The organism is Myceligenerans crystallogenes, from assembly GCF_039529775.1.
In the GTDB taxonomy this organism is placed as follows: Bacteria; Actinomycetota; Actinomycetes; order Actinomycetales; family Cellulomonadaceae; genus Myceligenerans; species Myceligenerans crystallogenes.
Map to the genome: position 1 here is coordinate 57,672 of NZ_BAAANL010000004.1, position 57,311 is coordinate 114,982.

47 protein-coding genes (2 of these 47 cut by a window edge) are annotated in these 57,311 nt (G+C 72.6%); 22 read left to right on the forward strand and 25 right to left on the reverse strand.

Going from position 1 to position 57,311, the window contains the following annotated elements; genetic code table 11:
* On the forward strand, positions 1-342 hold the 3' portion of the coding sequence (locus tag ABD208_RS10560) for an RNase H family protein (protein WP_344102416.1). Its footprint begins 258 nt before the window's first position; the window shows 342 of its 600 coding nt (coding positions 259-600); its start codon lies off the left edge, out of view; the stop codon is at positions 340-342.
* Between the two features lie 29 nt (positions 343-371).
* Here ABD208_RS10560 and ABD208_RS10565 read toward each other — a convergent pair whose 3' ends face one another.
* The 4 genes from ABD208_RS10565 to ABD208_RS10580 all read right to left on the reverse strand — a co-directional run bounded on the left by ABD208_RS10565 (position 372) and on the right by ABD208_RS10580 (position 5,002).
* On the reverse strand, positions 372-1,802 hold the full coding sequence (locus ABD208_RS10565) for a class-II fumarase/aspartase family protein (protein WP_344102419.1): 1,431 nt from the start codon (positions 1,800-1,802) through the stop codon (positions 372-374).
* 159 nt (positions 1,803-1,961) lie between these two features.
* Positions 1,962-3,389 (reverse strand): cellulase family glycosylhydrolase, encoded by a 1,428-nt coding sequence (locus ABD208_RS10570; RefSeq protein ID WP_344102421.1) that lies wholly within the window; start codon positions 3,387-3,389, stop codon positions 1,962-1,964.
* Positions 3,390-3,691: 302 nt separating this feature from the next.
* Positions 3,692-4,411: an MOSC domain-containing protein gene (locus ABD208_RS10575; RefSeq protein WP_344102424.1), complete on the reverse strand. Its 720-nt coding sequence runs from the start codon at positions 4,409-4,411 to the stop codon at positions 3,692-3,694.
* A gap of 90 nt (positions 4,412-4,501) precedes the next feature.
* Complete coding sequence (locus tag ABD208_RS10580; RefSeq protein ID WP_344102426.1) at positions 4,502-5,002, reverse strand: PH domain-containing protein; 501 nt, start codon at positions 5,000-5,002, stop codon at positions 4,502-4,504.
* 142 nt (positions 5,003-5,144) lie between these two features.
* Here ABD208_RS10580 and ABD208_RS10585 point away from each other — a divergent pair, with 142 nt between their 5' ends.
* The 3 genes from ABD208_RS10585 to ABD208_RS10595 all read left to right on the forward strand — a co-directional run bounded on the left by ABD208_RS10585 (position 5,145) and on the right by ABD208_RS10595 (position 7,515).
* On the forward strand, positions 5,145-6,224 hold the full coding sequence (locus ABD208_RS10585; protein ID WP_344102428.1) for a metalloregulator ArsR/SmtB family transcription factor: 1,080 nt from the start codon (positions 5,145-5,147) through the stop codon (positions 6,222-6,224).
* A gap of 92 nt (positions 6,225-6,316) precedes the next feature.
* Entirely contained in the window at positions 6,317-6,730 is a 414-nt protein-coding gene (locus tag ABD208_RS10590; protein ID WP_344102431.1) for an arsenate reductase ArsC, read from the forward strand.
* Complete coding sequence (locus ABD208_RS10595) at positions 6,730-7,515, forward strand: aquaporin (protein WP_344102434.1); 786 nt, start codon at positions 6,730-6,732, stop codon at positions 7,513-7,515. Before ABD208_RS10590 ends, ABD208_RS10595 begins: the two co-directional genes overlap by 1 nt.
* 109 nt (positions 7,516-7,624) lie before the next feature.
* Here the strand turns inward: ABD208_RS10595 and ABD208_RS10600 are convergent, their stop codons facing one another.
* Positions 7,625-9,142 carry an FAD-dependent oxidoreductase gene (locus ABD208_RS10600; protein WP_344102436.1) on the reverse strand — a complete coding sequence of 506 codons (1,518 nt, stop codon included), beginning with the start codon at positions 9,140-9,142 and terminating at the stop codon, positions 7,625-7,627.
* 83 nt (positions 9,143-9,225) lie between these two features.
* Here ABD208_RS10600 and ABD208_RS10605 point away from each other — a divergent pair, with 83 nt between their 5' ends.
* Both ABD208_RS10605 and ABD208_RS10610 read left to right on the forward strand, forming a co-directional pair.
* On the forward strand, positions 9,226-9,603 hold the full coding sequence (locus ABD208_RS10605; protein WP_344102438.1) for an ArsR/SmtB family transcription factor: 378 nt from the start codon (positions 9,226-9,228) through the stop codon (positions 9,601-9,603).
* A gap of 167 nt (positions 9,604-9,770) precedes the next feature.
* A complete protein-coding gene (locus tag ABD208_RS10610; RefSeq protein WP_344102440.1) occupies positions 9,771-10,511 on the forward strand; it encodes a VOC family protein in 741 nt (246 codons plus the stop codon).
* A gap of 137 nt (positions 10,512-10,648) precedes the next feature.
* Here ABD208_RS10610 and ABD208_RS10615 read toward each other — a convergent pair whose 3' ends face one another.
* The 3 genes from ABD208_RS10615 to ABD208_RS10625 form a co-directional block, all read right to left on the reverse strand.
* Entirely contained in the window at positions 10,649-12,277 is a 1,629-nt protein-coding gene (locus ABD208_RS10615; protein WP_344102442.1) for a hypothetical protein, read from the reverse strand.
* On the reverse strand, positions 12,274-12,933 hold the full coding sequence (locus tag ABD208_RS10620; RefSeq protein ID WP_344102444.1) for a sigma-70 family RNA polymerase sigma factor: 660 nt from the start codon (positions 12,931-12,933) through the stop codon (positions 12,274-12,276). The genes ABD208_RS10615 and ABD208_RS10620 overlap by 4 nt, the downstream gene beginning before the upstream one ends.
* A gap of 138 nt (positions 12,934-13,071) precedes the next feature.
* Entirely contained in the window at positions 13,072-14,745 is a 1,674-nt protein-coding gene (locus ABD208_RS10625; RefSeq protein ID WP_344102446.1) for an amidohydrolase, read from the reverse strand.
* 174 nt (positions 14,746-14,919) lie between these two features.
* Here ABD208_RS10625 and ABD208_RS10630 point away from each other — a divergent pair, with 174 nt between their 5' ends.
* The 4 genes from ABD208_RS10630 (at position 14,920) to ABD208_RS10645 (ending at position 17,920) form a co-directional block, all read left to right on the forward strand.
* A complete protein-coding gene (locus ABD208_RS10630) occupies positions 14,920-15,720 on the forward strand; it encodes an amino acid ABC transporter substrate-binding protein (protein ID WP_344102448.1) in 801 nt (266 codons plus the stop codon).
* 51 nt (positions 15,721-15,771) lie between these two features.
* Complete coding sequence (locus tag ABD208_RS10635; protein ID WP_344103224.1) at positions 15,772-16,434, forward strand: amino acid ABC transporter permease; 663 nt, start codon at positions 15,772-15,774, stop codon at positions 16,432-16,434.
* Complete coding sequence (locus ABD208_RS10640) at positions 16,421-17,278, forward strand: amino acid ABC transporter ATP-binding protein (protein WP_344102450.1); 858 nt, start codon at positions 16,421-16,423, stop codon at positions 17,276-17,278. Before ABD208_RS10635 ends, ABD208_RS10640 begins: the two co-directional genes overlap by 14 nt.
* Before the next feature lie 198 nt (positions 17,279-17,476).
* Positions 17,477-17,920: a hypothetical protein gene (locus ABD208_RS10645; protein ID WP_344102451.1), complete on the forward strand. Its 444-nt coding sequence runs from the start codon at positions 17,477-17,479 to the stop codon at positions 17,918-17,920.
* A 126-nt stretch (positions 17,921-18,046) separates the two neighbouring features.
* Here ABD208_RS10645 and ABD208_RS10650 read toward each other — a convergent pair whose 3' ends face one another.
* The gene (locus tag ABD208_RS10650) at positions 18,047-19,039 is read right to left on the reverse strand and encodes a Gfo/Idh/MocA family protein (protein ID WP_344102452.1); all 993 of its coding nucleotides are present in this window, start codon (positions 19,037-19,039) and stop codon (positions 18,047-18,049) included.
* Positions 19,040-19,156: 117 nt separating this feature from the next.
* Here ABD208_RS10650 and ABD208_RS10655 point away from each other — a divergent pair, with 117 nt between their 5' ends.
* Entirely contained in the window at positions 19,157-19,825 is a 669-nt protein-coding gene (locus ABD208_RS10655; RefSeq protein ID WP_344102453.1) for a pentapeptide repeat-containing protein, read from the forward strand.
* A gap of 58 nt (positions 19,826-19,883) precedes the next feature.
* Here ABD208_RS10655 and ABD208_RS10660 read toward each other — a convergent pair whose 3' ends face one another.
* Together ABD208_RS10660 and ABD208_RS10665 are read right to left on the reverse strand one after the other, a co-directional pair.
* The gene (locus tag ABD208_RS10660) at positions 19,884-21,635 is read right to left on the reverse strand and encodes an ATP-binding protein (RefSeq protein ID WP_344102455.1); all 1,752 of its coding nucleotides are present in this window, start codon (positions 21,633-21,635) and stop codon (positions 19,884-19,886) included.
* Positions 21,636-21,701: 66 nt separating this feature from the next.
* Positions 21,702-22,931 carry an MFS transporter gene (locus ABD208_RS10665; RefSeq protein WP_344102457.1) on the reverse strand — a complete coding sequence of 410 codons (1,230 nt, stop codon included), beginning with the start codon at positions 22,929-22,931 and terminating at the stop codon, positions 21,702-21,704.
* Positions 22,932-23,213: 282 nt separating this feature from the next.
* On the opposite strand from ABD208_RS10665, the gene ABD208_RS10670 reads away from it, so the two are divergent.
* The 3 genes from ABD208_RS10670 (at position 23,214) to ABD208_RS10680 (ending at position 28,425) form a co-directional block, all read left to right on the forward strand.
* Positions 23,214-25,532 (forward strand): immune inhibitor A domain-containing protein, encoded by a 2,319-nt coding sequence (locus ABD208_RS10670; RefSeq protein WP_344102460.1) that lies wholly within the window; start codon positions 23,214-23,216, stop codon positions 25,530-25,532.
* 179 nt (positions 25,533-25,711) lie between these two features.
* Positions 25,712-26,974, forward strand: a complete 1,263-nt coding sequence (locus ABD208_RS10675; RefSeq protein WP_344102462.1) for an endonuclease/exonuclease/phosphatase family protein — start codon at positions 25,712-25,714, stop codon at positions 26,972-26,974.
* 197 nt (positions 26,975-27,171) lie between these two features.
* Positions 27,172-28,425: a glycoside hydrolase family 3 N-terminal domain-containing protein gene (locus tag ABD208_RS10680; protein ID WP_344102465.1), complete on the forward strand. Its 1,254-nt coding sequence runs from the start codon at positions 27,172-27,174 to the stop codon at positions 28,423-28,425.
* A 111-nt stretch (positions 28,426-28,536) separates the two neighbouring features.
* Here the strand turns inward: ABD208_RS10680 and ABD208_RS10685 are convergent, their stop codons facing one another.
* The 7 genes from ABD208_RS10685 to ABD208_RS10715 form a co-directional block, all read right to left on the reverse strand.
* Positions 28,537-30,840 (reverse strand): S9 family peptidase, encoded by a 2,304-nt coding sequence (locus ABD208_RS10685; protein ID WP_344102467.1) that lies wholly within the window; start codon positions 30,838-30,840, stop codon positions 28,537-28,539.
* Between the two features lie 54 nt (positions 30,841-30,894).
* A complete protein-coding gene (locus ABD208_RS10690) occupies positions 30,895-32,052 on the reverse strand; it encodes a threonine aldolase family protein (RefSeq protein ID WP_344102469.1) in 1,158 nt (385 codons plus the stop codon).
* Positions 32,053-32,130: 78 nt separating this feature from the next.
* Positions 32,131-32,844: an ABC transporter ATP-binding protein gene (locus ABD208_RS10695; RefSeq protein WP_344103226.1), complete on the reverse strand. Its 714-nt coding sequence runs from the start codon at positions 32,842-32,844 to the stop codon at positions 32,131-32,133.
* On the reverse strand, positions 32,831-33,730 hold the full coding sequence (locus tag ABD208_RS10700) for an ABC transporter ATP-binding protein (protein WP_344102472.1): 900 nt from the start codon (positions 33,728-33,730) through the stop codon (positions 32,831-32,833). Before ABD208_RS10700 ends, ABD208_RS10695 begins: the two co-directional genes overlap by 14 nt.
* Complete coding sequence (locus tag ABD208_RS10705; protein ID WP_344102475.1) at positions 33,723-34,865, reverse strand: branched-chain amino acid ABC transporter permease; 1,143 nt, start codon at positions 34,863-34,865, stop codon at positions 33,723-33,725. The genes ABD208_RS10700 and ABD208_RS10705 overlap by 8 nt, the downstream gene beginning before the upstream one ends.
* Complete coding sequence (locus tag ABD208_RS10710; RefSeq protein ID WP_344102477.1) at positions 34,862-35,830, reverse strand: branched-chain amino acid ABC transporter permease; 969 nt, start codon at positions 35,828-35,830, stop codon at positions 34,862-34,864. The genes ABD208_RS10705 and ABD208_RS10710 overlap by 4 nt, the downstream gene beginning before the upstream one ends.
* A gap of 93 nt (positions 35,831-35,923) precedes the next feature.
* Positions 35,924-37,066, reverse strand: coding sequence for a branched-chain amino acid ABC transporter substrate-binding protein (locus tag ABD208_RS10715; protein WP_344102479.1), 1,143 nt, complete (start codon positions 37,064-37,066; stop codon positions 35,924-35,926).
* A 404-nt stretch (positions 37,067-37,470) separates the two neighbouring features.
* On the opposite strand from ABD208_RS10715, the gene ABD208_RS10720 reads away from it, so the two are divergent.
* Positions 37,471-37,674, forward strand: coding sequence for a cold-shock protein (locus ABD208_RS10720; protein ID WP_344102481.1), 204 nt, complete (start codon positions 37,471-37,473; stop codon positions 37,672-37,674).
* 185 nt (positions 37,675-37,859) lie between these two features.
* On the opposite strand, the gene ABD208_RS10725 is transcribed toward ABD208_RS10720, so the two are convergent.
* On the reverse strand, positions 37,860-38,636 hold the full coding sequence (locus ABD208_RS10725; protein WP_344102483.1) for a hypothetical protein: 777 nt from the start codon (positions 38,634-38,636) through the stop codon (positions 37,860-37,862).
* Between the two features lie 213 nt (positions 38,637-38,849).
* On the opposite strand from ABD208_RS10725, the gene ABD208_RS10730 reads away from it, so the two are divergent.
* Both ABD208_RS10730 and ABD208_RS10735 read left to right on the forward strand, forming a co-directional pair.
* Complete coding sequence (locus ABD208_RS10730; protein ID WP_344102485.1) at positions 38,850-42,884, forward strand: AAA domain-containing protein; 4,035 nt, start codon at positions 38,850-38,852, stop codon at positions 42,882-42,884.
* Between the two features lie 158 nt (positions 42,885-43,042).
* On the forward strand, positions 43,043-44,386 hold the full coding sequence (locus tag ABD208_RS10735; RefSeq protein WP_344102487.1) for an excalibur calcium-binding domain-containing protein: 1,344 nt from the start codon (positions 43,043-43,045) through the stop codon (positions 44,384-44,386).
* A 190-nt stretch (positions 44,387-44,576) separates the two neighbouring features.
* Here the strand turns inward: ABD208_RS10735 and ABD208_RS10740 are convergent, their stop codons facing one another.
* Positions 44,577-46,037 (reverse strand): hypothetical protein, encoded by a 1,461-nt coding sequence (locus tag ABD208_RS10740; protein WP_344102489.1) that lies wholly within the window; start codon positions 46,035-46,037, stop codon positions 44,577-44,579.
* A complete protein-coding gene (locus ABD208_RS10745; protein WP_344102491.1) occupies positions 46,034-46,678 on the reverse strand; it encodes a SigE family RNA polymerase sigma factor in 645 nt (214 codons plus the stop codon). The genes ABD208_RS10740 and ABD208_RS10745 overlap by 4 nt, the downstream gene beginning before the upstream one ends.
* Positions 46,679-47,179: 501 nt before the next feature.
* On the opposite strand from ABD208_RS10745, the gene ABD208_RS10750 reads away from it, so the two are divergent.
* Positions 47,180-47,899: a response regulator transcription factor gene (locus ABD208_RS10750; RefSeq protein ID WP_344102493.1), complete on the forward strand. Its 720-nt coding sequence runs from the start codon at positions 47,180-47,182 to the stop codon at positions 47,897-47,899.
* Positions 47,896-48,918 (forward strand): sensor histidine kinase, encoded by a 1,023-nt coding sequence (locus tag ABD208_RS10755; protein WP_344102495.1) that lies wholly within the window; start codon positions 47,896-47,898, stop codon positions 48,916-48,918. The genes ABD208_RS10750 and ABD208_RS10755 overlap by 4 nt, the downstream gene beginning before the upstream one ends.
* On the opposite strand, the gene ABD208_RS10760 is transcribed toward ABD208_RS10755, so the two are convergent.
* The 4 genes from ABD208_RS10760 to hutH form a co-directional block, all read right to left on the reverse strand.
* The gene (locus ABD208_RS10760; RefSeq protein WP_344102497.1) at positions 48,898-50,196 is read right to left on the reverse strand and encodes a D-arabinono-1,4-lactone oxidase; all 1,299 of its coding nucleotides are present in this window, start codon (positions 50,194-50,196) and stop codon (positions 48,898-48,900) included. The genes ABD208_RS10755 and ABD208_RS10760 overlap by 21 nt on opposite strands.
* Before the next feature lie 55 nt (positions 50,197-50,251).
* The gene (locus ABD208_RS10765) at positions 50,252-50,629 is read right to left on the reverse strand and encodes an STAS domain-containing protein (protein ID WP_344102499.1); all 378 of its coding nucleotides are present in this window, start codon (positions 50,627-50,629) and stop codon (positions 50,252-50,254) included.
* 294 nt (positions 50,630-50,923) lie between these two features.
* On the reverse strand, positions 50,924-52,966 hold the full coding sequence (locus tag ABD208_RS10770; protein ID WP_344102501.1) for a D-alanyl-D-alanine carboxypeptidase family protein: 2,043 nt from the start codon (positions 52,964-52,966) through the stop codon (positions 50,924-50,926).
* A gap of 192 nt (positions 52,967-53,158) precedes the next feature.
* Positions 53,159-54,907: a histidine ammonia-lyase gene (gene hutH, locus ABD208_RS10775; protein ID WP_344102503.1), complete on the reverse strand. Its 1,749-nt coding sequence runs from the start codon at positions 54,905-54,907 to the stop codon at positions 53,159-53,161.
* A 193-nt stretch (positions 54,908-55,100) separates the two neighbouring features.
* Here hutH and ABD208_RS10780 point away from each other — a divergent pair, with 193 nt between their 5' ends.
* The 3 genes from ABD208_RS10780 to ABD208_RS10790 form a co-directional block, all read left to right on the forward strand.
* Positions 55,101-55,481 (forward strand): hypothetical protein, encoded by a 381-nt coding sequence (locus ABD208_RS10780; RefSeq protein ID WP_344102505.1) that lies wholly within the window; start codon positions 55,101-55,103, stop codon positions 55,479-55,481.
* A gap of 186 nt (positions 55,482-55,667) precedes the next feature.
* Entirely contained in the window at positions 55,668-56,336 is a 669-nt protein-coding gene (locus tag ABD208_RS10785) for a GmrSD restriction endonuclease domain-containing protein (protein ID WP_344102507.1), read from the forward strand.
* A 99-nt stretch (positions 56,337-56,435) separates the two neighbouring features.
* Positions 56,436-57,311, forward strand: partial view of a DUF3418 domain-containing protein gene (locus ABD208_RS10790; RefSeq protein ID WP_425561096.1) — the 5' end (the start) only. Its footprint extends 3,711 nt past the window's final position; the window shows 876 of its 4,587 coding nt (coding positions 1-876); its start codon is at positions 56,436-56,438; its stop codon lies beyond the right edge, outside the window.

Consider the following 57,311-nt stretch of genomic DNA (forward strand, 5'->3'; position numbering starts at 1 on the left):
GGCTGGCGCACGTCGGCCGGCGACGTCGTCCCCGACGCCGATCTCGTCCGCGCGCTGGACGACGCCGTCACCGCCCGGACCGGCCCCGTCCGCTTCCGGCACGTGCGCGGGCACATCGACAACCCGCTGCACGCGCGCGCCCGGCGCCTGGCCGAGCTCTCGGCCGCGGAGTGGTCCGCCGGACGCGGCCGGCTCGACAGCTTCCTCATCGGCGACATGCCGCCCGCCGACGACGGCGGGACCGCGCGGCCGGCCGGCGCAGCCCCCGCGGCGAACCCCGCCCCGGCCGCCGCGGACCGGCGGGATTCGCCCGCGTCCTGGGAGTCGGCGACGCTGTTCTAGCGGGTTCCAGGCGGCCGGGCGTCGGGGCGTCAGGCCCCGACGAGCCCCGCGTCCTCCACGGTGTCGATGCGCGCCAGCTCCTCCGCCTCCGCGCGGAACTCGATCCGGTCCGCGACGGTCCGCGCACGCTGGGCCATGTCGTGGGCGATCGCGACGCTCTCGCCCAGGTACCGCGACGGGTCGACGAGCCGGCGGATCCGCTCGGCGCCCAGGTGGGCGCGCACCTCGTCGCAGCCCAGCAGCAGGTCGAGGAACGAGGCCTCGCCGGTGGCCGCGGCCTGCGCCAGCTCGTAGACGACCTCGTGCGCGCTCTGCCGCCCGATGCGCTCGCCGAGCTCGAGCATCAGCGACTCGGACCCCATCAGGCCCTCGGACAGCGCGAGGTTCTCGCGCATCCGCTCCTCGTCGAGCTCCAGGCCCGACGCGATGACGCCGAGCCGCACCAGGAGGTCGCCCGCCAGAATCGCGGCCTGGGCCAGCACGTCCTCCAGGAGCGCGGTCATCCCGCCGTTCGCCTCGTGGTCGTGGAGCATCGACTCCAGCGCGGGCCCGGTCAGGGCGCGCAGCTGCGCGCTCATCGCCTGCACGTCGAGGGCGAGCTGCGGGTTGCGCTTGTGCGGCATGGTGGAGCTGCCGACGGTCCCCGCGGGGATCGCCTCGAAGGCCTCCCCGAACTCGGGCTGCATCATGCCGTAGACGTCCTTGCCGATCTTCCCGGCGGTCCCCGCGAGCATCCCGAGGACGACGACGAACTCGACCATCCCGTCGTTCACCGCGCGCGACGGCACCGGCATGATGCCGAGCCCCAGCCGGTCCGCGACGCCGCGCTCGACCGCCCGCCCGTCCGGCCCGAACGAGGCGAACGTGCCCACGGCACCGCCCATCAGCACCCGGAACAGCCGGTCCTCGAGGTGTTCCAGCCGATCGACGGTGGCCGTCAGCTCGTCGATCCAGACCGCGGTCTTGAAGCCGAAGGTGACGGGCACGGCGTGCTGGGAGTGGGTGCGGCCGGGCATCGGCACCGCGGCCGAGGCGTCGGCGAGCTTGGACAGGGCGCGCAGCGTCGTGGCGAGGTGCCGCTCGATCGCGCGGTGCGCGTCGCGCAGCACCAGGATGTCCGCGGTCTGCGTGATGTTCTGCGTGGTGGCGCCCCAGTGGATCCACTCGCCGTGCTCCGGGCCGACGACCCGCGCCAGCTCGTCGATGAGCGGCATGAGCGGGTGGCTGGCCATCGTGGTGGCCTCGGCGATCCGCTCCAGGTCCAGGTTCTCGATCCGTGCGGCGCGCTCGATCGCCGCGGCCGACTCCGCGGGGATCAGCCCGATCTCCGCCTCCGCCTGGGCGAGGGCGACCTCGACGTCGAGCCGGCGCTGGTACTTGTTCTCCGCGCTGAAGAGGCGGGCGATGCCTGGTTCCGGTACGCGGCCGTCGGTGTAGCGTCGAATCGATTCGTCGGACATTCTCTGGAGTCCCCTTGGGGTTTCGCCGAGTGGTGCGAGCGAGGACAGCCTAGCCGAATGTTTCGAGAATGTTAACCATCACATCGGTTATACCCGCACGTCGTGGTGCCGCGCCCCGCGAGGCGGTGCGTCGTCGCACCACCTCGCGGGCCGTCCGGGTCACTTGCAGGTGAGGGCGCCCGCGGTGGGCGGGGTGCCGTTCCCGATGAAGCCGAACGACGCGGTGCCACCCGCCGGGAGGCTGCCGTTCCACGAGACGTTCGACACGGTCGAGCCGGAGAGCGAGCCGTTCCACAGCTGGTTCACCGTGGTACCGGACGGGAGCGTCACGGTCCAGCCGCTCTTGCCGGACGAGCCCGCGGTGACGGTCACGTCGGCCTGGTAGCCGCCGCCCCACGAGTTCGTGACCCGCAGCGTGGCGGTGCAGCCGGGGACCGGCATCGGCGTCGTCGGCGTTCCCGAGGGCGGGACGGAGACCGTCGGGGACGGGGAGGTCGTCGGGGACGGCGACGTCGTCGGCGTGACGGACGGGCTCGGGTTCGAGCCGCCGCCGAAGACCTTCGCCGTGACCGACGTCGCGGAGAAGCCGTCGGCGCCCGTGATGACGCGGTTGCCCCACGAGGTGCGCTGGGCCGGGTCGAAGCTCGTCACCATGTCGAGGTACTCGACGCCGCCGCCGTTGCCGCTCCACGACCAGGCGAACCAGCCGATGTTCTGCTGGCGGGTGTACGACATGATCGTCGCCTCGTCCGGGTTGCCGTCCGAGTGGTCGTGGCCGAACTCGCCGACGATGATCGGCAGTCCCTTGCTCGTGAAGGCGTCGAGGTAGGCCGTGACCTCCGCGGCGGTGTCGAACACGCCGTACATGTGGATGGAGAACACGGTGTTGCCGTTCGGGTCGGCCGCGGCGACGGTCGCGGCCGCGTCGCGCATGGTGAAGGACCAGTCCTGGCCCCAGTTCGGGGCGTCGACGACGATCGCGTGGTTCAGGCCCGCGGCGCGGAGCTTCTTGATCGCGGCCGAGGTGTCCGCCGCCCACTTCGAGTACGTCGCCTGCTGGTTGCCGTACGGCTCGTTGCCGATGTTGATCATGACCCGGTCCTCGGTGCCCTGGAGCACGGAGGCCAGGCTGATCCAGTAGTTCGCGGCCGTGTCGAGCGTGGACGCCCCGGACTGCTCGCCGTAGCCCGTGGTGTCGTGGTCCTCGAGCACGCAGATCAGCTTCGCGGCGTTGCACAGGCTCAGGACGTTCGACACGTCCGAGGTGCCGTTCTTCGTCCAGCGGGTGCCGTCGCTGAGCACGACGCGCACCGAGTTGGCGCCCGAGGCGGAGATGTCGGCGAAGGCCCGCGTCTGCGAGGCATACCAGGTGTGGGCGTGGCTCGTGCCGCGCAGCAGCAGCGGGGTGCCGTCGCCCTCGACGATCTTCCCGCCGGACACGTGGATGCCCGCGGCGGCGGCGCCGGCGTCGGCCTGCGCGGCGCCTGCCGCCGAGGCGAGCGGCGCGGTCGCGAGCATCGCGGCGACGCCCGCTGTCGCGACCAGGCCGGCCGCCGTCGCGGCCAGGCCCTTCCGTGTGAGTCTCATGAACGTCCTCGTTCCCGGGCACGCAGGCCAGGCTCTCGCTGCCCGACGGCGGTTCCGCGTACCCCGGGCGCCACTGTGGCCGAGCCGTCCGGCGGCCACCAGGTGATGAAGCGATTAAGTGCGCGGAAACACTGGAAAACCGCACGCTGACAGGGGCCGGCACGGGTCGCTTGCGCGAGTTCCGGGACCCCCGCCGAGGAGTTTTCGAAAACCGCGCGGGAGGCGATGCTCCCGGCCCCGCGACGACGCGCGAGAGCCCGCGGCAGGGCCCCGCGTCAGGGACCACCGCGCGGCCGGAGGGACTACCTCGCGGAGACGGCCTCGGCCTGGGCCACCGCCTTCTGCGCGCGCTCGCGCATCTCGCGGCTGAGTGTGGTGTCGCCGGCGGCCTCCGCGGCCAGGAGACGGCGGGACAGGTCGGCGAGCCGGGCCGGCTCCGGTTCGCCCCTCTCGCCCTCGCGCGGGGCGACGCCGCGGGCCGCCGAGTAGTAGGCCGCGAACCAGTCGGAGATCCGCACGCCGTGTGCCGGGACGTGGACAACGTCGATCTCGTCGCCCGCTCCGAGCTCGCCCGGCTCGGTGACCCGCAGGTACGCGCCCGTGCGGTTCGCCGCGGTGAAGCGCCGCACCCAGCGCTCCTCGCCCAGGCGCCGCTGGAACGTCGCGCACGGCGTGCGCGGCTGGGTGACCTCCAGCAGCGCCGAGCCCACCCGCCAGCGCTCGCCGATCACGGCGGTGCTGACGCCGAGGCCCGCGGTCCGCAGGTTCTCGCCGAACAGGCCGGGCGTGATCTCCCGGCCGAGCTCGGCCGCCCAGTGGTCCGCGTCCTCCTGCGAGTACGCGTACACGGCCTGGTCGCTCCCGCCGTGGTTCGCGCGATCGGCCTGGACGTCCGCGTAGAGCCCGAGCTGCCGCACCTTGACCCGCGCGGGCACCGGCCGCTTGTCGATCGCGGTCACGCCGACCGTTCCGGCGTCGGGCAGCAGGGCGTGGACACGGCAGACGGCGAGGATCGATCCCATGCGGTCATCCTGCCAGCGGGCAGGGCGCCGCCGACACCATTTTCCGCCGGGCCGCCGGGCCGCCGGGCCGCCGGGCCGGGGATCCGGGCCCTAGTTGTCCCGCGGATCCGACTTCCGCACCAGGTCCTGCAGCGTGCGCTGCACGGTCTCGACGTCGGGGACGTCGTCGAGCACCATGCCCTCGCGGTCCGAGCCGTCCGAGATGACGAGCGTGCCGCAGCCGAAGATGCGGTCCGTCAGCTGCTTCTCGAACGTCACGTCGTTGATCCGGTAGAGCGGGATGTCGCGGCCGGTGTGCGTGAAGATGCCCGTGCGCAGCGAGACCCGCTGGTTCGTGATGATGTAGGTGGTGTTCACCCACCGCAGGTACGGCGGCACGGTCGCCGCGAGGGCGAGCAGCACGACGACGCCGGTGACGAACAAGGGGATCCAGCCCTCCATCCGGAAGACCGGTGCCGCGATCCAGCCCGCGACACCCAGGACCAGCAGCACGACGACCCAGACCACGGGCTTGAGCAGCACCTTGCGATGCGTCCGCAGCTCCATGATCACGTGCTCGCCCTCGGCCAGATGCTCTTCCCGCAGACCCATGCGTCGCATATTGCCACGAATTCCCTGGCTGGTGAGCACTCGCCCGCTGGCAACCTGATTCGAACTGTGTCAATATAGATGGAGATCGATGCAGTGAACCAGATGCAGTGAACCAGATGCAGCGGAGACAGGGGAGGGCACCATGAGCGCACCAGCCGCCGACCGGCACGCCATCGGCACCGATGCCGCGACCGCCGTCGCGAACACCCTCAAGGCCCTCGCCGATCCGCTGCGCCTGCGCATGCTGTCGGCCATCGCGACCAGCCCCGACGGCGAGGCGTCGGCCGGGGAGCTCGCGACCCTCACCGAGGCCACCCAGCCCACCGTGTCGCACCACCTCAAGGTGCTGCGCGACGTCGGCCTGCTGTCCTCGGAGCGCCGCGGCACCTACGTGCTCTACCGGATCCAGCCCGGCTACCGGGGCGCCGTCACGACGCTGCTCGACAAGTTCGCACCCGCGACCGTCAGCATCGGCGACGCCCCGCACCTCACCGGGCTGACCGACGTCGACCGCGAGCTGACCAGTCTCGCCGCCTCGCTCGCCGCGCGGATCCCGGGCGTCACGCCGGAACGCAGCCTGGCGGTCGTACGTGAGTCCTACGCGGCGCTCGCGCGACGCGGCGGGATCCCGATCCACCTCGTGGCGCTGACCGAGCACTTCGCCCACCAGCGGCTCCTCGACATCGCGAAGACCCAGGGCAGCGGGGCGTCCGGCACCGCCGAGCCGGCCGGCACCGGCATGCCCGGCCGGGCCCCGGCCGCCGTCGTCGCCGAACCGGACGGTGCGGGGCCCGACGGCGCCGCGCACCGGCCGCAGATCCTGTTCGTGTGCGTCGCGAACGCCGGGCGGTCGCAGCTCGCCGCCGCCCTCACGGCGCACTACGCGGGCGCCCGGGTCGTCGTGCGGTCCGCGGGATCGGCACCCGCTCCCGAGGTGCACGCTCCGGTGCAGCGGCTGCTCGACGAGATCCCCCGGCCCGAGGCCGCCCTGATCGCGTTCCCCAAGCCGCTGACCGACGACGCGCTCCGGGCCGCGGACGTGGTGATCACCATGGGCTGCGGCGACAGCTGCCCCGTGCTGCCCGGGAAGCGGTACGAGGACTGGGTGGTGGGCGACCCCGCCCTGGCGTCGCCAGCCGGCGTCGCCGCCATCCGCGACGAGCTCGACCGGCGCGTGCGCGAGCTCCTGGCCGAGCTGCTGCCCGGCGAGACCTTCGCCTGACCCTCCCGCGACGTCCGCCGGGCCGAACCCCGGACGCCGAACCCGGCGCGCCTCGAGCTCCGGGACCGAACCGAGAACCCCTTGGAGAACCCATGAGCACCATCCCGTCCGCCCTCTTCGTCTGCGTCCACAACGCCGGCCGGTCCCAGATGGCCGCGGGGTTCCTCCGCGCGCTGTCCGGCGGCGCCGTCGAGGTGCGGTCGGCGGGCTCGCAGCCCGCCGACCGGATCAACCCGACCGCGGTGGAGGCGATGCTGGAGAAGGACATCGACATCCGCGCCGAGCAGCCGAAGGTGCTGACCGTGGACGCGGTCCAGGCCTCCGACGTCGTCATCACGATGGGCTGCGGCGACGCCTGCCCGATCTTCCCCGGCAAGCGCTACGAGGACTGGGCCCTCCAGGACCCGGCCGGCCAGGGCATCGAGGCCGTGCGCCCCATCCGCGACGAGATCGAGAAGCGCGTGCGTGTCCTCATCGCGGAGCTCGGCGTGGAGGCCGTGGCCTGATGCGCAAGGGGACGACGACGGCCGGGACGGGCCTGCTCGCGGCCGTCGCCGGGGCGGATGACCCGGCCGGTGCGAGCGCTCCGGCGGTCCCGGCGCCCGCGCCGGCGAGGGCCGCGCTCTGGCGCCGCGCGATCGCCGAGGCGCTGGGGACGTGCCTGCTGGTCGCGATCGTCGTCGGCTCGGGGATCATGGCCGCGGAGCTGTCCGACGACGCCGGGCTGCAGCTGCTGGCGAACTGCCTGGCCACGACGTCGGGGCTGACGGTCCTGATCGCCGTGCTCGGGCCGGTGAGCGGCGCGCACCTCAATCCTGTCGTGAGCCTGGTGGACTGGTTCACGGGGCGCGGCGACGGGTCCGGGCTGCGGCCGGCCGCGCTCGGGGTCTACGTCGCGGCGCAGGTTGCCGGTGGGATCGGCGGGGCCCTGCTGGCGAACGCCATGTTCGGCGTCCCGGCCGCGATCGCGACGACCGGGCGCGCCACGGCTCCGCACCTGCTCGCCGAGGTGGTCGCGACGGCCGGGCTGGTCCTCGTGATCCTGGGCCTGCTCCGCACCGACCGCGCCGTCTGGATCCCGGCCGCCGTCAGCTCCTGGATCGGCGCCGCGTACTGGTTCACGTCCTCGACGTCCTTCGCGAACCCCGCGGTGACCGTCGGCCGCGTCTTCAGCGACACGTTCGCGGGCATCGCCCCGGGGTCGGTGCTCCCGTTCGTCGCGGCCCAGCTGGCGGGCGGGGCCCTGGCGATCGCCCTGGCGGCGGTGCTGTTCCCCCGGCCCCGCCCGTGACCGCCTGACGGCGGCCGCTGCCGCGCGACGAGCGGCGCCGGGCGGCCGCCAGGACGGCGTCACAGCCTCCCGGCCGACGCCTGCCATCCTCGCGGTCGCCCCGGCGACCTCAGCGGGACGGAGCGGCGCCGATCGTGATCGGCTGGGGAGCGGACGGGACGGCGCAGCAGGCGTCGACCTGGGTCGCGGCGGCGGCCAGGGCCTGCGGGGAGACGGTGCCGTCCGCGTCGGCCTGGAGGGCGAGGTCCGACGAGCAGACGCCCGTGCGCGGGAGGTCCAGCTCGACGGCGTCGGCCGCGGCGCGGTCCCCCGCCAGGGCCGCCGCGATCGAGCGGACCTGCTCGTAACCCGTGGCCAGGAGGAACGTCGGGGCGCGGCCGTACGACTTCATGCCCGCGAGGTAGAAGCCGTCGTCGGGGTGGGCCAGCTCGGCCTCGCCGTGCGGCGGGACCGTGCCGCAGGAGTGCAGGTTCGGGTCGATGAGCGGCGCCAGGCGCGACGGCGCCTCGACGATCGGGTCGAGGTCGAGCTGCACCTCGCGCAGCATCGCCAGATCCGGCCGGAAGCCGGTCGCCGCGGCGATGTTGTGGACGACGACGTCGAGCGGGCCGTCCACGCCGTCGCGCCGCCCGGACCCGAGGACCCGCACGGTGCCGGCCGCGGCGCGTACGACGCCGTCCGCCGCGGCACGTCCGACGCCACCTGCGGGTGCGCGCCCGACGCCGTCCGCCGGCGCATCGCCCTGCGGCCGCATACCTTCCGGCAGAGCCTCGCCGTCCGCCTCGACCGGCGACACCGCGTCGATCGTCGCGCGGGTGACGAGCGTGACGCGTCCCGACTCGACCGCGTCGCGCAGGCGCGTGCCGAGGAGGCCGCGGGCGGGGAGCTGGTCGTCGGTGCCGCCGCCGTAGAGGCGGCGCGGGGATCCGCCGCGGATCGCCCAGACGATCTCCGTGCCCGGCTCCTGCTCCGCCAGTTCGACCAGGCCGAGCAGCGTGTTCGCGGCCGAGTGGCCCATGCCGGCCACCAGCGTGCGCCGGCCCGCGAACCGGGCGCGCTCCCGGCCGAGGACGTCCGGGAGCGCGCCGACGAGGTGGGCCCCCGCCTCGGACTCGCCCTGGGCCGGCAGCCCGGAGACGCCGAGCGGGTTGGGCGTGCCATAGGTCCCCGACGCGTCGATCACGGCGCGGGCGAGGACGTCGCCGTCGTCGGTGCGCACCAGCCAGGGCAGGCGTTCGCGGCCGAGCGACCGCATGCGGTCGGCGCCCTGCCTGGCGACCGCGATCACCCGCTGGCCGTAGCGGACGCGGTCGCCGAGCGCCCGGGCGAGCGGCGTCAGGTAGCGCTCGACGAGGTCCGCGCCGGTGGGCAGGGCGTCCGGGTCCGGCTCGGTCCAGCCGGTCAGGGGCTCGGAGAGCAGGCGCCGGGCCGCCGCGTCGATGCCGTAGCGCCACGGCGAGAAGAGCCGGACGTGGCCCCACCCGGCGACGGCCGCTCCGGGGCCGGACCCGGCTTCGAGGACGAGCGGTTCGAGGCCGCGTTCGAGCAGGTGCGCGGCGGCGGCCAGGCCGACGGGCCCGGCTCCGATGACGACGACGGGGAGCTCCTCGCGGGGCGTCTCGGTCATGTTCACTCCCTCAGATCGAAGTTCTTCGATGTGTGTACGGCGACAACGTATCCATAAACTTCGATGCGTGGCAAGATGGGCGCATGACCACCGCGCAGCTCACCCTCCTGACGGGCCCGCCGGCCACGAGCTCCGCGCCGGTGGTGTGCTGCGCGCCGCTCGTCCGCGAGGCGGCCGACCCGGCGGCCGCGGTCGATCTCGCCCGCGCGTTCAAGGCGCTGGGCGACCCGGCGCGCGTCCGCCTGCTCTCGCTCGTGGCCGCCCACGAGGGCGCGGAGGCCTGCGTCTGCGATCTCGTCGAACCCCTCGGCCTGGCCCAGGCGACGGTGAGCCATCACCTGAAGATCCTGGTCGACGCCGGGCTCCTGACCCGGGAGAAGCGCGGCAAGTGGGCCTACTACGCCGTCGTCCCGGGGTCCCTCACCCGCCTGGGCGCCCTCCTCACCGAGACCGCGGCGTAGAGCCTCTGGCACTCGAGCGTGCCCCTCTCGTCGATGTCAGCGCTTGTCCTGCCATCTCCTCGGGTTCGCCTCCGGGCGCGAGCCTCGTTCCTCGGCCCGCACCCTCCGCCTCACCTCTCGTCGATGTCAGACAGCCGCGGCATGCTGGTTCCGACGAAGGGAGCATCATGACCGAGACACAGCAGCCGGGCATCGCGCGGATGGGGTCGTTCGTGCTCGACGTGCCGGATCCGGCGGCGTCGGCGCGGTTCTGGAACGGGATCACCGGTGGTGAGACGACGTCGGCCGACGACGACTGGGTGTCGACCCGCACCCCGGACGGCTGGCACCTGAACTTCCAGCTCGCCCCCGACCTCGTGCCCGCGCAGTGGCCGGGCCAGGAGCACCCGCAGCAGGTCCACCTGGACCTGAAGGCACCCGACGTGCCGGGCGCGAGCGCCCGCGCGGTCGAGCAGGGCGCCACGGTGCTGGCAGAGGAGGAGCGGTGGACCACCCTGGCGGACCCGTCGGGCCACCCGTTCGACCTCTGCGTCACCGACGGCGCGGACACCACGGTGGTGGGCGTCAACTTCGACGTGCCGGACGCCCACGAGGCCGTGCAGTTCTGGGCCGCCCTGATCGGCGAGCCGGTCGCCTACGACCAGGACGGCATGGGCATGACCGGCGGCGACCGGCCGATCCTGTTCCAGCAGGTCGAGAACTACAACCCGCCCGCCTGGCCGGACCCGGCCCGCCCCCAGCAGGGCCACCTCGACGTGTACGTGGACGACCTGGACGTGGCGGAGGAGGCGACCCTCGCCCTCGGCGCGACCCGCCTCCACCACCCGGGCGAGACCGGCGAGGAGGACTTCCGCGTGTTCGCCGACCCGGCGGGCCACCCGTTCTGCCTCTGCCAGGCCAAGAGCTGACCGCACCGCGGCGAGCGGCGGGTGCGGGTCCGGGCGTGACCCGGACCCGCACCCGAAAACCTCCCCCCCCCCCCCGCTCGCTCGCCCTCACCAGGAGGCTCCACCCCAGATCCCCCCACGGCCGTACCCCGCACCCGTCAGCCGACGACCTCGCCGTCCTCGACGGTGACGGTCACCGGGTCGGAGACGATCACCTCGGCGGGCCGCTCGTCCTCGTACAGGAGGTGGGTCGCCGCGTAGACCTCGTACACGCCGTCGTCCCGGACGTGGTGGTAGGTGTCCACCGGTGACTCGCCCTCGCGTGACGGCTCGACGTCGTAACAGGTCGACCTCCCGGTCCACCACGCTGTACCGGACCAGGTCCCGCCCGAGGCCTCGGACGCCGTGGCACCGAAGTCGCCGACGAAGAACCCGAGATCGACGACGACGCCGTCCTGCACCCAGACCATCGTGGGCCGGTGCCACGCGTAGACACCCGTGAAGTCGCCGCTGATGTCCACCGGGGTAGCCACGCCGCTGCCCACCACCTCCGGCGTGATCGACCCCCCGAGATCCGCCGTGAACGCCGAGCTCCGGTTCGCCAGCAGCTCGGAGACCGGCATGCCGCACGAGGGTTCGTGGGTCCCGTCCGGCCAGGCGTCCGCGGGCCAGCCGTCCGGCACGTAACCGTCCTGGTACCTCGCGGTGATCGTGTCGGCCACCGGCTCGGTCCCTGCCCCGCTCCCCGTCCCCTCCGTCCCGGACCCGTCCGGCTCGGCCCGGCCGGACGCGGCGTCGTCGGACCCGGCGTCGCCCGCTTCCGTCGCGTCGCCGGACCCCGGCGCCGTCACCCCGCCGACGACGCGCGGCGTCCCGTCCTGCGCGACCCGCACCCGGAACGGCTCGCTGAACGCCGACGGCGTCCCCGTGCCGTTGTCCGGCCGCTGCGCGTCCGCGGCCGGCAGCAGCGCGACGACGTCGTACGTGCCCGCGGGGAGCTTGGGCGCCGACCCGAGGTCGCCGTCGCTGCCGTACGCGCCGGAGTCGAAGTCGTTCGCGCAGGTCGCGGCCACCGCCGTGTCGAGCACGACGTCGAGCCGGCCGCTCGCGTCGAACCCGCCGGCGTAGGCCTCGAGGTCGGCGGGGAGCTGCTCGTGCGGCGGGGCGTACCGGCCGAACGCCACGGCCACGCCGTCGTACCCCCAGATGAGCACGGGCGACACGGCGACGTGCAGGCCGTCGGTGCTCAGGCCGCCGGAATCCAGCGTCGCGGTCGCGGTCCAGACCCCGGGGACCGGCCCCGGCCCGAAGTCCTCGGTCAGGGCCAGCGACATCGGCGAGCCGTTCCCGCCCACGTCCTCCCACGGCATGCCGCACGCGTAGTCCGTGGCGTCCCAGCCGAGCGGCTGCGTGCCGGGAGCAAGGGCGAACCGGTCGCTCGCCGGGCTCGCGCTGGGCGTGCCGCCCGGCGTCGGCGTGACCTGCCGTTCGGCCGGGGAGTTCGACGGCGACGGGTCGGCGGGCAGGCTCGCGTCGTCGCCCTGCAGGCCGGCGGCCTGGATCGCGCCGAACACCACGATCCCGGTGACGGCCAGCGTTCCCGCACCGGTGGCCACGGCCTTCGTCACGCGCCTGCGGCGGACCCGCGAGCGGATCGGCACGAGAGCCTCCTCGAGCATCGCGGCGGCACCCTCTCGCCCGGCGGCACCGTGCTCCCGGAAGAGCCCGGTCAGAGCCTCGTCCTCCTGGGGCGTGGCCCACGCGTCATACGAGTGGTTCGTGCTCATCGTGCCTCACCCCTTTCCTCGGCCGTTCCGGCTGCCGTCGCTCCGGTCGCCTTCGTTCCGCTCAGCGACCTCCGGTCGCCCTGGTGTCTCTTGCCCGCCTCGCCCTGCCCGTGCGCGGCGGTCTGGTCGTGGTCGCCGCCCAGCAGCCCCCGCAGGGTCGGCATGGCGTCGAACAGGTGCCGCTTCACCGTTCCCTGCGAGACGCCGAGCGCCTCCGCGATCTGCGGCACCGTGCGGTCCTCGTAGTAGCGCAGCACCACGCAGGCGCGCTGCTTCGGGGTCAGGGCCCGCAGGGCGGCGCCGACGTCGGTCCGGGCCGACGCCGCGTGCTCCGCCGACCGGGTCGACTCGTCGCCCGCCAGCAGGTGCCGCACGCCCGTCCAGCGGCGCCTGCGCCGGTAGCCGTCGAGGTAGAGGGTGAGGATCGTCTGCCGGAGGTAGGCCTCCGGATGCGTGATCGGGTTCGTGAGGTCCACGGTCGCCGCACCGGACGCCTGACCGCGCGGCCGGCTGAAGCGCGAGTACACCTTGACCAGCGCGTCCTGCACGAGATCCTCGGCCAGCGAGCGGTCGCTCGTCAGCATGTACGCGTAACCCACCAGCGCCGGCCCGCGCTGCCGGACCATCTGGGTCAGCTCGGCGTCCCACCGGGTCATGGCCGCCTCACCGCGCTCTCCGCCTTCATCGTCGCCTCCGCCTCGTGGCGCGGAATCCGTTCCGCACTCCCACCACCCCTGACGCCTGCGGCACCCGGAGCGTTGAGACGCACTTGTCGCGGCCGGTCCCGACCCCGGTCACAGCGACCGGTGGGTCCACTCCCCGGCCAGCAGTGTGCCGGCCACCGGCATGCCCCGGAGCCGCTCGGAGAGCGCGGCCGGATCCGCCGTGTCCCCCGGATGCCCCGGCCCCGCGGCGCCCCGGGTCCGGGCCGCGCCCGGAACCGCGGGATCAGCCGGGGCGACCTGGGGCAGGTCCGCGTCCAGGATCGCGAGATCGGCCCGCCCGCCGGTCCGCGGCGTGATCCCGTGCCCGCCGGACGACGCCGCGAGCGCCTGCCCGAAGCTCAGCGCCTGCTCGGCGTGCCACGGGTCGCGCCCGCCCCGCGTGCGCGTCACCGCCGACGCGATGGCGTGCCAGGGATCGAGCGGCGCGACGGGCGCGTCCGACCCGAGCGTCAGCGTGACGCCCGCCGCGGCCAGGCGGGCCAGCGGGAACGCCCGGTCGGTCCGGGCGGGCCACAGCACCTCGGCCACGTCGCGGTCGTCCATGGCGTGCTCGGGCTGCACGCTGGCGGTCACCCCCAGCGCCGCGAACCGGGCGACGTCGTCCCACCGCACGAGCTGCGCGTGCTCGATCGATCCGCGCGCGCCCGTGCGCTCGAACGCGTCGAGCGCCAGAGCGTTGGCCCGGTCGCCGATCGCATGGATCGCGCAGGTCAGCCCGGCGTCGGTGGCGCGCGCCATGAGCCGGCGCAGTTCCCCGGCGGGAAGGTTGAGCACGCCGCGCGCGGCGTCGTCGGGCCCGTGCACGACGACGCCGGGCGCCTGCCCGGCGCCGCTCCCGGCCGCGGCGGCGGGCACCCCGTACGGGTCGAAGCAGCAGGCGGTGCGCGAGTTCAGCGACCCGTCGCTGATCACCTTGAGCGAGCCCAGCTCCACGAGGGGCGACCCGCCGAGCCGGTCCCCGGTGCGCAGCCCGTCCGCGAGCGCCGCCTCGAGGTCCCGGTGCCAGACGCCGGCGCGGACGCGCAGCCCGTCCCAGCCGGCGGCGCGGCGCCGCCAGGCGGTGACGTTGTCGTCGGACCCGAAGTCGACGACGCCGACGACGCCGCGTTCCGCCGCGGCCCGCGCCGCGCTCCGTACCAGGCGGTCCAGGTCGGGCCCGGCCGGGTGGTCGATCTGCTCCGCCGGGAGCATCTCGTCCTCCAGCAGCAGCCCGGTCGGGTGGTCGATCCCCAGGTGGCGCAGCCCCGCCGTGTTCACCCAGGCGGAGTGCAGGTCGAACGAGATCAGCACCACGGGCACGTCCCCGGCGCCGTCGAGCAGGTCCGCGGCGGGCGCCTCCGGCCAGGTCGCCCAGTGCAGCCCGAACCCGACCAGCGGCTCGCCGGCGCCGTCGTCGTCCCCGGAGCTCCCCGGCCCGCCGGAAGCCCGCGCGTCCAGTGCCTCCCGCACCAGCCGCACGGCGTGCGCGGCGGACGTCGCGGACGACACGTCGAGCCGCCGCCGCACCAGCGCCCACTGCTCCAGGTGCGTGTGCGCGTCCCACAGGCCGGGCACCACCCACCGCCCGTCGAGGTCGACGACCTCCGGCCCCCGGCCCGGCGCCTCCCCGGCGCCGGCGACCGTCGAAGGCCCCGAGCTCGTTCCGGACGGGACGATCCGGGTGATCAGGCCGTCGCCGAGGTGGAGGTCGACGAGGTGGTCCGTGCCGAGGAGGCGGGCGCGGGTCAGGAGGATCACGGTCACGCGGCTACGGTACGGCGGCGTCTCGGCACGCGGTGACGCACGTCTCGGGCCAGAGTGGTACTGAGAGACGGCTTGAATCGGTAGGATCGATGACAGCGATATACCACGCCTATGTATAGGGCTGCAGGCCGACCGGCCCCAGCCCCGGCCCTCGTCGAAACGGAGCAAAACCCCATGACCCGCATCCGCCCCCTCGCCTCGGCGGCCGCCGCCTCCCTCGCGCTGCTCGCGCTCGCGGCATGCTCGTCCGGCGGCTCCGGTTCCGGCGACGACAACGGCCTGGGCCTGGTGAAGGACGGCGTCCTCACCGTCGCGACCGAGGGTACCTACCAGCCGTTCAGCTACCACGACGACTCGGGCGAGCTCGTCGGGTACGACGTCGAGGTGGCACAGGCCGTGGGCGAGAAGCTCGGCCTGGAGGTCGAGTTCGCGGAGACCCAGTGGGACGCGATCTTCGCCGGGCTGGACGCGGGCCGGTTCGACACGATCGCCAACCAGGTCACGATCACCCCGGACCGCGAGGCGGACTACGTGTTCAGCGACCCCTACACGGTCTCGCGCGGCGCCGTCGTCGTCACGGAGGACAACACCGACATCGGCTCGTTCGAGGACCTGGACGGCAAGAAGACCGCGCAGTCGCTGACCAGCAACTGGCGCGACCTGGCCGAGGAGTCCGGCGCCGAGATCGAGAACGTCGAGGGCTGGGCGCAGTCGGTCTCGCTGCTGCGGGACGGCCGCGTGGACGCCACGATCAACGACACCCTGACCTACCTCGACTACGAGAAGCAGCAGGGCGGCGAGACCGGCCTCAAGATCGCCGCCGAGACCGACGAGACGTCCGAGTCCGCGTTCGTGGCCAAGCCCGAGCGCGAGGCGCTGGTCACCGAGATCACCGGCGCGCTCGGCGAGCTGCGCGAGGACGGCACGCTCGCCGAGCTCAGCGAGAAGTACTTCGGCGAGGACGTCTCGGAGTGACTCCCGGGCAGCACCCGATCGTGAAGCCGGGAACCTGACGTGACGGAGCAGATCGACTGGCAGCTCGCCCGGGACTCCTTCTGGCCGATCCTGTCGGGCGGGCTGACCGGGACGATCCCGCTCACCCTCGTCTCGTTCGCGATCGGCCTGGTGATCGCGCTGTTCGTGGCGTTGCTGCGGCTCTCCCCGAACGTGGTCCTGGCCGGGATCGGCACGGCCTACGTGTCGGTGATCCGCGGTACGCCGCTGCTCGTGCAGCTGTTCATCGTGTTCTACGGGCTGCCGAACCTCGGCGTCGTCGTCGACCCGTGGCCGAGCGCCATCATCGCGTTCTCGCTGAACGTCGGCGGCTATGCCGCCGAGATCGTGCGCGCGGCGATCCTGTCGGTGCCGCGCGGGCAGTGGGAGGCCGGGTACACGATCGGCATGTCGACGGCGCGCACCCTGCGGCGGATCGTGCTGCCGCAGGCGACGCGCGTGTCCGTGCCCCCGCTGTCGAACACGTTCATCTCGCTGGTCAAGGACACCTCGCTGGCGTCGACCATCCTGGTGACGGAGCAGTTCCGCAAGGCGCAGGAGATCGCCGCGAGCAACACCGACCAGTTCATGCTGCTCTACGTGGAGGCGGCGCTGATCTACTGGATGTTCTGCACGGTGCTGGCGACCGCGCAGGGTGCGATCGAGAAGAGGCTGGACCGCTATGTCGCGCACTGAGGGCACGCACGACGCCGGGAGCACCGGTCCCGGAACGCCCGCGGATCCGCTGGAGCCCGGCGCCGTCGGGCACGGCACTCCCCTGCTGACCGTGCGTGGCCTGCACAAGTCCTTCGGGGACAACCACGTGCTGCGCGGGATCGACCTGGACGTGCGGCGCGGGCAGGTGACGGCCCTGATCGGGCCGTCCGGATCGGGCAAGACGACGCTGCTGCGCTCGCTCAACGGCCTCGCCGTGCCCGACGCCGGCACGATCGTGGCCGAGGGCGTCCCCGGTCGCCGGCTCGCCCTCGACTTCTCGCGGAAGGTCACCGACCGCGAGAAGTTCGCCCTGCGCGACCTGTCGGCGATGGTGTTCCAGCAGCACAACCTCTTCCCGCACCGCACGGTGCTGCAGAACGTCGTCGAGGGGCCGGTCCAGGTGCAGCGGGAGCGGCGCGCCGACGCCGTCGAACGCGCGCTGGTGCTGCTGGATCGCGTGGGCCTGGCCGGGAAGCGCGACGCGTACCCGCACGAGCTGTCCGGCGGCCAGCAGCAGCGGGTGGGGATCGTGCGGGCGCTCGCGCTGCGGCCGGAGCTCCTGCTGTTCGACGAGCCGACGTCGGCGCTGGACCCGGAGCTCGTCGGCGAGGTGCTGACCGTGATGAAGGAGCTCGCGGACGAGGGCTGGACCATGGTCGTGGTCACCCACGAGCTGCAGTTCGCGCGCGCGGTGGCGGACGAGGTGCTGTTCCTCGACGAGGGCGTCGTCGTCGAACGCGGGGATCCGGCACGGATGTTCCTTGAACCGGCGCAGGAACGTACCCGGCAGTTCCTGCGGAGGCTGCTGCATCCCCTGGAATAGCGGCGCGGGGCCGTTCCGGCAGGGCCGTGGTCAGGGCCGTTGCGCCGGGCCACGGGAAATTTCACCCATCGCCAGTGGGTGAAGTTCGGCTATTTTCATGTCGCGTTCCCTCAGGACCTGGTGAAGTTGGGGATGCTGACCCGTGGTGAGCAACCTCAGATTTGCCAGCGCATGACCGATTGCCTCCCAGGAAGACGAATGACTGAAGCAACAGCGCCCGAGACACCGCCCACCCTGCTGTGGACGGACGCTTTTCCCTGGCTCGGCACCGTCCCGGGCCTCGACGCCAATCAGCCGGATCCCCGGTGGGCGGCACCCATCGCCGACACCCCTGACTCCAAGCTGAACGAGGTGGCGCACGAGGTGGCCCTGCTGGCGATCAGGTATCGCCCGGACAGCCACGTCGCGTCCGTCTTCCCCCGGCTCCCCGCCGAGCTGAACCTCCAGAACGTCGACATCCCCGCCCGGCACAAGAACGTGCTGCGGCGCCACGAGCTGGCGACCGCGGGCGACCTCGCGAAGATCACGGTGACGGAGTTCCTCGAGTCCTGGTCCGTGGGCCCGCGGGTCCTCCAGGGCATCTTCGCCGCCCTGGTCGAGGAGTCGCTGGCCTCGACCATGAGCGGCGCCACGTCGGAGTAGGGCCGGCCCGCGCGGGGCAGGGCCGGCCCCGGCCCTACCCCGCGGCGCCCCGGCGGCGCGCCCGGCGCCACCGTTCCGGCACCGGCAACCCGCCGCGCGCCGTCCACGGCGCGGCGGCGGGACGCGTCAGCGCTGTTCGCCCGGGTAGGCCAGGCCGATCTGGCCGCGGATCTCGTCGAGGGTGCCCATGATGGCGACCGTCTCCGCGAGCGGGAGGATCTCGCCGTCGGTCTTGCCCTCGGCGACGAGGCGTTCCGCCTCCAGCGCCTGGAAGTGCATGCCGCGGCCGGTCACCAGGCCCTCGCTCGAGAACTCGTCGGTCACGTTCCCCTCGGGGTCGATCACGCGGAACGACGTCGGCGTGAACCACCAGGAGTCGATGTCGATCCGGCCGTCGGTCCCCAGGATCGACGCCGTGACCGGCCCGCGCGTGTCCGACGCCGAGATGGTCGTGGCCAGCCGGCCGCCGTCGTACCCGAAGATCGTGGCGATCGTGGCGTCCGCGCCGGTCTCCTTGAACGTCGCGTGCGACTGGACGGTGAGCGGCTCGCCGAGGATGTCCCAGGCGAAGGAGATGGGGTAGATCCCCAGGTCGAGCAGGGATCCGCCGCCGAGCTCCAGGGCGTTGATGCGGTGGGCGGGGTCGTCGGGCAGGTCCTGGCAGTGGTCGGCGATCACGGTGCGGACCTCGCCGAGGGTGCCCGCGGCGAGGATCTCGCGGATGCGGGCCATGTGCGGCAGGTAACGCGTCCACATGGCCTCCATCGCGAGCAGGCCCTTGGCCTCCGCGAGCGCCGCGAGCGCCTCCGCCTCGCCCTTGTTCAGGGTGAACGGCTTCTCGACCAGCACGTGCTTGCCGGCGTTGAGCACGAGCGCGGCATCGGCGGCGTGCATGGGGTGCGGGGTGGCGACGTAGACGATGTCGACCTCGGGGTCCGCGACCAGGTCCTCGTAGGAGCCGTGCGCGTTCGGGATCCCGAACTCGTCCGCGAAGGCCTGGGCCTTGCCGGCGGAACGCGAGCCCACGGCCTGCACGGTGAAGCCGTTGTCCTTGAGGTCACTGGTGAAGGCGTGGGCGATACCGCCCGTGGCGAGGATGCCCCAACGCAGGTGTGTCATACGGGCGAGCGTAACGGTGGACGACGACGCCGCGTGCGGCGTCTCCCGGACGCCGGCAGGCGGCGTCCCGAACCGATCTCCTCCGGGGGAGGCTCCCGTCGTGGCTAGGCTGGGGCGGTGGCTCGGAGGACTTCGAAGACGGTGACCGCTCCCCTGCTCGATCCCGTGGTGCTGGAGGATCTGGCCGCGGGGGATGCCTACGATCTGGAGCCCGGCGCGGACCTCGAGGGGTTCGAGTTCCTTGATCTGCGGGTCGACGCCGTGGAGCTGGCCCGGGCGAGCGTGTACGGGTCGCGCTTCGTGGGTCTGCGGGCCGACGAGGCGGAGCTGGGCACCGCGAAGCTGAGCGAGTGCGTGCTCGAACGCCTCGACGTGCCCGTGCTGCGCGGGGTGCGCGGCCGGTGGCGCGACGTCGAGGTCCGGGGCGCGCGGCTCGGGTCGGCGGAGCTGTACGAGTCGACCTGGGACTCCGTGCGCTTCGTCGACTGCAAGCTGGGTTTCGTGAACCTCCGCGGCGCGCAGCTGCAGGACGTCGTCTTCGCCGACTGCACCATCGACGAGCTCGACCTGGTGCAGGCCACCGCCTCGCGGGTCGCGTTCACCGGAACCCGGGTCGGCGGCCTCGACGTCCAGGGATCGGCCCTGCAGCACGTCGACCTGCGCGGCGCCGAGCTCCGCGAGCTCCGGGGGATCGAGTCCCTCGGCGGCGCCACGATCGACTCCGGCCAGCTGGCGTCGCTGGCTCCCGCCCTGGCGGCGGCACTCGGCATCACCGTCGTCGACTGAGCCCGGCGTCGATGGACCGCCCTCGTTCCCGGTAGCCCGGTTTGTTCCGACGCTGAGATCAGTCGACAAGCCTGTACCGAGAGCCCTTGACGCCTTGGCCGCCCATCACCTCGACCTCCCTGTTCTCCCGGAGCTTCATGAGTGCCCAGCGAAGCTTCGCAGCGGTGAGTCCGGTCTGCTCGCCGAGTTCCTGGAAGGTCAGGGCCCTGCCGGACAACGCATCGAGGACCACGGCGGCATTCCTCGTTCTCATGCCGCCGCCTGTGTCCGCGTCCTGTGACGACGGCGGCTCGTCGGCCGCATCGTGTGGGCGACTGTTCTCTGGTTCGGCGACAAGCGCCCTGTTCAACCGGTACTGGGTCGATCCTCGATCTCCGACGACCTCGGCGAGCCCCGCGTCCACCAAGCCCTGTAGGTAGACCCGTGCCACCACCGAGTCCATGGGGAAGTGCTGTCGCAACTCGCGATTGGTCCAGGCCACACCGTGTCGCATCGAGGCGAGGACATGCCGCTGCACGTCATTCAGCCGGGCACCCGCCGCAACCCGCGAGATCCATTCGATGTCCGCCGGGTTGAGCAGAGCGTGGTTCGGGACGAGCACCGTGAACGCGATGCCGTTGTCGACGAACCGCGGCCGCGTCATCCCGGCGGAGTCCAGTGAGTCGAGGACCGCACGGATCCCGGTGCCGAGCCCTTCGATCACGCGCCGGCCGTCTTGGGTCATGACGTTCTGAAGGATGCGAACGAGCGCTTCGTTCCGCCGCGCAGTCGGCCCGACCGTACCGAGCCTGCCGACCGTCATCGACCAGAGGCCGCCCGGGTTGGCGATCACCAGTTGATTCTTCGTCAGCCGCAACGAGATCGGCTCGTTGTTCGCGTGCGGACCGAGATCGCGGTGAACCAACGCATTGGCGATAAGTTCCCGTACGGCCTTGATCGGATAGGTGTGTACGTCGCGGCCGTGCCCGTCAGCTCCGAAGACGATACGGGTGGCAGTGTTCCGCACGACCCACCGGACTGCGTCGTCCAGCATGTCGGGAATCGGGCCGTCGAACCGCGCACGATCAGCGACCCTGATCTCGGGATCGTCAGTTCCGTCAGGCAGCACCATCGCAGCCTCGATCCCAAGGCTCGGATACCACCGCTGCGGGTAGTCACCGAGTGCGAGCAGACCCGCCAAGGTGAGCTTCCCGTCGCTCGTCATGACGCCGGCGTTCAGAAGAATCTCGTCGTCCGTGTACTTGTTCATCCGTCTCGACTCGTTGCGCATCGTCGCCAGGAAGAAGTCGGCGAGGGCCTTGTCGAGCGCCTCAGGTCCCGCATCCACGGGCGTGAGGTCGAAGGTCGGCTTCGATCGCGTGGCGATGAAACGCTGCACCTCGTTGTCGGCCAGCTCGTAGTCGCCGTCGTACGACCGCACGTACGACTTCCGGTTGGCACGGATCATCGCGGGCTTCTCGGACGGCGGGGTCTCGTGCACATGGCCGACGACGACGGTGGTGCCCTCGAAGTCGACGGTCGAGATGTCGATCTTCACCGGTGGCTTCATGGCATCGCGCGCCAGCGACGCCAGGGCCTTCTGGCACTCGGCGACGTCGTATACGCCAACCGGTGCGAAGTCCGCTGATTCGTCGAGGCCCAGCACGATGGTGCCGCCGCCCGGCTTGTTCGTCATCGCGGACACGGTTGAGGCGAGGTTCTTGGGAAATCCGCCGGAGGCACGCTTGACCTCGATGTCCGCCGTATCACTCCGTTCGTCACGGAGAAGGGCCACAATCTCTGAGAGCTGAGGAGCAATCACGCCATCCATTATCACACTCTGCCACTCGGACTCGCGCTTTGAATCGCACTTTGACTCGCGCTCTCACACTATGACTCACACTTTTGGTGTACGGCTCGCACCCTGGCGGGCGCTCAGCCGTATGTCCCACACCGTCAGGATGACCGCGGCCAGCACGAAGACCGCGCCCGCGACCGGGATCAGGTGCGGGCCCCACTGCGCGACGACGAAGGCGCCCAGGGCGGCGCCCGAGGCGATGCCGAGATTGAAGACCGAGCTGTTCAGCGCCGTCGCCATCTCGGTGGCGCCCGGGGCCGTCTGCATGGACAGATGCGCGGCGACCGGCGGGACGAAGCTGAACGACATCCCCCACAGCAGCATGCCGACGACGGCGGCCCACGGGACCGCCCCGAACAGCTGCAGGACGACGAGGAACACCGTCACCGCCGCCCCGCCGCCGGCGAGCGTCAGCCACGGCCAGCGATCGAGCACGAACCCGGCCAGGAGTGTTCCGACCAGACCGGCGCCACCGCTCGCCAGGAGCAGCGCCGAGAGCCACCGGTCGTCGAACCCGGCGACCTCCAGCATGAACTCCGTGATGAAGGTGAGCCACGCGAACGATCCTGTGACCAGAAGGAACGTCACCACCAGCAGCACCACGAACCGGCGTCGGTCCGGATGCGTGCCGCGTGACGTGTCGTCGCGCGCCTCCGAGCCGTCCGGCATCGTCAGCAGGATCGCCGCACAGGCCAGCGCGCTCACCGCCGCGATGACCAGAAAAGGCACGCGCCAGGTGGTCAGCTGCCCAAGCCAGGTTCCGAACGGGACGCCGAGCATGGGCCCGAGGGAATTCCCGATGGTGAGCCGCGCGATCATCTTTCCGCGCACCTCGCGCGGGAACATGCTCGCCGCCGCGGGCATCACGATCGCCCAGAACAATGCCTGGCCCAATGCGGTGACGACCCGGGAGGCGAGCAGATCCCAGTAACCCACCGCGAGCCCCGACCACACCAGTCCGGCCGCGCAGACCGCCGTCGTCCCCGCGAGGACGGCGCGCCGGCCGAACCGCCGCGTCAGATGCGCCAGCGGCACGGTCGCGATCACGACGACGACGGCGTACGCGGTCACCAGCAGCCCGATCTGCGAGGTGGAACGCTCCAGGCCACGGGCCATGATCGTCAGCAGGCCGCCGGGCAGGCTCTCTGCCGTGACGAACATGAAGGCGGAGGTGGACAGCGCGATCAGTGCTACGAGGGCACGGCGTTGCGCCGCCTTTTCGGCAGCGTGCGAGGGCATGATCGCGGGGGGTTCCGGGGAGGGTCGCATCGATTCGACAGTCTGGCACAGGGCGGCAACCGTTTTTCCGTCGTCCCACCATCTGGTGAATCGTGAAAACCCGGCGAAATGCTATGTGGCGGCTTTCCGCCGTCGATAGTGGCGGGTTTCCGCCTTGTTTCCCTTGGGGTCGAGATGCAGTAACGTGCCATTCGCAACATTCCTGAAACGGAACGGTGATTGGGTCCTGTACGGACGTCGTGGTCCGTGCCTGGCCCGTCGTCAGCGCCTCCGGCTCTCGTGGCCGGGGGTTCTCACACCCCGGAGGAATCCATGAATCCACGAATCAGCGCAGCCGGCGCTGGCGCGGCTCTGCTGCTCACGAGCGTGCTCGTGCCGGCAGCCGCCGTCGCCGCGCCGAGTGTGTCGGAGCCGGACCCGGCGTCGCACGCTCACGAGCACTCGGACGACCGTCCCGACGCCCTCGCCGACAAGCAGCGTGAGCGCAAGATGGACGCCGTCGAGATGGTCGCCACCGGCGAGGCCGAGGTGACCACCCGCGGCAAGGGCGACCGGAGGTCCGAGGTCGTCAAGATCGCCCCGGGCGAGTACGTCGAGTACGGCACCCAGGAGACGGCACAGCTGCTCACCTTCCTGGTCGAGTTCGGCGACGGCGAGGGCTCGTCGTTCTTCCCGGACAGCCCGGCGGGTCCGCTGCACAACGAGATCCCCGAGCCGGCGGCCGACGACAACTCCACCTACTGGGAAGCCGACTTCTCGCGCGCCCACTTCATGGACATGTTCTTCACCGGCGAGAACACCGGTGAGTCGTTCCACGACGTCTACGACGAGATGTCCTCGGGCCGTTTCGACCTCCAGGGTGACGTCTCCGACTGGGTCACCGTCCCGAACCGCGCCTCCTACTACGGCGGCGGCGACGAGGAGGGCGGCGAGACCGGCACGTCCATGACCGCGTTCATCCAGGACGCCGCGAACGCCTGGTACGAGCAGCAGGTCGCCGCCGGCAAGACCCAGGCCGAGATCGAGGCCTACCTCGAGTCGTTCGACATCTGGGACCGGTACGACGTCGACGGCGACGGCATCATCAACGAGCCCGACGGCTACATCGACCACTTCCAGGCCGTGCACTCCGGCGAGGGCGAGGAGGCCGGCGCCGAGCCGTGGGCCATCTGGTCGCACCGCTGGGCGGTCAACCAGGGCGGTCTCGGCACCGACGGTCCCGCGGACTTCCCGAAGCTCGGCGGCATCAAGATCGGCGACACCGACCTGTGGATCCGTGACTACACCACGGAGCCGGAGAACGGCGGCCTCGGCGTCTTCGCGCACGAGTTCGGTCACGACCTCGGCCTGCCGGACTACTACGACACCTCCGGCGGCGAGAACGGCACCGGCTTCTGGAACCTCATGAGCAGCGGCTCGTGGCTGGGCCACGGCGAGAAGGCCGGCAACATCGGCACGACGCCGGACCACATGGGCGCCCACGAGAAGCTCTTCCTCGGCTGGCTCGACTACGAGACCGTCCAGGCGGACGAGGCCGGCTTCGTGAAGCTCGGGCCGTCGTTCCACGCCACGACCCGCGCGCAGGCCGCGCTGGTGAACCTGCCGGACGGCACCGCCCAGGTCTCGACCGGCATCGACCCGCTCGACGGCAACTACGCCTTCTCCGGCACCGGCAACAACATGAACTCGCCGTACACCTCGGCGTCGTTCGTGGTGCCGGCCGGTGCGCAGCTGTCCGCTCAGGTCAACTACGACATCGAGGCGGGCTACGACTACGCCTTCGCCGAGGTCTCGACCGACGGCGGCTCCTCGTGGACCTCGCTGTCCACGAACCTGTCGACCGACGACGACCCGAACGGCACCAACCCGGGCGGCGGCATCGACGGCACGTCCGAGGGCTGGGTCGCGCTGACCGCCGATCTGGCGGCCTATTCGGGCCAGACCGCGCAGCTCCGCTTCCGCTACACCTCGGACGGCGGCACGAACGGCAAGGGATTCGCGGTCGACGACGTCGCCGTGGGCGACGCCCTGACCGAGGACTTCACCGACGCGTCGGGCTGGACCGGTGACTGGACCGTCACGAACGGCACGATGGAGCAGACGTTCTCGCACTACTACCTGGCCGAGCACCGGGTGTACGGCGGCTACGACGTCACGCTCAAGGAGGGCCCGTACAACTTCGGCTGGGCGCAGTCCAACCCGAACAAGGTCGAGCACTTCCCCTACCAGGACGGCCTGCTGATCTGGTACGTGAACGGCCTGTACGGCGACAACAACACCAAGACCCACCCGGGTCACGGCGAGGCGCTTCCGGTCGACTCCCGGCCGGCCCCGCTCAAGTGGAGCAACGGCTCGATCGCCCGTAACCGGATCCAGACGTTCGACTCGACCTTCGGTATCAAGAAGACCGACCCGATCTCGCTCCACCAGGAGACGACGGCGGGCGCCTTCACGCTGAAGACCAGGGCCCCCAAGCAGGTCCGCGTCTTCGACGACACGGACCCGAACGCCTACTACGACCCGGCGAACCCGGGCCACTCGACGATCGTCGGCGGCACCGGCACCCGGATCGCCGTCCTGGACCAGGACAGCGCCAACGGCCACATGACCATCTACGTCGGCCGCAGCTGATCACCTGACAGCCGCCGTCAGCCCGCGTCCCCTCACCAGGGGGGCGCGGGCTGACGTCGTTCCCGGGCCGTTCCCGCCCACGGCACCGGCGGCAACTCGATGGCCTCGCTTCACCTGGGGTTCATCCCGGGCCGGTTAGCTGGGCGGGCACCTCATCCGTCATCCCCCAAGGAGCACCTATGCGCCGCCCAGTCCTGCGCACCGCGGGTCTCGTTCTTGCCGCCGCCCTGGTCACCGGCGGTGGCGCGGCCGTCGCCGCGACCGCCCCGGACGACGACGGCGCCGCTGCCGCCGGGTCCGCCGCCACGACGTCGTCGTCCCGCGCGAAGAGCCTGCGCGTGGCGACCTACAACCTGTCGCTGAACCGCAACGCCGACGGGCAGCTCGTCAGCGACCTGTCGACCGGCGCGAACACCCAGGCGCAGGTCGTCGCCGAGGTCATCCAGCACGCGCGGCCGGACGTCGTGCTGCTCAACGAGTTCGACTTCGACGCCGCCGGCCGGGCCGCCGACCTGTTCCGCGAGAACTACCTCGAGGTCGCCCAGGGCGACGCCCGGGCGATCGAGTACCCGTACGCGTTCGTCGCGCCGTCGAACACCGGCATCCCCTCCGGCTTCGACCTGAACAACAACGGCGTCGTCTCCGGCGGCGACGACGCGCTCGGCTTCGGTGTGTTCCCGGGCCAGTACGGCATGCTCGTGCTGTCGAGGTACCCGATCGACACGCGTCACGCGCGCACGTTCCAGAACTTCCTGTGGCAGGACATGCCCGGCGCCCTGCTCCCGCAGGACCCGGCCACGGGCCTGCCCTGGTACACCGACGAGGAGCTCGCGGTGCTGCCGCTGTCCTCGAAGTCGCACTGGGACGTCCCGGTCCGCGTGGGCCGCGAGACGGTGCACGTGCTGGCCGCGCACCCGACGCCGCCCACGTTCGACGGCGCCGAGGACCGCAACGGCCGCCGCAACCACGACGAGATCCGCTTCTGGGCGGACTACGTGTCGGGCGGCCGGACGGCGTCGTACGTCTACGACGACAAGGGCCGCCGCGGCGGCCTCGGGCGCGGCGAGTCGTTCGTGATCGTGGGCGACTACAACGCCGACCCGGCCGACGGCGACTCGTACGACAAGGCGATCGACCAGCTGCTGGAGCACCGCAGGATCCAGGACCCGGCGGCGACGTCGGCGGGCGCGGCCGAGGCGGCCGCCCTGCAGGCGGGCGCCAACACGACCCACACCGGCGACCCGGCCCTCGACACGGCGGACTTCGCCGACACGGCGCCCGGCAACCTGCGCGTGGACTACACGCTCCTGAGCCGTGACCTGCGGGTCCGCGACGCGTCGGTGTTCTGGCCGGCGTCCGGCGAGCCGCTGTCCCGCCTCACGGGCGTCTACCCGTTCCCGAGTAGCGACCACCGCCTGGTCTCGGTGGACGTGCGCTTCTGATCCGGGCCGGCAGTCAGAGCGGTACCGAGGGAGCGGGTCCTGGTCGGGGCCCGCTCCTTCGGCGCGTCGGCGGTCCTGCGGATCGCGCTGCCCGTGGCAGATCGGCGATCACGGGAGACCGGCCGCGGCCCGCGGGATCCGGCGGTTCGTTCGCCCGGCCGGGCGCGGATCCCTGCCCGGTAGGGAATACTGCCCGAATGGTTCGCGTCGTACGGGTGCTGAGTGTGCTGGTGCTGCTGTCCGTCGCGGGGTGCGGCGGGCCGGGCGAGGGGGCGCGGCCGTCCGCGCCGTCGGAGGCCTCGGGGACGACGACGCCGTCCGCCTCCCCCGCACCGCCGGCGCCCGCCACGCCGGACCCGTCGCCCGGCCCCACCACCTCGGAGGGCACCGTGACCCCCTCGCCCCGCCCCGCGCCGTCGGACATCGACGAGCTGCTGGAGAAGATGACGCTCGAGGAGAAGGTCGGGCAGATCATCATGGTCGGCGTGCCGGTCACGGGTGAGCTGGAGACGCCGGCCGCGGTGATCCGGGACCATCACGTGGCGAACGTGTTCCTGCACGGGCGCACGGAGGCGGGCCAGGCTCCGATGCGGGAGCTCGTGGACGAGGTGACGGCCGTGGGCGCCGCGGCGAACCCGCGCGATCCGCTCATGCTCGTCGCGACCGACCAGGAGGGCGGCCTCGTCCAGGTGCTGCGCGGACCGGGGTTCAGCGAGATCCCGAGCGCCGTGGAGCAGGCGGAGCTGTCGCCGGGGGAACTGCGACGAGAGGCGCGCCGGTGGGGGCAGGAGCTGGCCGACGTCGGCGTCAACCTCAACCTGGCGCCCGTCGCGGACGTGGTGTCGCGCGAGACCGCGGCGTCGAACGAGCCGATCGGGGCGATCCAGCGGAACTACGGTTTCACGCTGAGGTCGGTGACCGAGGGTTCGGTCGCGTTCGGTGCCGGGATGCGCGCCTCCGGTGTGGCGACGACGCCGAAGCACTTCCCCGGGCTGGGGCTGACGCTCGGGAACACCGACACCGCGGCGAAGGTCGTCGACACCGTGACCGGGCGCGACGCGAAGTCGGTGCGGGCGTTCCGGGGGAACGTCGAGGCCGGCGCGGAGTTCGTCATGATGTCGTCGGCGTACTACGAGCTGATCGACGCGAGGAACCCCGCCCTGTTCAGCCCCGCCATGGTGCGGCTGCTGCGCAAGGACCTGGGATTCGACGGCGTCGTCATGACCGACGACGTCTCCGCGGCCGCCGCCGTCCAGCCCTGGCCCGCGGGCGAGCGCGCCGTCCGCGCGGTCGAGGCGGGCGTGGACCTGGTCCTGGCGTCGGCGGACCCGACGACGGCGGGCCCCATGGCGGAGGCCCTGGTCACCCGGGCGAAGTCCGACCCGCGGTTCGCCGACCGCATCGACGAGGCGGCCGCCCGCGTCCTCCGCGCCAAGTCCGCCCTGGGCTAACCCTCGAACGTTCGCGGTGCGACCACGAGGTTGTCGGGTATCGGCCGAGTGCCGATCACGGAAACCTCGTGGTCGCGCGGCAAACCTCGGTCCGCGACCACGCCGGGCACGTCAGCCGGCCAGGCCCAGGGTCTGCAGGATCCAGGCGTGCTCGAACGCGATCTGCTCCCAGGTGGCGTAGCGGCCCGAGACGCCGCCGTGGCCGGCCTGCATCTCGATCTTGAGGAGCGCCGGGGCGCCGGCCGCGCGGAGGCGCGCGACCCACTTGGCCGGCTCGACGTACATCACGCGCGTGTCGTTGAACGACGTCGTGGCCAGGATCTGCGGGTAGTGCGCGGCGTCGTCCGGGATGTTCTCGTACGGCGTGTACGACTTCATGTACGCGTACACCTCGGGGTCGTGCAGCGGGTCGCCCCACTCGTCCCACTCGGTCACCGTCAGCGGCAGCGACGGGTCGAGCATCGAGGTCAGGGCGTCCACGAACGGCACGCCCGCGAGGACGCCCCCGAACGCGTCCGGCGCGAGGTTCAGCGCGGCGCCCACGAGCAGGCCGCCCGCCGATCCGCCGTCGGCCACGATGCGGTCCGGCGTCGTCCAGCCCGACGCCGCCAGGTACCGCGCGCACGCCACGAAGTCGGTGAACGTGTTCCGCTTGGTGCCCAGCTTGCCGTCGTCGTACCAGTGCCGGCCCATCTCGCCGCCGCCGCGCACGTGCGCGATCGCGAAGACGACGCCGCGGTCGAGCAGCGAGAGCCGTGGGATCGAGAAGTACGGGTCGAGCGACATCTCGTAGGCGCCGTAGCCGTAGAGCAGCACGGGCGCGGGGGCCGACGGCGCCCCGTCGGCGCCGGACAGGGCCGTGGTGTCCCTGCGCCAGACGAGCGAGATCGGGATGCGCGTGCCGTCCTCCGCGACGGCCCACTCGCGGCGCTGCGCGTACTCCGCGGCGTCGTAGCCGCCGAGGACCGGGGTCTGCTTCAGCAGCGTGCGCTCGCCCGTGGCGACGTCGTAGTCGTAGACGCCCGACGGCGTCGTGAACGTCGTGTAGCCGACCAGCAGGTTCGGCTGCTCCCACACGCCGACGCCCGCGCCGACCGACTCCAGCGGCTGGCCGAACGTCATCTCCTCGAACTGCCAGCGGCTGCCCACGGCGGTCACGGCCACTCCGGACGACGCCGTCGCGGGCGCACCCGACTCCACGAGCTGGGGGCGGATCGCGGGCGAGCCGGCCCCGCCGTCGTCCAGGCGCAGGATGCCGCTGCGGCTGATCGCCCCGCGGCGGTAGTACAGGACGAGGTAGCGTGCGGACGCCGAGATGCCCTCGAGGCGCACGTCCTGGTCATGTGGCACGACGACGTCGCCCCAGCCCGCCAGGCCCTCGCCCGGCGCCGGCACGTCGGCGACCGTCAGCTCGAAGTTCTCGGCGTTCTCGTTGTGCAGGATCAGCAGGACGTCGCGGCCGGGCGCACCGGCGGGACCCGCCGACACGCCGTCGTCCGTCGCGACGACGCTCGCCACCGGCGTGCTCTGGGGCAGCACCGCGTGCTCCACCGAGTACTCCACGCCGTCGACGCGCGGGCGCACGCAGCGGAACTCGCCGGCCGGGTCGTCGGCCTCGAGGATCCAGCACTCGCTGGTGACCTTCGAGCCCAGCTCGATGATCAGGTACTTCCGGGAGCGGCTGACGCCCGCGCCCATCCAGTACCGCTCGTCGGGCTCCTCGAGGACGAGCACGTCGTCGCCGTTCGGCGTGCCGATGCGATGCCGCCACAGGCGGTGCGGGCGCCAGGCCTCGTCGAGGGTCTGGTAGAAGACGTGCACGCCGTCGGGGGCGAAGAACGCGCCGGAGGCGGTGGCCTCGACGACGTCGTCCAGGTCCGCACCGGTCGTCAGGTCGCGAACGCGCAGCGTGTAGCGCTCGTCGCCCTCGGTGTCCGTGGCGTACAGCAGGAGGCGGCCGTCCTCGGACACGTCGAACGTGCCGAGCGAGAAGAACTCGTGGCCGGCCGCCTCGGCGTTCTGGTCGAGCAGCACCTGCTCGCCGGGCACGGGCACGCCGGGCTCGAGGACGCGCGGCGTCCAGTCGGCCGGGTCCGTGACCTCGTAGCGCGCGTGGATCGGGTACTCCTTGCCCTCCTCGGTGCGGGAGTAGTACCACCAGCCGCCGTCGCGCGACGGCAGCGACAGGTCCGTCTCCTGGGTGCGCGCCTTGATCTCGTCGAAGATCGACTGGCGCAGGGGGCGCAGGTGCTCGAGACGGGCCGCCGTGTACGCGTTCTCCGCGGTCAGGTGCGCGACGACCTCCGGGTCGTCCTTGGCGCGCAGCCACTCGTACTCGTCGGTGAACACGTCGCCGTGGTGGGTACGTGCGACGGGGCGGCGTGCCGCGGCCGGCGGCGTGTCGGTCTGGTCCACCCGGTCAGCCTACGGCCCTGTGCAGGCCACAGCCCGAAAACCGGTGAAACGTGGTCAACCCGTTTCTGCGGCGCGGGCGACGGCCGCGACGAACGCGTCGACGTCCGCCTCGGAGGTGTGCCACGAGCACATCCAGCGCGCGACGACGCGGTCCGGCGTCTCGCCGGCGGACCAGTCGTGGAAGCGTGCCTGTTCACGCACGACGGCGGCCGCCTGGCGGGGAAGGCTCGCGAAGACGACGTTCGCCTCGGTGGGGTGGACGACGCGGACGACGCCGCCGGGCAGCGCCTCGACACCCGCGCGCAGGCGGGCGGCCATCGCGTTGGAGTGGCGGGCGTTGCGCAGCCAGAGGGGGTCGGCGCCGCTGCCGGGCTCGCCCAGGAGCGCCAGGAGCTGGGCGGAGACGAAGCGCGTCTTCGAGGCGAGCTGCATCGTCTGCTTGCGGAGGTACGGGACGGCCGCCGCGAGGCCGCCGGCCGGGCCGCCGGTGGCGAGCGGGTGGGCGGGAGCGAGGGTGGCGGTGCCCGCGGTGGCGTCGGCTGCGGCGTCGCCGTCGGGCCTGACGGCGTCGAGGACGACGACCGCCTCGCCGATCATGCCGCCGTTCTTGGCGGCGCCGAACGACAGCAGGTCGACGCCGGCGTCGGTGGTGAGCTCGCGCAGGCCCGTCCCGAGGAACGCGGCCGCGTTGGCGAGGCGCGAGCCGTCGAGGTGGACGAGCATGCCGAGCTCGTGGGCGGCGGCCACGAGCGCCTTGAGGTCCTCGGGCGCGTAGACGGTGCCGAGCTCGGTGGACTGCGTCAGGGAGAGGACGGCGGGCTGCGCTCGGTGGGGGTTGCCGCGGTCGCCGGCCCACGCGGCGACGTCGTCCACGGTGATGCGGCCGTCCGTGGACGAGCGGGTCAGGAGCTTGAGGCCGCCGACGCGCTCGGGCGCGCCGTTCTCGTCGGTGTTGGCGTGCGCGACGTCGCTGAGGACGACGCCGCCCCAGCGCGGCGCGGCTGCCATCAGGGAGATCACGTTGGCGCCGGTCCCGTTGAGCACGGGGAAGACCGTGGCGCCGGGGCCGAGGACGTCGCGGACCCGCGCCTCGAGCCGCGCGGTGACGGGGTCACCGCCGTAGGCGGGAACGGAACCGTCGTTGGCGGCGACGACGGCGTCCATCACTTCCGGGTGGACGGGCGCGTGGTTGTCCGAGGCGAAGTCGAGCACGCGCCCATTATCCGCGCCGGACCGCGCGGCAGGGGCCTCGCGTACGAAGCCCCTGCCGCGCGGATCAGGCGGGCCGGATCAGGCGACGCCCAGGTAGGCCTCGCGGATCGACGTGTCGTCGAGGAGTTCCGCGCCGGTGCCTGTCTTGACGATGTTGCCCGTCTCGAGGACGTACGCGCGGTTGGCGAGCGTGAGCGCCTGCTTGGCGTTCTGCTCCACGACCAGGATGGTCGTGCCCTGCTCGGCGATCTCCTTGATGATCGAGAAGATCTGCTGGATGAGCATCGGGGCCAGGCCCATCGACGGCTCGTCCAGGAGCAGGAGCTTCGGGCGCGACATCAGCGCGCGGCCGATGGCGAGCATCTGCTGCTCGCCGCCGGACATCGTGCCGCCGAACTGCTTCTTGCGCTCCCCGAGACGAGGGAACAGGTCGTAGACGCGGTCGAAGTCCTTGGCGACCTCGGCCCGGTCACGCCGCGTGTAGGCACCCATCTCCAGGTTCTCCACGACGGTCATCCCCGGGAAGATGCCGCGGCCCTCGGGCGCGAGCACCAGGCCCTGGCGCATGCGCTGATCGGCCCGCAGGCTGGTGACGTCGTGGCCGTCGAACATGATGGAACCGGACGCGACGCCGCGGACGCCGGAGACGGCCCGCATCGTCGACGTCTTGCCGGCACCGTTCGCGCCGATCAGCGCCACGATCTCGCCCTGTTCGACCTCGATGGTCAGGCCGTGCAACGCCTGGATCTTCCCGTAGTTGAGGACGATGTCCTTGACCTCAAGCAGCATCAGGCTCTCCCAGGTAGGCGGCGATGACCTTCGGGTCGCGGGCGACCTCGGCCGGGACGCCGTCCGCGATCTTCGAGCCGAACTCGAGGACCACGATGCGGTCGGTGACCCCCATGACCAGCTTCATGTCGTGCTCGATGAGCAGGACGGTCAGGCCACGGTCCCGGATGCGGCGGATGAGCTGCATGAGCTCCTCCTTCTCCGCCGGGTTGAAGCCCGCCGCCGGCTCGTCCAGGCACAGCAGCTTGGGGTCGGTCGCCATCGCGCGGGCGATCTCCAGCCGGCGCTGGTAGCCGTAGGGGAGGTTGCGGGCGAGCTCGTCGCTCCGGTCCGCGACCCCGACGAACCGCAGCAGCTCGTACGCCTTACGGCGGCTGCGCCGTTCCTCCAATTCGTGCCGGCTGACCCCGAACACCTTGGCCAGGGCACGCGCCACCGGGCCGGCCGGGAGATCCTCCTCCGGGACGCCCCAGACCCGGTAGAGCCGGAACATCGCGCCGAGCGCGGAGGTCTTGTTCCGCGCGTCGCACCCGACGAGCACGTTCTCCAGCGCCGACATCTCGGGGAACAGGCGGATGTTCTGGAACGTCCGCGCGATCCCGAGGGCCGTGATCTGGTGCGGCTTGCGGCCGGAGATCGTACCGCCGTCGAACGTGATCGTGCCCGACGTCGGCCGGTAGACGCCCGTCATCGCGTTGAACGCGGTCGTCTTGCCGGCGCCGTTCGGGCCGATCAGGCCAAGGATCTCGCCCCTGCGGATCTGGAAGTCGACGTCGTTCAGCGCGACGACGCCGCCGAAGCGGAGCGTCACGTGATCCATGGACAGCAGCACGTCACCGGCTGCCTGGGGGGCCACCTCGGTGGCCGTCTGCGTGGTCTGCTCAGGCATCTGCTGCAGCCTCCTCCGCCTCGTGCTTGCGGTCCTCGAGCTCACGTGCCCGGCGGCGGTTCGGGAACAGGCCCTGCGGGCGCAGCACCATGATCACCACCAGCGCGAGGCCGAAGGCCAGCGGACGCCATGCCTCGAACTCGCGGAAGCGCTCCGGCAGGTACGTGATGAGGAACGCGCCGAACAGCGCGCCCCAGATGTTGCCGGAGCCGCCGATGACGACCATCGCGACGAACAGGAACGACAGGTTGAGCTGGAACAGGTTCGGCTCGACGCTCGCCTGTTTGGTCGCGAACAGCAGGCCCGCGATCGCGCCGAGAGCGGCACCGATGGCGAAGGCCCACAGTTTGAACTTGAACCCGTTCACGCCCATGACGGCGGCGGCGTCCTCGTCCTCACGGATGGCGAGCCAGGACCGGCCGACCCGGCTGTTCTCCAGCCGGCGCAGCAGCCAGATGACGAGCACGAGCACCGCCAGTGCGAGCCAGTACCAGCGCTCCGGCAGCATCGTGCTGAAGAAGTCCTTGTCCGGGGCCGGGGGCTCCGGGACCTTCGTGATGCCGCTCGCGCCGTTGGTCCAGCTGGAGTTGCGCATGACGATGCGGATGATCTCGCCGAAGCCCATCGTCACGATGGCGAGGTAGTCGCCGCGCAGCCGGAGGGTCGGGGTACCGAGGGCGACGCCGGAGATCAGCGCCAGGCAGAGCGCCAGCGGGACGCAGGCGGCGAACGCCATGGCCCAGCCGGTCGGCAGGCCGAACTGCGCGGCGATGGCCTGCGTGACCGGCGAGTTGGGCGAGCCGAACAGCGCGAGCGAGTAGGCGCCCACCGCGTAGAAGCCGACGTAGCCGAGGTCCAGCAGGCCGGCCCAGCCGATCACCACGTTCAGGCCGGCGGCGATGATCATGTAGAGCGTGATCGTGAAGAGCGTGCTCGCCCAGTCCGACCCGCCCTCACCGAGGTCGGTGCGGATGTACGCGAACGGCAGCACGTCCAGGAACGGCAGGTAGACGCAGAACGCGAGGCCGACGACGAGCAGCAGCACTCGCACCCAGCGCGGGCCGGCGGAGATCTTGCCGGGGAGGCCGAGGGTCCACTCCCGCACTGTTTCGAGGGTTTTCGTGTTGTCGGTCATGCGCGGGCCTTCCCGAGGGACTCACCGAGGATGCCGGTGGGACGGAACATGAGGACGACGACGAGGATGACGAACGCTGTCACGTCCTCCCAGTTCGAGGAGATCACGGCCGAGGAGTACACCTCGCAGATGCCGAGCAGCAGGCCGCCCACCAGCGCGCCGCGCAGGTTGCCGATCCCGCCGAGCACGGCGGCCGTGAAGGCCTTCATGCCGATCAGGAAGCCCATGTCGAACTTGGCGAAGTCGTACTTGAGCGTGTGCAGAAGCGCCGCGAGACCCGCCGCGACCCCCCCGATCACGAAGACCAGCACGATGATCCTGTCCTTGTTCACGCCCATGAGGGACGCCGTGTCCGGGTCCTGCGCGACGGCGCGCACGCCACGGCCCAAGCGGGACTTGTTCACGAACTGGTCGAGAACGATCATCATCGCGACGCCCGCCACGATGACGATGAGGTCGATGTTGCTGACCCCGACCCCCCCGATCGAGAACGCCTCCTGGGTGGGGATGATGGTGGGGATGTTCACCGCCGCACGCCCGAACTGGGCGCCGGGGAACCACACCTTGAAGGCGTGGCCGAACAGTTCCATGAGCACCATGGAGCAGCCGATCGCGGTGATGAGGACGATGAGGCGCGGGGCGTTCTTGTCCCGCAGCGGCTTGTAGGCGACGCGCTCGATGACGAGCGCGGTTCCGGCCGTGGCCGTGGCGGCAACGAGACCTGCCAGCAGGGTGATGCCGATCGCGAGCGGAACGCCGACACCGCTGTCGGCGCCGAGGGCGGTGTACACGCCGAGCACCGTCCAGGCGCCGACCATGAACACCTCGCCGTGCGCGAAGTTGATGAGGCGGAGCACGCCGTACACCAGGGTGTAGCCCAGTGCGACGAGGGCGTAGATCGAGCCCTTCGTGAGGCCGTCGATCGTGTAGCCGCCGAGGCCTTCGATGAGGTTGCTGAAGTCCATCTGTTTTGTCTTCTCCGATGTGGTCCTGGGCGACGCAGGGCGGGGCGGTGAGGAGTCCTCACCGCCCCGCCAGGCGCCGGTGCGGAGCAGTCGTTACTGCTCGATCTCCTGGTCGGGGACCAGCGCGCCGTCCTCGACCTTGTAGGACCAGACGATGACGTTCTCGGCCGCGACGTCACCGTTCTCGTCGAAGGAGTAGTTCTTCGTGAGGCCCTCGCCGGTGTAGCCGTCGACGTAGGTCTCCATGTCCTCGCGGGTGGTGTGCCCGGCCTTGATGCCCTCGAGGAAGATGCTCATGGCGTCGTAGCCCTCACCGGCGTACGCGCCGGCGGCCTCGCCGAACATCTCCTCGTAGTCCTCGGCGAAGGTGCCCTCGGAGGGGACGCACGGGCAGGTGACGATGGCACCCTCGGACGCGTCGCCCGCGGCCTTCGGGAAGTCGACGCCGTACAGGCCGTCCCCGCCGATGAACGGCGTCTCGAGGCCCGCGTCGCGGATCTGCTTGAGGAACGGGCCGGCCTCGGCGGCGTAGCCCGCGTACACGATGGCGTCCGGCTTGGCGCTCTCGATCTTGCCGATGGTCGCGGCGAAGTCGGTCTGCTTCTCCTGCGTCTTGTCGGACTCCGTGACCTTGTCGCCCAGGACCTCACGGATCTTCTCGCCGAGCGGCGCGCCGTAGGCGGTCTGGTCGTCGACGACGAAGACCTTCTCGGCCTCGAGCACCTCGGCCACGTAGTTCGCAATCGCCGTGCCCTGCACCAGGTCGTGGCCCACCACGCGGTGGAACGTCTCGGAGGGCTCGTCGACCGTCAGCTCGGTGGCGGTGGCCGACTGGGAGATCATCGTCAGGCTGCCGTCGGCGAAGATCGGCTGGGTCGCCTTGGTCTCGCCGGAGAACGCGCCGCCGATGACACCGATGTAGGACTCGTCCTGCACCATCTTGGTGGCGACGCCAGGAGCCTTCGCCGGGTCACCCTCGGTGTCGAACTCGACGAGCTTGACCGCACATTCCGGGTCCTCGGCCTCGTACTCGGCCAGCGCCATCTTCGCCGCGTTCACCGAGGGAAGCACGATGCTGGCGTTGGCCCCGGAGAGCGCGCCCATGACACCGATGTTGAGCGAGCACTCGCCGTCGGCGCCGCCTCCGCCACCCGTGTCCACGGTGCCGCACGCGGATGCGGTCAGTGCGACGGCAAGCGCCAGGGCGCCGCCTGCAAACAGTGTGTTCCGCCTCAAGGCTGTTCCTACTTCCTGTCGTGTCCATCGCCTGCTGGGCGGTGGACGGACCGCTGGGGCGCCGACCCTGTGTGACGAGCCGGACCATCCCGTTCAGGGCACGAAAACTACACCACCGGTGTAGCACGATTGAACCTGGGGCCGGGGTGACCCAGCGGATCCTTGTGGAATCGTTACTCGAGGCCCTCGGGGGATTGCGTGCGTATTGCGGCCCTGTTACATGACGCGGGCAACCGCATCGATCGCCCGCCGCCGCGCAGCGTTGCGCATATCACGGGACGCGGCGGGCTCAGGTGTGTAGGCTGGCAGGTGTTGCAGTGCGATCGTTCTTCCGAGAGATGACGACCACCGTGATTCACCGCGATCCCGAAGGCCGGGGTCGTCACTCTTGCAAGGAGCAAGGCATGGCATTTGGAACCGTCAAGTGGTTCAACGCTGAGAAGGGCTTCGGCTTCATCGCCCCCGAAGAGGGCGGCAGCGACGTGTTCGCGCACTACAGCGCGATCCAGACCAACGGCTACCGCACGCTGGAGGAGAACCAGCGCGTGGAGTTCGACGTGAAGCAGGGCCCGAAGGGTCTGCAGGCGGAGAACATCCGCATCGCGTGATCTCACCGCCCGGGCTGAGCCCGGGCGAGCACGAAGGGCCCGTCTCCCCGTTCGGGGAGGCGGGCCCTTTCGTCGTTCCGGTGTGTGGGTTTCGTCGCCCGGATGTGTGGGTATCCGGAGGCGAACACGGGACGACGCCGCTCGGTGAGCGACGTCGTCCCGGCGATCAGAACCTCGCGAAGCGATCAGAAGCCGCCGAAGTCCCCGCCCCCGAAGTCCCCGCCGCCGAAATCGCCCCCACCGAAATCACCGCCGCCGTCGAAGAAGCCACCGCCCGCGTCGGCCGCGCCGGCGTCGCCGCCGGAGGCCTCGACCGCGCCTGCGTCACCGGCGTCGCCGCCCTCGCCCGCGCCCGCTTCCTCGCCGGAGCCCGCGTCGCCCTCGGAACCCTCGGCCCCCGCCTCGGCGTCGGCCGCGTGCTCCTGGGTCGGGTCGCCGAACTCGGGCCCGAACATCGCGTTCGCGACGGCGGATCCGATGACCATGCCGCCGATCGTGCCGAGCAGGCTCGCGCCGAGCATCGTACCGAAGCCCGGGCCGCCTCCCCCGCCGAAGCTGCGCTGCAACGTGCCCGGCTCGCGCATCTCGGCGCGGGTCGCGGTGCGGGCGAGCGTGCGCGGGTCGTCCGACATCGCCTGCTCGTGCGGGGGAACCTGCGCGTTCAGGTCCTGGAGCACCTTGCGGCGCTGCTCGGGCGTCAGCTTGGCGAACGCCTCCTCGTGCGCCTGCTCCACGGCCTCGGGCGGGGCCGTGCGCAGCATGTACTTGTAGCGGTCGATCGCGACCTGGTCCGGATCACGGCTGCCCGCGGGCTGCTGGTACTGCTCGTTCTGGTAGCCGGAGGGCTGCGCCCCGTACTGGGGACCAGCGGCCGGCGCCTGACCGCCCTGCCCGCCGTACGGCCCGTACTGCTGGTAAGGGTCCTTCGGCTCGCGGCCGAGGAGTCGGTCGAGGAAACCCATCTCATGCCTTTCGTCGGAGCGTTCCTCCGTTCAACGTACCGACCCGGCGGCGGGTTCCGCGACCGGCCGTGTCATATGCCCGGATCCGGCGGCTGACGTCGCGGGACGTGTCCGGGTGCTCGTCGCCCCGGGCTCCTGGTGCTCGGCTCCCGGCGAACACGACGTCGTCGTGCCGTCCCCGTCGATGTCAGAGTCCGCTGGTAGACCTGAGGCATGTTCCTTCTCGAGCCAGGGCGCGCGGAGACGCTCGTGTACTCGGCCGGCGATCTCGTGCTGGCCGGGGAGTGCGAGTTCCGCCTGCTGCGGCGGCTCGACGAACTGCTCGGCAGGATCCCGCGGCGGGTCCGCGAGGAGGACGAGATGCTGGCCCGCACCGCGGCCCTCGGCGACGCGCACGAGCGCCGGGTGCTCACCAGCTACCAGTCACGGTTCGGCGTCTCGAGGTTCCGCGAGGCGGACGACGACGTCCCGCCGGGCGGGGTCGTCAGCGTGCCCGTGGCCCGGCACATGTCCCACGACGAGCTGATGGCCGCCCACGAACGCACCCTCGCGGCGATGGAGCACGGGGCGGACGTCGTCTACCAGGCGTCGTTCTTCGACGGCAGGTTCCACGGCCGCGCCGACTTCCTCGTCCGTGAGCCCGCCGGCGGCTCGCGGACGCCGGCAAGCGGGCCGACCTCGGGCGACACGCCGTCGTCGAGCAGCGGGCAGGCATCGGGCAACGCGCTGGCGTCGGAGGGTGGGCCCGCGATGCCGCGGTACGCGGTGTACGACACGAAGCTCGCGCGGCGGGCCAAGGTGCGGGCGCTGCTCCAGCTCGCCGCCTACGCGGACCAGCTCCTGGCGGCACGGATCGACCCGACCGACTACCTGCACCTGATCCTCGGCGACCGCGGCGAGAGCCACCACGAGCTGGGCGACGTGCTGCCGGTCTTCCGGCAGCGCCGCGAGCGCCTGCTGCGGGTCCTGGAGGAGCACGTGTCCGACGACGCCCCGGTGGCCTGGGGCGACGACCGCTGGCTGGCGTGCGGGCGGCTCGGGGTCTGCGCCGACTGCGCGGAGGCCGCGGCCACGCACCGCGACGTGCTGCTGGTCAAGGGCGTGTACGAGCGGCAGCGCGTGCGGCTGGCCGAGGCGGGCGTGACCACGATCGACGCGCTGGCGTCCGCGCAGGAACCGCCGGAAGGCATGTCGGAGACGCGCTTCGAGGGCCTCCGCGAGCAGGCACGGCTGCAGCTCGGCCTGGACGAGGGGCACGGCTCGGTGCCCCTGGAAGCCGATGGGACCGCCGACGGCCCGGTGCCGCCCGGTGGACGGGCCGCGGCCGCGTCGCACCTCGGGCCGGGGGCGGGCGCTGACGCGCGCCTGCGATGGAAGATCGTGGATCCCGGGCCGATCGACCGGCTGCCGCCGCCGTCGCCCGGCGACATCTTCTTCGACTTCGAGGGGGATCCGCTGTGGGAGGAGCCGGGGCCTGGTGGGTCCGGCGAGCCGGCTGCGATCGGGATCGACTACCTCTTCGGCTGGGTCGAGCGGCCGTCGTCGCCGGGCGGGAGTCCGGCCTTCCGGGGGCTGTGGGCCGATGATCCGGCCGCCGAACGCGATGCGCTCGTGCGGTTCGTGGATCATGTGAACGCGCGCCGTGCCGCGCATCCGGACCTGCACGTCTACCACTACGCGGCCTACGAGAAGACGCATCTGCTGTCGATCGCGGCCCGGCACGGCACGTACGAGGACGAGGTCGACGACCTGCTGCGCGACGGCGTGCTGGTGGACCTGTACGCGGTGGTCCGGTCCGCGCTGCGCACGAGCGACCGGTCGTTGTCGATCAAGAAGCTGGAGCCGCTGTACATGCGGGACGACCCGGCGCGCGAGGGGGTGACGGACGCGGCGTCGTCGGTGATCGAGTACGCGGAGTACGCGCAGGCGGTGGTGGAGGGGCGGCTGGAGAGCGCCGGTGCCCTCCGGGACCGGATCCTGAGGTACAACGAGTACGACTGCGTCTCGACGCTGCGGCTCCTGGAATGGCTGCGCCGGGCGCGCGCCGAGGCGGCTCCGGCCCTGCCCGTGACCCGGGCGGGAGCTCCGGACGACATACCGCTCACCCAGACGGACGTCCAGGCACAGGCCCCGCTCCCGCAGGGGAACGTCCGGGCACAGGCCCCGGTCCCGCAGGAGGACGTCCAGGCCCAGGCCCCGCTCCCGCACGAGGACGTGCGGACCCAGGCCGCTCCCGCGCCGTCCGCCCGGCAGGCGGACCGGGCGCGGCGGGCCGGGCTGGCGGGCCGGATCCGGGAGGCGGTGGGCGAGACCGTCGCGGAGCGCTCACCCGCACAGCAGGCGCTGGCGATGCTCGGGGCCGCCGTCGAGTACCACGTGCGCGAGGCGAAGCCGTACTGGCAGGAGCACTTCGCCCGGCTGGAGCTGCCCGTCGACGAGTGGCCGGGCCGCGGATCGACGTTTCAGGTCGAGGGCGCGCGCGTCACGCGGGAGTGGGAGATCGAGGCGGGGAAGCAGACGCCGTCCCGTGACCTGGAACTGTCCGGGACGATGCTCGACCAGTCGCGCGTGGGCGACTCGGATCTGGCGGCCGGGGCGAAGGTCCAGGTGCTGTACGACCAGCCGGTGCCGCCCGCCGTCGGCGAGCTCTCCGGGCGGGCGGTACGCGGCGCGCACGGCGGCGGCGAGATCCTTGACGCCAGGGAGACCGCCACGTTCCAGGACGTCGTCCTGCTGCGGGAGCGGCTGCGGCGCGACGTCGCCGGGCACGAGGCGCTGCCGGTGGCGCTCACGCCCGGCGCAGGGCCCGGGCACGGACCTCAGGAGAAGGCGATCGAGGCGGCCGCCGCCACCGGGCTCGGCGCCTGGACCGAGACCGGCGCGCTGCCGCCGGGGCCCGCGGCGGACATCCTGGAACGGCGCCCGCCCCGGCTGACCCGGGGCGGCGATCTTCCTCCTCCGGGACCGGACATGGTCGCGACGGTCACGGAGGCGGTCCGCGCGCTGGACCGTTCGTACGTCGCCGTGCAGGGGCCGCCCGGCACGGGAAAGACGCACGTCGGGTCGCACGTCATGGCACGGCTGGTCGCCGAGGGCTGGCGCGTCGGCGTCGTCTCGCAGTCCCATGCGGCGGTCGAGAACATGCTGCGGGCCGCGATCACCAAGGCGGGCGTGCCCGCCGGGGCCGTCGCGAAGAAGCAGGACGGCGGGATCGGGCGAGCACGGGCGCCGCATGCCGGCGGAGCCCCCTGGCAGGAGGTCGACGCCCCGGGCCTGGCCGAGTTCGCGGCGGGCGGTGCGCGCGGGTGCGTCGTCGGGGGCACGGCGTGGGACTTCGCGCACGAGCGATGGCCCGCGGAGTTCCTGGACCTGCTGGTGATCGACGAGGCCGGGCAGTTCTCCCTCGCGGACACGATCGCCGTCGCCCGGTCCGCGCAGCGCCTGCTGCTGCTCGGCGACCCGCGGCAGCTGCCTCAGGTGTCGCGGGCCAGGCATCCCGAGCCGGTGAACACCTCCGCGCTCGCCTGGCTGACGCACGAGGAGCCGGTGCTGCCCGCCCGCCTCGGGTACTTCCTCGGTACGTCCTGGCGCATGCACCCCGCGCTGTGCCGCAAGGTGTCCGACCTCGCCTACGCGGGCCGCCTGGAGGCCCATGACCTCACGGCGCGCCGCTCGCTCGGCGACGTGCGACCGGGCGTGGCCCAGGTACTGGTCCCCCACGAGGGCAACCGCGTCTCCTCCCCCGAGGAGGCGGACGAGGTGGTGCGCCAGGTGCGGAGCGTGCTCGGACGCGAGTGGCGGGACGGCGCGGGCAGACGGGCCGGAGCACCCGGTGCCGGGCCGGGACCCGCGCGCGAGCCGGCCGCCGTGCCCGCCCGGCCGCTGGACCAGGCCGACGTCCTCGTCGTGGCCGCCTACAACGCCCAGGTGCAGACCGTGCGCCGGGCCCTGGCCGAGGCGGGGCTCGATCGCGTGGCCGTCGGAACCGTGGATCGCTTCCAGGGCCGGGAGGCCCCGATGGTGATCCTGACGCTCGCGGCGTCGTCGGCCGCGGACGTGTCGCGCGGGATGGGGTTCCTGCTCGCCCGCGACCGCCTCAACGTGGCGGTGTCCCGCGCGCAGTGGCGGGCGGTGGTGATCCGCTCCCCGCGCCTGACCGACTACCTGCCGGGCGACTTCGAGGCCCGCGGCGTCAGGCACCTGATGGAGCTGGGCGCGTTCCTCCGGCTCACCGCCGCCCCGGCCTGAGCCTGGCCCTGGAGCCGCGGTCCCCCGGCGCAGCAGCGCCGGGCCCGCCGCCCGGCACGATACGGTGGGGCAAAATGTCCGGTCGGGATCGGGGTCGTCTGGCGTTCTCGATACTGAATGCTCCATAGTGGCCCCGCACCGACGTTGAAGGAGAGACCATGGCCGTGCGCTTCAACCCGCCCCCGGGTTGGCAAGTGCCCCCGGGCTTCCGACCCGACGCCAGCTGGGTGCCCGACCCGTCCTGGCCGCCGGCGCCGCCCGGCTGGGAGTACTGGATCGACGAGCCTCCCGCGCCACCCCAGCCGTTCGGCGGCTCCGGCCCGCTGGCCGTTCCGTCCGCCGGCTCCGGGCCGCTGACCGTGCCGCCCGGCGGGCCAGGGGCGACGATGCCCCCGCCCGGCCCCGCCGGCTCGGGGCAGACGCTCCCCCCGTCAGGCCCGGTCAGCTCAGGGCAGACGATCCCCCTGTCAGGCCCCGTCAGCGATCCGCTGCCCGCACCCGTCGACGCGACCTCCGTCCTCTCGCCGGTCGACGACGCCACGGTGCAGCGGATCGAACGCGACCTTCCCGGTGGACCCGGCTCGCTCCCACCCGCGGCATCGCCGCCGCGGCACGACGACGCCCCCGCCGGTCCCCGCGAGGACACCAGCACCATGGCGTTCAGCGCCGTGCCCGGCCCGATGTCGCCGCCGCACGGCATGCCCGGCCCGGTCCCACCGGGACCACCCGGCGCGACGGGGTCCGGCGGGCCGGGAATGCTCCCGCCCGGCAACCCCGAACCGCAGAACCCGGTCGCCGCGATCGGGCAGAACCTCCTCGGGTCGATCAAGAAGCTCGGCGCGAGGAACCACGACTCCCGGACGCCCCCGCCACCCGGGGCGATGATCGCCGCCGGGCCGGGACCCGCCGGTCCCGGCGTGCCGCTGCAGGCCGCTCCCGGCCCGGGCCTGCACGGCGGCCCGCCGCCCTCGGTGCGCCCGCCCGGCCGTCAGGGCGGCCCGAACCGCCCGGCCCCGGGCAACGGCCTCATGATCGGCGTCGGCGTCGCGGGCGTGGCGCTCGGCGTGATCATCGGCGTCTTCGTCACCGCGAACATGCAGGCCGACGCCAATCAGGCGATCACCGACGCCCAGGAGCTCGAGCAGGACGTCGCCGCCGAGCGCGAGGAGCTCGACGCGAAGCTCGCGCAGCTCAAGCAGGAACGCGACGAGGTGGCGAAGCGCGAGCAGGCGGTGAGCAAGCGCGAGTCGCAGATCGCCGACAGCGAGCGCGACCTGGCGGAGCAGGAACAGCAGCTCGCCGAGCAGCGGGCGCAGCAGGACGAGGAGGACCGGGAGGACCGGGAGCACGAGGGCCCCGGCGGCGATCCGGGTTACCAGTTCTTCCTCACCTGCGACGACGTCCGCGCAGCGGGTCGTGCACCACTGCCGAACACCGATCCGAGCTACAGCTGGCACCTCGACGGGAACGGCAACGGCCAGGCCTGCGAGGGCGGCGAGTAAACAGCACGAGCAGTCGCGAGCAGCAGCACGGACGGCCGGTCACGACGAGTGACCGGCCGTCCGCTACAGAGAGAACGGCCCGAGGCAGAACCCCAGATTTCTGCCCCGGGCCGTTCGTTTGTTCCCGCCGGAGGAACCCAGACTCCGGCGGGAAGTCTTTGTCGGCCCGGAATGCTCACGGGCCGGGTCGTCACCCTCCGGAGTCGCCTCCGAAGGGATCCGTGTCGCCGAGCGCGTCGCGATCGAGCGCGTCGTCACCGGCGGAATCCTCCTTCCCGGAACCGTCGCCCGAACCGGCGTCGCCGTCATCCCCGCCACCGAGCACCTGGTCGAGGATCTCCCCGACCCCGTCGGTGACGGTCTCGATGGGCCCGGCGGACCGGCTCGGCTGCGGCTCGTCCGGGGCGGGCGTCAGGATGTCGCCGCCCCCGTCCGCGGGGGACTCCGGCGTGGGCGCGGAGACGTCGATCAGTCCCTGCTGCAGCGCGACCGCGGCCTCGCTCAGGTCGAGCAGGCAGAGCCGCCACCGCTCGGCGGCGACGCCCGAGGGCACCGTGCCCAGCGCCGCCTCGGTCAGGTCCGCCGGCGCGGTCCAGGCCCGGCCGGTCCGTTGCGCGACGCACCGCTCCATCGCGGTCACCGCGGGCCGGTCCGTGGCCGTGGCCATCGTCGTGCCGAGCTCCTTGATCAGCCCCGGCAGCCCGGCGGCGTCCGGCCGCACCACGGTGTCCGTGGCCGGCTGGTACACCACCGCGCACTTCGCCGACGACGGCCGGCACCACGAGGCGCCCCACCGCTCACCCGCGGAGTAGACGAACCCGCGCGGCGCCACCTCCGAGCGCACCTCGGCGACCCGGAGCCAGACCTTCCCGTCGCCGAGCACGTCGAACGGCTTGATCTCGACGGACGCGGTCGACGGATCGCCCGCCACCAGCGGCTCGTCGAGCACGAGGTGCTGCAACCCGCCCTGTGCCGGGGAGGTGAGCCCGAACACGAGCGTGGCGCCGCCGTCGGCCCGGAGCACCATGGCGTCGTTCGTGACGCCCTGCCACAGGACCGTGCCGCCCTGGCGACCCGCGGCGAGCGCGCCGAAGTCCTTGCCGTCACCGGCGAAGATCTTCAGGTCGGTCCAGACCGTCCTCCCGTTCTTCACGCCCAGGTCGATCCGCGCGAGGAAGCGCCGGCCGTCGGCCCAGGCCCCGAGGCCGAGGTCGATGACGACGGTGTCCGCGTCCACGCGCTTCGTGATCGGCCGGGTGACCTGCTGCACGCCCGGACCGACCTCGGTGACCTGCGGCTCGGCCTCCGTCGCGGCGGGGATGCCCGTGGGGCTCGCCCCCGGGGCCTCGGGCGACGGCGCGGGCGCGACGTCGACGGTGCCGTCACCGGCCGACGTGCTCGCCGACGGCTCCACCTGCACCGGCCCGGAGTCCCACAGCCCGGGGATCCCGGGGATCGCCCCCGCCGCGCCCATGCCCGCGGTGCTCAGCGCCAGGCCGGCCGCGACGGCGTACCCCGCGCGGCGCGCGGTGTGCTTGCGCCGGCTGGAGCGCAGCACGGCGTCGACGTCGAGCGTCGAGGTACCGGCGGCGTCGAAGGCGGACTCGCGCAGGTGCGAGACGAACTCGTCGTCGGACATCGGGGCGTTCATCGTGCACCTCCCCGGGCCGACTCGAGGATGACCCGCAACTGGGACAGCCCGCGTGACGCCGTGGACTTCACGGTCCCGAGCGGGATCCGCAGCTCGTCGGCGACCTCGTGCTCCGAGAGGTCCAGCAGGTGCCGCATCACCACGACGCGGCGCTGCTTGAGCGGAAGCTGCAGCAGCGCGCGCACGACGGCGTCGCGGTCCTCGACCGTGCGGGTACCGGCACCGGCCCCGCCGCCCGCCGGCTCGCCGCGCGTCGCGGCCGGCTCGTTGAGCAGGTCCTCGGGGCCCGCGAGCACCTCGCGGCGATGCCGCCGCCAGGTGTCGATCCGCAGGTTGGCGAGAATGCGGCGCGCGTAGGTGAGCGGGTCGCCCTGCCGGGCCTTGTGCCAGTGGCGGTAGCAGCGCTCGAACGTCTGCTGCGTCAGTTCCTCCGCCCGGTGGCGGTCGCCGCAGAGCAGGAACGCCATCCGGTGCAACGGGTCACGGGCGTCGCGCATGAACTCCGTGAACTCGGCGTTCTTGTCGGCGGTCTTGCCTGCGCTCGAATCGACGGCCGGACGGGCCGCGACGCCGCGGCCTGTCTCGGGATGTCGAATGTTGTCGTTGCCACGCGCGGAGGCGTGGCGAATCTGGGGGGCCACGCGGCCCGAGGTTACGTCATCTGCGGTCGGTTTGCCGTGATCGGTGCAATCAACGATGTCGTTGTCCTGGTCGATCTCGGGTTCGGCGGACACCCGCCACGACGGACGGACGGCCGTGTCCTCCACGGCGAGCCCACCGGGCGCCCTCGAGGATGCCGTCGCCCCCTGCGCGACAGCAGCTCTCTCCGGCGAGCCCGGGTGCCGCTCGTCCTGCCGCACCGGGACCAGCCCGAGGCCCACGACGACGTGCGCATCCGTCCGAAATGCGGGAACGGTGACAGCGCGTGTGCGTTCGCACACGCTGTGTCTGTGGCCCGCCGCGACGTGCGCGGGGGGCGGGACAACGACTGTCACACAGGGAACACGCACCAGGTTCCGGCAAGGTTCCAAACAGTTTCATCAATTTTGTCAGGACGACGGATGGGCGCGGCCACCTTACGGTCGCGTGACGACGCGCCCGCGGGTGCCGTCCTACCGGGTGGCGCTCCCTATGCTGGCAAGGTGCCCCGAGTTCTCGTCGTCGACGACGACCGCACCGTCGCCGAGGTGGTCGTCGCGTACCTCGAACGCGCCGGGATCGACGCGGACCACGCCGCCGACGGCCACGCCGCGCTCGTCTCGGCCGCCGCGAACAGGCCGGACGCGGTCGTGCTGGACCTCATGCTGCCCCGGATCGACGGGCTCGAGGTGTGCCGCCGGCTCCGCGCCGCCGACCCCGGCCTGCCCGTCCTGATGCTCACCGCGCGCGGCGAGGAGGAGGATCGGGTGCTCGGCCTGGTGACCGGCGCCGACGACTACGTCACCAAGCCGTTCAGCGCGCGCGAGCTGACGCTGCGGGTCCAGGCCCTGCTCCGCCGGGCCGGCGTGGATTTCATCCCCGCCGAAAACGAACGGACTTTCCACGACGGCGACCTCACCCTGGACGCGCGCGCCCACCGGGTGCTGCGCGGCGGGCAGGAGGTCTCGCTCACGAGCCGGGAGTTCGACCTGCTGCACTGGTTCCTGCGGCATCCGGGGCAGGTGCAGGACCGGCCCGGCCTGATGCGCGAGGTCTGGGGCTGGGAGTTCGGGGACCAGTCGACGGTGACCGTGCACGTGCGCCGCCTGCGCGAGAAGCTCGAGGACGACCCGTCGGCGCCGAGGCGCCTCGTCACGATCTTCGGCGTCGGTTACCGCTGGGACCCCGCTCCGCCCGCGGCCGGCCGGGACGGGGCGTCGTGAACGAGGTGATGATCGAGGGCGTCATCCTGTCGGCCGGGGTGGCGGCGCTGGTCGGGGCGGCCGGCACGTTCGGCGTGTTCGCGCTCGCACGACGGCGCGCCGCGGTCGCGGCGGTGCTCGCGCCGCTGGTGGTGGTGCTGGCGGTCGCGGCCGGCGTCTACGCGAGCGTGCGGGCCATGTTCCTGTCCGACAAGGACTCGGCGACGGTCCTGCTGCTGCTCGCCGCGACCGTGCCGGTGGCGCTGGCCGTCGGTCTCGTCCTCGCGGTCCGGGTCTGGCGGATGGCCGCGACCGCCGCCGCGGCGCAGGCGGAGCACGGGCGGGACCTCGAGATCGAGGCGGGACGCCGCGAGATGGTCGCCTGGGTGTCGCACGACCTGCGCACCCCGCTCGCCGCCGTCCGCGTGCTGGCCGAGGCCCTGGAGGACGGCGTCGGGGACCGCGCCGGCACCGTGCGGCGGATCCAGGCGGAGAACCACCGGATGTCCGGCATGGTCGACGACCTGCTCGCACTCTCCCGCCTGCAGTCCCCCGCGCTGGTGCTGCGGCGCCAGCCCGTCGACCTGCGCGATCTCGTGTCCGACGCCGTCGCCGCGACCCGCCCGCTCGCGGACGCCCGCGGCGTGCGGATCACCGGGTCGGACGACGGCGAGGCCGCGGTGGCCTCCGTGGACGCGAGTGAGACCTCCCGGGCGATCGGGAACCTCCTGGTCAACGCCGTTCGCCACACACCCTCCGGCGGCACGGTGACTGTCACCGCCCGGATTGCCGGCAGCGCCGTCGTGGCGGTTCACGACGAGTGCGGGGGTATCCCTGAGGCCGAGCTCGAGCGGGTGTTCGACGCCGGCTGGCGCGGGACACGGGCACGGACACCGGAGCGCGAGGACGGGCCGGAGCCGGGAGGCGCCGGGCTCGGCCTGGCGATCGTGCGGGGCGTGGCCGAGGCGCACGGCGGCTCGGCCACGATCCGGAACGCCGGGCGCGGCTGCGTCGCCGAGCTACGCCTGCCGCTCGCCTGACAGCAGGGCGTCCAGGTAGCGGTTCCGGAACTTCCCGGCCGGGTCGAGACGCGCGGCGAGCTCCGCGAAGTCCGCGAACCGCGGGTACATCGCGGCAATGTCCCCCGGCGGCGTCACGGAGATCTTGCCCCAGTGCGGGCGGGCGCCGAGCGGCAGCAGCGCCGCCTCGACGTCGTGCAGCACGGCCCGCACGGCGGCGTCGTCCTGCTTCCAGGTGAAGTGCAGGGCGAGCGTGTCGCCGTCGAACGGGCTGAGCCAGAGGTCGTCGCCCGCGACCGTGCGGATCTCGCCCGCGAACAGCAGCGGCCCGATCCGCGGCCCGAGGCCGCGCAGCGCCTCGACGGCCGCGACCGCGCGCTCGCGCGGCACCAGGTACTCGGACTGCAGCTCGGCGCCGGACGACGGCGTGAACTCGCTCCGGAAGTGCGGCAGCCGCTCGTGCGCCGGGCCGGGCACGCCGCCCTGGACGGTGCAGGCCGCGGGGTCCTCGCCCGGCAGCGGGTGCACCGGGCCGGCGGCGTCGGCGGCCCCCAGCTCGAGCAGCACGTCGCGAGCCGGCCGCCGCTCCTGCTGCCCGGCGTCGCCGCCGACACGCGACTTGAGCCAGACCTGCGCGACATCGGCCTCGTCCCAGCGCGTGAACACGCTGACGGAGTACGCGGCGCCGGTGATCGCGTCGAGCTCGCCGAGCAGCGCCTCCCAGGGCAGGCCGACGACGACGTCCTGCCGCACCTCGAACGCGGGGTCCGTGGCCATCTCGACCCGCGTGACCACGCCGAGCGCGCCCAGGCCGACCACGGCGCCGGCGAAGTCGGCGTCGCCGCGGCGCAGCGTGCGGGTGCCGCCGTCGGCGGTCACCAGCTCGAGGCCGACGACGTCGCCCGCCAGGCAGCCGTTGGTGTCGCCGGAGCCGTGGGTCGCGGTCGCGACGGCCCCGGCGAGCGAGATGTGCGGCAGCGACGCCATCGTGCGCAGCGCTCTGCCCTGCTCCAGCAGCGCTACGGCCGCCTGCCCGTACAGCAGCCCCGCCCGGAGCGACGCGACGCCGGTCTCCTGGTCGACGACGGCCGCCGGGCGGCCGTCGTCGTACGCCTCCAGGAGCACGTGGGTACCGGTCGTGTCCGCGACGTCGCAGAACGAGTGCCGGGAGCCGAGCGGCTTGACCCGGCCGGCCCCCTCGACCACCCCGGCGAGTTCCTCCGGCGTCGCCGGCCGTGCGACGTGCCGCGCGGAGTACGCGAGATTCCGGGCCCAGTTCTGGTGGATGTCAACGCTCACACCGATACGATCCCACAGAGTCGCGCGCGGCCCGGAACCCCGGGACGGCCCCGGTTCAGGCGGTGGCCCTGGCCGCCTCCACGTTGAGCCGGCCGGCGAGGCCGACCATCTCCAGGACCCGCATGACCTCCGCCGACGGCTCGCGCAGGGTCACCGCGGAGCCGGTCTCCTCACCCAGCACGAAGACCTGCAGGATGAAGGCGATCCCGGACGAGTCGATGAAGGTCACGTCCCGCGCCTCGACGACCACGGGCGCGGGGTCCGGCCGCGAGGCGAGGGAGGCCATGGCCTGGCTCGCCGCCTCGCGCAGCTGGGCGTCGACCTCGCCCCAGAGGGTGAGGACCGAGCCCTCGTACACGTGCCTGCAGGTGATGCCCGACCCGGGACGCCCCGGCAGCGGGGCAGGGTCAGAAGAACTCGGGAAAGGGTCCATGTCTTCGTACACTCCGTTGTCAGCGGTTCGACCAATGTTTGACGTGCCCTTTTCGCTTGCTCACCTCGTCGTGACGCGCAGGGCCGGAATTCTGTTGAGTACGAGTCTTCCCCTCACCGCCCGAACAGTCCAGTCCCGACCAGTTAAGTTCACGTTGCGCGAAGCGATTTCCGGTGACATGACGCCAACGAGCGGACTACGCCCACCGGTTCCCGCCGCACTCGGCTTCCCCATGGCTCCTTAGGACTTGGGTCAATATCTCGTAGGTGAACCGCGCTCGCAATCCCGGATCGGTCACCTGGGGCGGCGCATCATGAAGATGCGCGTGCTCGGCGTGCTCGGCGTCCCGGTCAGGGCGTCGGTGGTACCGCCGGAGGGTTCGTCCGACGGCGCCGGGGACCGCACGCCCGAGTGTGACGGGGTCGCGTCCGGGGCGTCCGCCGCCGCGCAGGTGGGCGACGGCGAGGGTGACGGGGACGGTGTGGCCGTGGTCGGGGACGCCGCCGGCTCGCTGCCGTCCGGGCAGCTCACGTCGCCCGGCGACGACGACGGGTTCGGCGACGGCGACGGCGACGAGCTCGCGGACGGACTGGGCTTCGGCGAGGCCGACGGACTCGGCTTCTGCGACGGGCTGGGCGACGCGCTCGGCTTGCTTGTGGGCTGCCCGCTCGGCTCGCCGGTGGGCGACGGGGACGGCCGCTTGGTCGGGCGCATCGTCGGCTCGCCGGTGGGCTCGCCGGTCGGCTCGGCGTCCGGGCCTGGCTTGGGCTTGGGTGCCGGGGGCTTGGTGGAGGGGAGCGAGCCGTCGCCGGGGTCGGTGCTCGGACCGTCCGGCCCGCCCGGGCCCTTGTCGTTCCCGGCGGGGACCGCCGGCGCGCCCTCGCCCGGCTTCGGCCGTGCGGGCGGCTTGTAGCGCGGGTCGTCCCACACGCCGACGTCGGTCACGCCGACGGCGCGGTCCGGGATGATCCCGGCGGCGAAGAACTCGAAGTGCCACGGCTCGGGCTTCGATCCGTCGAGGCGCGCCCAGACGGGGTTGTCCCAGCCGAAGTCGGGCCCGTGCAGGCGGAGCCAGGTGTACTGGGCGCTCACGCCCGTGTGGATCGGCGAGCCGAAGTCCACCGCAATGCCCCAGCCGTGGTTCGACGTGCCGGGGACGGCGGCCAGGTACGGCTTCGCCGCCTTGACCGCGAGCTGCGCCTCGTACGACCGGTACGAGTCGGTGATCGGGATGCTCACCCCGAACTGCTGCTCGTACCCCGCGTTGAGCGCGGTCAGCCGCTCGGCCGCGTCGCAGCGCAGCAGGTGGCCGGGCGCGAACGCCAGGGGGCAGAGCACGTCGGCGGGGATGCGCCCGTTGGCGTATCCCGCCGTCGACAGCCCGAAGGCGTCGACGATCGACTCCAGGCTCCCGCGCAGATCCGCCGCGGCAGGGCCGGAGCCGTCGGCCGGCACCGGGTCCACCAGCGCGTCCCACAGCCCCGGATCCATCAGCCGGGCCAGCCGCTGGGCCGCGGTCACGACGTCGTCGTACGTGACGAGCAGGTCGTGGTCGTGGGAGTCCCCCGCCGTGGCGCCGGGGAGATCCTGGCCGGGGCCACCGGTCGGCACGCCGCCGGCCCGGGGCCGGACGTTCCGGACCTCGGTGGCCGACCATGCCTTCGCCGACGGCGTCGGGCCGGGCGCCGGGCTGCCCTGCCCGCCGCCCTTGCCGCCGGTGCCCTCGAGGCCTTCGGGCGGGGCGCCGTCGGCCCCCTCCGGACCTTGCGACGGGACGCCCGCGCCCGACGGAGCCGGCGAGGGGGCGCCGGACGGCGCGGCGCCGGGCGTGGCACTCGGCACACCCGCCGACGGCGCACCGCTCGGCACGCCCTCGGGAGCCTCGGCCGTGCGCGCCTCTTCCTGCGCCTTGTACGTGGTGTAGAGCATGCCGAGCTCGGCGGCGGCCTGGGCGATCTCCGGATCCAGCGCCGCGCCCTGCTGGACGGCCAGCTGATGCGCGCGCTCCAGCACGGCGAGCACCTGGGCGTGGGTGACGTCCGCGGAGCGCCCCGCGGGCAGCACCTCGGCCGCGCCCGCGTACGAGCGCAGCGGCGTGTCCGCGTAGCTGGCGCCACCGCCCTGCGGCAGGCTGCCGCCCGACACGAACAGGACCGCCGCGGCGACGATCGCCCCCGTCAGGCCGGAGGCCGTGCGCCGCACCGCCCGGCGATGCGTGCGCAGGAGCGCCAGGCCGGGAACGCGGGACCAGAAGGAACCGGACGCGCGGACACCGCCGGAAGGCGCCGCCCCGGCGCCGTCGGGTCCCCTGCGATCCGGATCGCTCGGGCTGCTCATGAACACCCTCCGTCGAATCCCTGGTCACCACTGCATGTGTCCTGCGGCAGGCATCCTTGCACAAGCCGGTGACATCCAGGTGCCGCATGCAGCCGGGGTGACGCTCGCGCGCCGTCCCGACCACCGATCGTGTCATCGCCGGACGCCGCGAACAAGGGTTCCGTCAAAAGCTTTCACAAACTCCGTCGCACGTCAGTGCAGCGAACCCACCGCCGCCCCCGCCGCGGCGACCAGGTCCCCGCCGGTCACGAGCTGCGTCACAGCGGCGATCTCGGGCGCCAGGACGCGGTCCGGGCCGGGGCCGCCCGCCACGCCACGGACGGCGTCGTGCACGGCGCGCGTTCCCGGTGCGAAACGTTCGGCACCCCACGGGCTGCCGCCGGACCGCTCGGCGAGCCGCAGGTCGAGCGCGCGGCAGGCCGTCAGCACCTCGATCGCGAGCACGCTCCCGAGCCCGTCGACGGCGCGGCGCAGCTTGCGGGCCGCCGTCCAGCCCATCGCGACGTGGTCCTCCTGCATCGCGGAGCTGGGGATCGAGTCGACGCTCGCGGGCACGGCCAGCCGCTTCAGCTCGCTCACGATCCCCGCGGCCGTGTACTGCGCGATCATCAGCCCCGAGTCGACGCCCGCCTCGTGCGCGAGGAACGGCGGCAGGCCCTCGTTCCGGTGCTTGTCGAGGTGGCGGTCGGTGCGCCGCTCGGAGATGCTCGCGACGTCGGCGACCGCGACCGCCAGGAAGTCCAGCGCGTAGCCCACCGGCGCCCCGTGGAAGTTGCCGCACGACTCGACCCGCCCGTCCGGCGTCACCACCGGGTTGTCGATCGCGGCCGCGAGCTCCCGCCCGGCGACTGCCGCCGCGTGGTCCAGGGTGTCGCGCGCCGCGCCGTGCACCTGCGGGGCGCAGCGCAGCGAGTAGGCGTCCTGCACGCGCGTGCACACCGGCGACCCGTCGTCGTAGGTCTCGCGGTGGCTGGCCATGATGCCGCTGCCCGCGAGCAGGGCGCGCAGGTTCGCGGCCGACGCCGCCTGCCCGGGGTGCGGCCGCAGCGCCACGAGGTCCTCGGCGAACGGCGCGTCGCTGCCGAGCAGCGCCTCGACGGCGAGCGCGGCGGCGATGTCGGCCACCGCGAGGAGGTTCCGCAGGTCGTGCAGCGCCAGGACGAGCATGCCGAGCATGCCGTCGGTCCCGTTGATCAGCGCGAGCCCTTCCTTCTCGGCGAGCGTGACGGGCGGGATCCCGGCGGCGGCGAGCGCCTCGGCGGCGGGCCGCGGCGCGGCGGCGTCGTCGTCGTTGTGGCCGACGACGGCGTCCGGGCGGCCCGCGACCCGGACCTGGCCCTCGCCCATGGCCGCGAGCGCCACGTGGCTCAGCGGGGCCAGATCGCCCGAGCAGCCGAGGGAGCCGTACTCGTGCACGACGGGCGTGATGCCCGCGTTCAGCATGTCCGCGTAGACCTGGGCCGTCCCGGGGCGGACGCCGGTGCGGCCGGTGGCGAGGGTGTTGAGACGGAGGAGCTGGAGGGCGCGGACCACCTCGGTCTCGACCTCGGGCCCGGTGCCGGCGGCGTGCGATCGGACCAGGCTGCGCTGCAGGTCCGTCCGGCGCCCGGCCGGGATGTGGGTGCGGGCCAGTGCCCCGAAGCCGGTGGAGACGCCGTAGTGGGGGCGGGGGTCGCCGGCGAGGTCGTCGATGATGCGGCGGGTCGCGGCCATGCGGTCGCGGGCGGCCTCGGTGAGGACGACGCGGGCGCCGTGCCGGGCGACGGCGACGACCTGCTCCTCGGTGAGCGGTTCGCCGGTGAGCTCGACGGCACCGGGATCGCCGGCACGCGGGCCGGCTGCGGTGGGTTCGACGGCGGTCGGTTCAGCGACGGTGCTGGTGGGAAGCGCCTGGCCGGTGCCCGGGGTCTCCGGGTGGGGCGTCGCGCGGGGCGTGGTCATGGGGCCAGTGTGCCTCGCGGGCGGCGACTCGTTGCGGCGGGAACGCGGCGGGAATTACGCGCTCACGGCGGGTACTACTACCCTGGCCGCGTCTATATCTGGTACATCACACTATGGCCGACCGATGGGACACAACGGTCCGACCGCCAACCCAGAGGACCCCGCGGGTCCCCGTTCGAGGAGCACTTTCCCTATGACCTCCCCCGACATCCAGACCAGTACCCCCGAGCCGACCAAGGAAGCCCCCGAGACGGTCACCCAGCAGGTGGCAACGGCGGTCTCCGAGGCGACCGGCCAGGAGGTCACCACCACCGCCGACGCCACCCCGGCCGCGGCGGCCTACGAGGAGCCGACGACCGTCGTCTTCAGCCTCGTCGGCTTCTTCCTCGCCTACATCCCGCTCGTCGGCGTGATCGTGAACGCCATCGCGGTCGCCAAGGCCGGCAAGGAGGGCTTCGACCTCTTCGTGGCCAAGTGGGGCCTGATCCTGGCGATCCTGTCCACCATCGGCGCGGCGATCCTCATCGGCCTGGGCTTCTGGCTCGGCCTGGAGGCCGGTCGCGGCAGCATGTGACCGGCCTTCTCGCGAGGTAGTGCCTGTTGCAGGCGCTACCTCGCGGTGGAGATTTCGTTGCCGTGGGCCACTGCGTAGGGAAAATATCTCCATATTTCACCCGCGTGACACGCGGGCGACACGCGGCCCCGCAAGCATCGGCCGGGCTGGCAAAGCGCCAGTCCAGTTCTCGGAAGGGGACGGCCAATGATGCAGGCCACCGTCTCGTCGTCGTACATCACGCGCGTCGCCGCGCTGATCGCGGCGCTCACCGCTTTCCTGACCCTCGCCTCGCTCGCGCTGCCGCAGCAGGCGTTCGCGTACCCGCCGGACGTCCCGTCGAAGTCGCAGGTCCAGTCGGAGCTGAACGCCATCACGGTCCGCGCCGAGGCGTCGCGCACGGGCTACAGCCGCGACCTGTTCCCGCACTGGATCACGCAGTCGGGCACGTGCAACATCCGCGAGTACGTGCTCAAGCGTGACGGCTCCAACGTCGTCACCGGCTCGGACTGCTACCCGACGTCGGGCAGCTGGTACAGCCAGTACGACGGCGTGACCCGCACCGCCGCGTCGCAGATCTCGATCGACCACATCGTGGCCCTGGCCGAGGCCTGGGACTCGGGCGCCAACGCCTGGACGACGAGCCGCCGCCAGTCGTTCGCGAACGACATCTCCGGCCCGCAGCTCATCGCCGTGACCACCGAGATCAACTCGTCGAAGAGCGACAAGGACATCGCGGAGTGGGTGCCGCCGCTGTCGAGCAAGCGCTGCGCCTTCGCCAAGATGGTCATCCACACGAAGTACCGCTGGGGCCTGTCGATGAACTCGGCCGAGAAGTCAGCCGCCCAGACCTACCTCAACACCTGCTCGTACTGACGTGAACCGGCCGGGCCACCGCTCCCGATCGGGGGCGGTGGCCCGGCCTTCCGGGCCCGGTGGTAATGAAGTTGCGCGGGGTTGGGAGAATAAGAGGTTGTGAGCGACGAGTCCTCCCCCAGCAGCGCACCGGCACGGTCCGGACGACGACGCGGTGGGCGGCCCCGGAACCGCCGACCGCACAACGGCCCCCAGCAGGTCACCAGGGCCGAGCTGGAGCGGGCCGCCGAGCGGCGCCGCGCCGTCGTCGTCCCGCCCATCACCTACCCCGAGCAGCTACCCGTGTCCGCGCGGCGCGCGGACATCTCGCGGGCGATCGCGGACAACCAGGTCGTGGTGGTCGCGGGCGAGACCGGCTCGGGCAAGACGACGCAGCTGCCGAAGATCCTGCTGGACCTGGGGCGCGGGCGCACCGGGCAGATCGGGCACACGCAGCCCCGCCGGATCGCGGCGCGCAGCGTCGCGGAGCGCATCGCGGAGGAAGTGGGCACCGACCTCGGGGACGTCGTCGGGTACCAGGTGCGGTTCACCGATCAGTCGAGCGAGAACACGCTGGTCAAGGTCATGACCGACGGCATCCTCCTGGCCCAGATCCAGCGCGACCCGCAGCTGCTGGCGTACGACACGATCGTCGTCGACGAGGCGCACGAGCGGTCCCTGAACATCGACTTCCTGCTCGGCTATCTCGCGCGCCTGCTGCCGCGGCGGCCGGACCTGAAGCTGATCATCACGTCGGCGACCATCGACTCCGAGCGGTTCGCGCGCCACTTCTCGCCCGCGGCGCTGGCGGAACGGGCCGGTGCGCGCTCCGTGGGCGGAGGGCGGGGGCCGAGGAACGAGGCACCCGCCCGCGGCGGAGCGGAGGGCGCACCGGCCGTCGAGCAGAGCGGCGCGCCGGACGCCGTCGTCGACGTGCTGCCCGAGCAGGCGCCCGTGGTGGAGGTGTCCGGGCGGACGTACCCCGTGGAGGTGCGG

Bases quoted from the DNA above. Each gene is read 5' to 3' on its own strand.
- hutH (WP_344102503.1), bottom strand. From the start codon at position 54,907: ATGACCACGCCCCGCGCGACGCCCCACCCGGAGACCCCGGGCACCGGC.
- ABD208_RS10615 (WP_344102442.1), bottom strand. From the start codon at position 12,277: ATGAGCACGAACCACTCGTATGACGCGTGGGCCACGCCCCAGGAGGAC.
- ABD208_RS10650 (WP_344102452.1), bottom strand. From the start codon at position 19,039: ATGACACACCTGCGTTGGGGCATCCTCGCCACGGGCGGTATCGCCCAC.
- ABD208_RS10735 (WP_344102487.1), top strand. From the start codon at position 43,043: ATGGCCGTGCGCTTCAACCCGCCCCCGGGTTGGCAAGTGCCCCCGGGC.
- ABD208_RS10590 (WP_344102431.1), top strand. From the start codon at position 6,317: ATGAGCACCATCCCGTCCGCCCTCTTCGTCTGCGTCCACAACGCCGGC.
- ABD208_RS10720 (WP_344102481.1), top strand. From the start codon at position 37,471: ATGGCATTTGGAACCGTCAAGTGGTTCAACGCTGAGAAGGGCTTCGGC.
- ABD208_RS10665 (WP_344102457.1), bottom strand. From the start codon at position 22,931: ATGCGACCCTCCCCGGAACCCCCCGCGATCATGCCCTCGCACGCTGCC.
- ABD208_RS10780 (WP_344102505.1), top strand. From the start codon at position 55,101: ATGACCTCCCCCGACATCCAGACCAGTACCCCCGAGCCGACCAAGGAA.
- ABD208_RS10785 (WP_344102507.1), top strand. From the start codon at position 55,668: ATGATGCAGGCCACCGTCTCGTCGTCGTACATCACGCGCGTCGCCGCG.
- ABD208_RS10765 (WP_344102499.1), bottom strand. From the start codon at position 50,629: ATGGACCCTTTCCCGAGTTCTTCTGACCCTGCCCCGCTGCCGGGGCGT.
- ABD208_RS10645 (WP_344102451.1), top strand. From the start codon at position 17,477: ATGACTGAAGCAACAGCGCCCGAGACACCGCCCACCCTGCTGTGGACG.
- ABD208_RS10595 (WP_344102434.1), top strand. From the start codon at position 6,730: ATGCGCAAGGGGACGACGACGGCCGGGACGGGCCTGCTCGCGGCCGTC.
- ABD208_RS10640 (WP_344102450.1), top strand. From the start codon at position 16,421: ATGTCGCGCACTGAGGGCACGCACGACGCCGGGAGCACCGGTCCCGGA.
- ABD208_RS10570 (WP_344102421.1), bottom strand. From the start codon at position 3,389: ATGAGACTCACACGGAAGGGCCTGGCCGCGACGGCGGCCGGCCTGGTC.
- ABD208_RS10675 (WP_344102462.1), top strand. From the start codon at position 25,712: ATGCGCCGCCCAGTCCTGCGCACCGCGGGTCTCGTTCTTGCCGCCGCC.
- ABD208_RS10565 (WP_344102419.1), bottom strand. From the start codon at position 1,802: ATGTCCGACGAATCGATTCGACGCTACACCGACGGCCGCGTACCGGAA.
- ABD208_RS10730 (WP_344102485.1), top strand. From the start codon at position 38,850: ATGTTCCTTCTCGAGCCAGGGCGCGCGGAGACGCTCGTGTACTCGGCC.
- ABD208_RS10620 (WP_344102444.1), bottom strand. From the start codon at position 12,933: ATGACCCGGTGGGACGCCGAGCTGACCCAGATGGTCCGGCAGCGCGGG.
- ABD208_RS10575 (WP_344102424.1), bottom strand. From the start codon at position 4,411: ATGGGATCGATCCTCGCCGTCTGCCGTGTCCACGCCCTGCTGCCCGAC.
- ABD208_RS10770 (WP_344102501.1), bottom strand. From the start codon at position 52,966: ATGAGCAGCCCGAGCGATCCGGATCGCAGGGGACCCGACGGCGCCGGG.
- ABD208_RS10660 (WP_344102455.1), bottom strand. From the start codon at position 21,635: ATGGATGGCGTGATTGCTCCTCAGCTCTCAGAGATTGTGGCCCTTCTC.
- ABD208_RS10580 (WP_344102426.1), bottom strand. From the start codon at position 5,002: ATGGGTCTGCGGGAAGAGCATCTGGCCGAGGGCGAGCACGTGATCATG.
- ABD208_RS10630 (WP_344102448.1), top strand. From the start codon at position 14,920: ATGACCCGCATCCGCCCCCTCGCCTCGGCGGCCGCCGCCTCCCTCGCG.
- ABD208_RS10670 (WP_344102460.1), top strand. From the start codon at position 23,214: ATGAATCCACGAATCAGCGCAGCCGGCGCTGGCGCGGCTCTGCTGCTC.
- ABD208_RS10740 (WP_344102489.1), bottom strand. From the start codon at position 46,037: ATGAACGCCCCGATGTCCGACGACGAGTTCGTCTCGCACCTGCGCGAG.
- ABD208_RS10585 (WP_344102428.1), top strand. From the start codon at position 5,145: ATGAGCGCACCAGCCGCCGACCGGCACGCCATCGGCACCGATGCCGCG.
- ABD208_RS10710 (WP_344102477.1), bottom strand. From the start codon at position 35,830: ATGGACTTCAGCAACCTCATCGAAGGCCTCGGCGGCTACACGATCGAC.
- ABD208_RS10725 (WP_344102483.1), bottom strand. From the start codon at position 38,636: ATGGGTTTCCTCGACCGACTCCTCGGCCGCGAGCCGAAGGACCCTTAC.
- ABD208_RS10610 (WP_344102440.1), top strand. From the start codon at position 9,771: ATGACCGAGACACAGCAGCCGGGCATCGCGCGGATGGGGTCGTTCGTG.
- ABD208_RS10680 (WP_344102465.1), top strand. From the start codon at position 27,172: ATGGTTCGCGTCGTACGGGTGCTGAGTGTGCTGGTGCTGCTGTCCGTC.
- ABD208_RS10705 (WP_344102475.1), bottom strand. From the start codon at position 34,865: ATGACCGACAACACGAAAACCCTCGAAACAGTGCGGGAGTGGACCCTC.
- ABD208_RS10600 (WP_344102436.1), bottom strand. From the start codon at position 9,142: ATGACCGAGACGCCCCGCGAGGAGCTCCCCGTCGTCGTCATCGGAGCC.
- ABD208_RS10605 (WP_344102438.1), top strand. From the start codon at position 9,226: ATGACCACCGCGCAGCTCACCCTCCTGACGGGCCCGCCGGCCACGAGC.
- ABD208_RS10700 (WP_344102472.1), bottom strand. From the start codon at position 33,730: ATGCCTGAGCAGACCACGCAGACGGCCACCGAGGTGGCCCCCCAGGCA.